This is a genomic window from Nocardioides dongkuii, assembly GCF_014127485.1.
Lineage (GTDB): Bacteria > Actinomycetota > Actinomycetes > Propionibacteriales > Nocardioidaceae > Nocardioides > Nocardioides dongkuii.
Genome location: NZ_CP059903.1, coordinates 1350450 through 1407045, shown reverse-complemented (window position 1 = coordinate 1407045; position 56596 = coordinate 1350450). Strand labels below are relative to the sequence as shown.

54 protein-coding genes (2 of these 54 only partly in view) are annotated in these 56596 nt (G+C 73.0%); 24 read left to right on the top strand and 30 right to left on the bottom strand.

All coding sequences use genetic code 11. From position 1 onward, the window contains the following. Positions 1-629, bottom strand: the 5' portion of a protein-coding gene (locus tag H4O22_RS06835) for an aldo/keto reductase family protein (protein WP_182526266.1). 370 nt of this gene lie to the left of the window's left edge; 629 of the gene's 999 nt are visible here — the first part of the coding sequence; its start codon is at positions 627-629; the stop codon falls past the left edge of the window. Between the two features lie 55 nt (positions 630-684). On the opposite strand from H4O22_RS06835, the gene H4O22_RS06830 reads away from it, so the two are divergent. Genes H4O22_RS06830 through H4O22_RS06820 form a run of 3 tightly spaced genes read left to right on the top strand, consistent with a single transcriptional unit; the run spans position 685 to position 2228 of the window. Then, positions 685-1239, top strand: coding sequence for a GNAT family N-acetyltransferase (locus tag H4O22_RS06830; RefSeq protein WP_182526265.1), 555 nt, complete (start codon positions 685-687; stop codon positions 1237-1239). 6 nt (positions 1240-1245) lie between these two features. After that, positions 1246-1935 (top strand): AzlC family ABC transporter permease, encoded by a 690-nt coding sequence (locus H4O22_RS06825; protein ID WP_182526264.1) that lies wholly within the window; start codon positions 1246-1248, stop codon positions 1933-1935. Further along, complete coding sequence (locus tag H4O22_RS06820) at positions 1932-2228, top strand: AzlD domain-containing protein (protein WP_182526263.1); 297 nt, start codon at positions 1932-1934, stop codon at positions 2226-2228. Before H4O22_RS06825 ends, H4O22_RS06820 begins: the two co-directional genes overlap by 4 nt. A 10-nt stretch (positions 2229-2238) precedes the next feature. Here the strand turns inward: H4O22_RS06820 and H4O22_RS06815 are convergent, their stop codons facing one another. Together H4O22_RS06815 and H4O22_RS06810 are read right to left on the bottom strand one after the other, a co-directional pair. Next, positions 2239-3546: a carboxypeptidase-like regulatory domain-containing protein gene (locus tag H4O22_RS06815; protein ID WP_182526262.1), complete on the bottom strand. Its 1308-nt coding sequence runs from the start codon at positions 3544-3546 to the stop codon at positions 2239-2241. 141 nt (positions 3547-3687) lie between these two features. Continuing rightward, complete coding sequence (locus H4O22_RS06810; protein ID WP_182526261.1) at positions 3688-5709, bottom strand: PTS mannitol transporter subunit IICBA; 2022 nt, start codon at positions 5707-5709, stop codon at positions 3688-3690. Between the two features lie 181 nt (positions 5710-5890). Between H4O22_RS06810 and H4O22_RS06805 the strand changes: the two genes are divergently transcribed. Continuing rightward, a complete protein-coding gene (locus H4O22_RS06805; protein WP_182526260.1) occupies positions 5891-6949 on the top strand; it encodes a zinc-dependent dehydrogenase in 1059 nt (352 codons plus the stop codon). Between the two features lie 204 nt (positions 6950-7153). Here the strand turns inward: H4O22_RS06805 and dapB are convergent, their stop codons facing one another. Then, complete coding sequence (gene dapB / locus H4O22_RS06800; protein WP_244963138.1) at positions 7154-7921, bottom strand: 4-hydroxy-tetrahydrodipicolinate reductase; 768 nt, start codon at positions 7919-7921, stop codon at positions 7154-7156. Between the two features lie 63 nt (positions 7922-7984). On the opposite strand from dapB, the gene H4O22_RS06795 reads away from it, so the two are divergent. From H4O22_RS06795 to H4O22_RS06785, 3 genes are all read left to right on the top strand, one after another. Next, positions 7985-8500 carry a class I SAM-dependent methyltransferase gene (locus H4O22_RS06795; protein WP_182526258.1) on the top strand — a complete coding sequence of 172 codons (516 nt, stop codon included), beginning with the start codon at positions 7985-7987 and terminating at the stop codon, positions 8498-8500. Positions 8501-8580: 80 nt separating this feature from the next. Further along, positions 8581-9180, top strand: coding sequence for a sigma factor-like helix-turn-helix DNA-binding protein (locus H4O22_RS06790; protein ID WP_182526257.1), 600 nt, complete (start codon positions 8581-8583; stop codon positions 9178-9180). Then, positions 9177-9737: a hypothetical protein gene (locus H4O22_RS06785; RefSeq protein ID WP_182526256.1), complete on the top strand. Its 561-nt coding sequence runs from the start codon at positions 9177-9179 to the stop codon at positions 9735-9737. The genes H4O22_RS06790 and H4O22_RS06785 overlap by 4 nt, the downstream gene beginning before the upstream one ends. 10 nt (positions 9738-9747) lie before the next feature. On the opposite strand, the gene H4O22_RS06780 is transcribed toward H4O22_RS06785, so the two are convergent. The 5 genes from H4O22_RS06780 to H4O22_RS06760 all read right to left on the bottom strand — a co-directional run bounded on the left by H4O22_RS06780 (position 9748) and on the right by H4O22_RS06760 (position 16618). Beyond that, complete coding sequence (locus H4O22_RS06780) at positions 9748-11019, bottom strand: M16 family metallopeptidase (RefSeq protein WP_244963137.1); 1272 nt, start codon at positions 11017-11019, stop codon at positions 9748-9750. 103 nt (positions 11020-11122) lie between these two features. Then, positions 11123-13369: a polyribonucleotide nucleotidyltransferase gene (locus H4O22_RS06775; protein WP_182526254.1), complete on the bottom strand. Its 2247-nt coding sequence runs from the start codon at positions 13367-13369 to the stop codon at positions 11123-11125. A 245-nt stretch (positions 13370-13614) separates the two neighbouring features. Then, positions 13615-13890 (bottom strand): 30S ribosomal protein S15, encoded by a 276-nt coding sequence (gene rpsO / locus H4O22_RS06770; RefSeq protein ID WP_182526253.1) that lies wholly within the window; start codon positions 13888-13890, stop codon positions 13615-13617. A 231-nt stretch (positions 13891-14121) separates the two neighbouring features. Further along, positions 14122-14376 carry a DUF6458 family protein gene (locus H4O22_RS06765; RefSeq protein ID WP_182526252.1) on the bottom strand — a complete coding sequence of 85 codons (255 nt, stop codon included), beginning with the start codon at positions 14374-14376 and terminating at the stop codon, positions 14122-14124. Between the two features lie 52 nt (positions 14377-14428). Then, positions 14429-16618 carry an MMPL family transporter gene (locus tag H4O22_RS06760; RefSeq protein ID WP_182526251.1) on the bottom strand — a complete coding sequence of 730 codons (2190 nt, stop codon included), beginning with the start codon at positions 16616-16618 and terminating at the stop codon, positions 14429-14431. A gap of 140 nt (positions 16619-16758) precedes the next feature. Here H4O22_RS06760 and H4O22_RS06755 point away from each other — a divergent pair, with 140 nt between their 5' ends. Together H4O22_RS06755 and H4O22_RS06750 are read left to right on the top strand one after the other, a co-directional pair. Beyond that, a complete protein-coding gene (locus H4O22_RS06755) occupies positions 16759-17955 on the top strand; it encodes a sensor histidine kinase (protein ID WP_220451309.1) in 1197 nt (398 codons plus the stop codon). After that, a complete protein-coding gene (locus tag H4O22_RS06750) occupies positions 17907-18548 on the top strand; it encodes a response regulator transcription factor (protein WP_182526250.1) in 642 nt (213 codons plus the stop codon). Before H4O22_RS06755 ends, H4O22_RS06750 begins: the two co-directional genes overlap by 49 nt. Positions 18549-18664: 116 nt before the next feature. On the opposite strand, the gene H4O22_RS06745 is transcribed toward H4O22_RS06750, so the two are convergent. Together H4O22_RS06745 and ptsP are read right to left on the bottom strand one after the other, a co-directional pair. Then, a complete protein-coding gene (locus tag H4O22_RS06745; protein ID WP_182526249.1) occupies positions 18665-19645 on the bottom strand; it encodes a DUF559 domain-containing protein in 981 nt (326 codons plus the stop codon). A 188-nt stretch (positions 19646-19833) separates the two neighbouring features. After that, the gene (gene ptsP, locus H4O22_RS06740; RefSeq protein WP_182526248.1) at positions 19834-21537 is read right to left on the bottom strand and encodes a phosphoenolpyruvate--protein phosphotransferase; all 1704 of its coding nucleotides are present in this window, start codon (positions 21535-21537) and stop codon (positions 19834-19836) included. A gap of 93 nt (positions 21538-21630) precedes the next feature. Here ptsP and H4O22_RS06735 point away from each other — a divergent pair, with 93 nt between their 5' ends. From H4O22_RS06735 to H4O22_RS06720, 4 genes are read left to right on the top strand one after another with little or no spacing between them, the layout of a single operon-like run. Beyond that, positions 21631-22398: a DeoR/GlpR family DNA-binding transcription regulator gene (locus H4O22_RS06735; RefSeq protein WP_182526247.1), complete on the top strand. Its 768-nt coding sequence runs from the start codon at positions 21631-21633 to the stop codon at positions 22396-22398. Beyond that, positions 22395-23354, top strand: a complete 960-nt coding sequence (locus tag H4O22_RS06730; protein ID WP_182526246.1) for a 1-phosphofructokinase family hexose kinase — start codon at positions 22395-22397, stop codon at positions 23352-23354. The genes H4O22_RS06735 and H4O22_RS06730 overlap by 4 nt, the downstream gene beginning before the upstream one ends. Next, entirely contained in the window at positions 23355-25481 is a 2127-nt protein-coding gene (locus H4O22_RS06725; protein WP_182526245.1) for a PTS fructose transporter subunit IIABC, read from the top strand. It abuts the gene before it with no gap. 33 nt (positions 25482-25514) lie between these two features. Then, positions 25515-25772: an HPr family phosphocarrier protein gene (locus H4O22_RS06720; protein WP_182526244.1), complete on the top strand. Its 258-nt coding sequence runs from the start codon at positions 25515-25517 to the stop codon at positions 25770-25772. A gap of 14 nt (positions 25773-25786) precedes the next feature. On the opposite strand, the gene H4O22_RS06715 is transcribed toward H4O22_RS06720, so the two are convergent. From H4O22_RS06715 to H4O22_RS06685, 7 genes are all read right to left on the bottom strand, one after another. Then, complete coding sequence (locus H4O22_RS06715; RefSeq protein ID WP_182526243.1) at positions 25787-26974, bottom strand: sulfite oxidase; 1188 nt, start codon at positions 26972-26974, stop codon at positions 25787-25789. A gap of 19 nt (positions 26975-26993) precedes the next feature. Next, on the bottom strand, positions 26994-28007 hold the full coding sequence (locus H4O22_RS06710) for a hypothetical protein (protein ID WP_182526242.1): 1014 nt from the start codon (positions 28005-28007) through the stop codon (positions 26994-26996). Then, on the bottom strand, positions 28004-28939 hold the full coding sequence (locus H4O22_RS06705; RefSeq protein WP_182526241.1) for a bifunctional riboflavin kinase/FAD synthetase: 936 nt from the start codon (positions 28937-28939) through the stop codon (positions 28004-28006). The genes H4O22_RS06710 and H4O22_RS06705 overlap by 4 nt, the downstream gene beginning before the upstream one ends. Before the next feature lie 25 nt (positions 28940-28964). Beyond that, complete coding sequence (truB, locus tag H4O22_RS06700; RefSeq protein WP_182526240.1) at positions 28965-29828, bottom strand: tRNA pseudouridine(55) synthase TruB; 864 nt, start codon at positions 29826-29828, stop codon at positions 28965-28967. Beyond that, positions 29825-30352, bottom strand: coding sequence for a 30S ribosome-binding factor RbfA (gene rbfA / locus H4O22_RS06695; protein ID WP_182526239.1), 528 nt, complete (start codon positions 30350-30352; stop codon positions 29825-29827). The genes truB and rbfA overlap by 4 nt, the downstream gene beginning before the upstream one ends. A 76-nt stretch (positions 30353-30428) precedes the next feature. Continuing rightward, complete coding sequence (infB, locus tag H4O22_RS06690; RefSeq protein ID WP_182526238.1) at positions 30429-33305, bottom strand: translation initiation factor IF-2; 2877 nt, start codon at positions 33303-33305, stop codon at positions 30429-30431. Positions 33306-33409: 104 nt separating this feature from the next. Continuing rightward, positions 33410-33778, bottom strand: a complete 369-nt coding sequence (locus H4O22_RS06685; RefSeq protein WP_182526237.1) for a YlxR family protein — start codon at positions 33776-33778, stop codon at positions 33410-33412. Between the two features lie 77 nt (positions 33779-33855). Between H4O22_RS06685 and H4O22_RS06680 the strand changes: the two genes are divergently transcribed. After that, positions 33856-34647, top strand: a complete 792-nt coding sequence (locus H4O22_RS06680; RefSeq protein WP_182526236.1) for a glycoside hydrolase family 16 protein — start codon at positions 33856-33858, stop codon at positions 34645-34647. A gap of 6 nt (positions 34648-34653) precedes the next feature. Here H4O22_RS06680 and nusA read toward each other — a convergent pair whose 3' ends face one another. Beyond that, on the bottom strand, positions 34654-35640 hold the full coding sequence (nusA, locus tag H4O22_RS06675) for a transcription termination factor NusA (RefSeq protein ID WP_182526235.1): 987 nt from the start codon (positions 35638-35640) through the stop codon (positions 34654-34656). Beyond that, a complete protein-coding gene (gene rimP, locus H4O22_RS06670; RefSeq protein WP_182526234.1) occupies positions 35640-36131 on the bottom strand; it encodes a ribosome maturation factor RimP in 492 nt (163 codons plus the stop codon). Before rimP ends, nusA begins: the two co-directional genes overlap by 1 nt. Positions 36132-36227: 96 nt before the next feature. Here rimP and H4O22_RS06665 point away from each other — a divergent pair, with 96 nt between their 5' ends. Further along, positions 36228-36728 carry a hypothetical protein gene (locus H4O22_RS06665; protein WP_182526233.1) on the top strand — a complete coding sequence of 167 codons (501 nt, stop codon included), beginning with the start codon at positions 36228-36230 and terminating at the stop codon, positions 36726-36728. Further along, entirely contained in the window at positions 36725-37141 is a 417-nt protein-coding gene (locus tag H4O22_RS06660; protein ID WP_182526232.1) for a ferritin-like domain-containing protein, read from the top strand. The genes H4O22_RS06665 and H4O22_RS06660 overlap by 4 nt, the downstream gene beginning before the upstream one ends. Positions 37142-37162: 21 nt before the next feature. On the opposite strand, the gene H4O22_RS06655 is transcribed toward H4O22_RS06660, so the two are convergent. After that, positions 37163-38947, bottom strand: a complete 1785-nt coding sequence (locus H4O22_RS06655) for a proline--tRNA ligase (RefSeq protein ID WP_244963135.1) — start codon at positions 38945-38947, stop codon at positions 37163-37165. Positions 38948-39007: 60 nt separating this feature from the next. Here H4O22_RS06655 and H4O22_RS06650 point away from each other — a divergent pair, with 60 nt between their 5' ends. Continuing rightward, positions 39008-39994, top strand: coding sequence for a hypothetical protein (locus H4O22_RS06650; RefSeq protein WP_182526231.1), 987 nt, complete (start codon positions 39008-39010; stop codon positions 39992-39994). A 13-nt stretch (positions 39995-40007) separates the two neighbouring features. On the opposite strand, the gene H4O22_RS06645 is transcribed toward H4O22_RS06650, so the two are convergent. The 5 genes from H4O22_RS06645 to H4O22_RS06625 form a co-directional block, all read right to left on the bottom strand. Then, positions 40008-40373 (bottom strand): DoxX family protein, encoded by a 366-nt coding sequence (locus H4O22_RS06645; RefSeq protein ID WP_182526230.1) that lies wholly within the window; start codon positions 40371-40373, stop codon positions 40008-40010. Between the two features lie 12 nt (positions 40374-40385). Beyond that, positions 40386-41231 (bottom strand): GNAT family N-acetyltransferase, encoded by an 846-nt coding sequence (locus tag H4O22_RS06640; protein WP_182526229.1) that lies wholly within the window; start codon positions 41229-41231, stop codon positions 40386-40388. Positions 41232-41270: 39 nt separating this feature from the next. Continuing rightward, positions 41271-42422: a flavodoxin-dependent (E)-4-hydroxy-3-methylbut-2-enyl-diphosphate synthase gene (gene ispG, locus H4O22_RS06635; protein ID WP_182526228.1), complete on the bottom strand. Its 1152-nt coding sequence runs from the start codon at positions 42420-42422 to the stop codon at positions 41271-41273. Between the two features lie 168 nt (positions 42423-42590). Then, complete coding sequence (locus tag H4O22_RS06630) at positions 42591-43952, bottom strand: M50 family metallopeptidase (protein ID WP_182526227.1); 1362 nt, start codon at positions 43950-43952, stop codon at positions 42591-42593. After that, positions 43949-45046 carry a 1-deoxy-D-xylulose-5-phosphate reductoisomerase gene (locus tag H4O22_RS06625; RefSeq protein ID WP_182526226.1) on the bottom strand — a complete coding sequence of 366 codons (1098 nt, stop codon included), beginning with the start codon at positions 45044-45046 and terminating at the stop codon, positions 43949-43951. Before H4O22_RS06625 ends, H4O22_RS06630 begins: the two co-directional genes overlap by 4 nt. 47 nt (positions 45047-45093) lie before the next feature. Here H4O22_RS06625 and gabT point away from each other — a divergent pair, with 47 nt between their 5' ends. Genes gabT through H4O22_RS06600 form a run of 5 tightly spaced genes read left to right on the top strand, consistent with a single transcriptional unit; the run spans position 45094 to position 49859 of the window. Continuing rightward, positions 45094-46440, top strand: coding sequence for a 4-aminobutyrate--2-oxoglutarate transaminase (gene gabT, locus H4O22_RS06620; RefSeq protein WP_182526225.1), 1347 nt, complete (start codon positions 45094-45096; stop codon positions 46438-46440). Positions 46441-46496: 56 nt separating this feature from the next. Beyond that, complete coding sequence (locus H4O22_RS06615; RefSeq protein WP_182526224.1) at positions 46497-48290, top strand: N-acyl-D-amino-acid deacylase family protein; 1794 nt, start codon at positions 46497-46499, stop codon at positions 48288-48290. Continuing rightward, on the top strand, positions 48287-48736 hold the full coding sequence (locus H4O22_RS06610; protein ID WP_182526223.1) for a nuclear transport factor 2 family protein: 450 nt from the start codon (positions 48287-48289) through the stop codon (positions 48734-48736). Before H4O22_RS06615 ends, H4O22_RS06610 begins: the two co-directional genes overlap by 4 nt. Before the next feature lie 32 nt (positions 48737-48768). Beyond that, on the top strand, positions 48769-49641 hold the full coding sequence (locus H4O22_RS06605; RefSeq protein WP_182526222.1) for a sensor histidine kinase: 873 nt from the start codon (positions 48769-48771) through the stop codon (positions 49639-49641). Between the two features lie 41 nt (positions 49642-49682). After that, entirely contained in the window at positions 49683-49859 is a 177-nt protein-coding gene (locus H4O22_RS06600) for a DUF1059 domain-containing protein (protein ID WP_182526221.1), read from the top strand. 17 nt (positions 49860-49876) lie between these two features. Here H4O22_RS06600 and H4O22_RS06595 read toward each other — a convergent pair whose 3' ends face one another. Further along, positions 49877-51085, bottom strand: a complete 1209-nt coding sequence (locus H4O22_RS06595) for a saccharopine dehydrogenase family protein (protein ID WP_182526220.1) — start codon at positions 51083-51085, stop codon at positions 49877-49879. Positions 51086-51109: 24 nt separating this feature from the next. Beyond that, the gene (locus H4O22_RS06590; RefSeq protein ID WP_182526219.1) at positions 51110-52543 is read right to left on the bottom strand and encodes a gamma-aminobutyraldehyde dehydrogenase; all 1434 of its coding nucleotides are present in this window, start codon (positions 52541-52543) and stop codon (positions 51110-51112) included. A gap of 121 nt (positions 52544-52664) precedes the next feature. Here H4O22_RS06590 and H4O22_RS06585 point away from each other — a divergent pair, with 121 nt between their 5' ends. Together H4O22_RS06585 and H4O22_RS06580 are read left to right on the top strand one after the other, a co-directional pair. Then, positions 52665-54053 (top strand): aspartate aminotransferase family protein, encoded by a 1389-nt coding sequence (locus H4O22_RS06585; protein WP_182526218.1) that lies wholly within the window; start codon positions 52665-52667, stop codon positions 54051-54053. A gap of 173 nt (positions 54054-54226) precedes the next feature. Next, positions 54227-55168: a type IV toxin-antitoxin system AbiEi family antitoxin domain-containing protein gene (locus H4O22_RS06580; protein ID WP_182526217.1), complete on the top strand. Its 942-nt coding sequence runs from the start codon at positions 54227-54229 to the stop codon at positions 55166-55168. A gap of 54 nt (positions 55169-55222) precedes the next feature. Here the strand turns inward: H4O22_RS06580 and H4O22_RS06575 are convergent, their stop codons facing one another. Further along, on the bottom strand, positions 55223-56020 hold the full coding sequence (locus H4O22_RS06575; protein WP_244963134.1) for an ABC transporter permease: 798 nt from the start codon (positions 56018-56020) through the stop codon (positions 55223-55225). Then, positions 56017-56596 carry the 3' portion of an ABC transporter permease gene (locus H4O22_RS06570; RefSeq protein ID WP_182526216.1) on the bottom strand. Its footprint extends 383 nt past the window's final position, so only the last 580 of its 963 coding nucleotides appear in the window; the start codon falls outside the window, past its right edge; its stop codon occupies positions 56017-56019. Before H4O22_RS06570 ends, H4O22_RS06575 begins: the two co-directional genes overlap by 4 nt.

Genomic DNA, 56596 nt, shown 5'->3' with positions numbered 1-56596 from the left:
TGCGCGATCGGCGACCAGACGACCTGGCCGAGCCCGAGCTCCTCGGAGGTGGGGACCACCTCGGCCTCGATGACCCGCCACAGCATGCTGTACTGCGGCTGGTTGGAGACGAGCGGGACGCGCAGCTCGCGGGCCAGCGCGTACGCCGCGCGGATCTCCTCGGCGCGCCACTCCGAGACGCCGATGTAGAGCGCCTTGCCGGCGCGGACGACGTCGGCGAAGGCCTCCATCGTCTCCTCGAGCGGGGTGCCGTGGTCGTAGCGGTGCGCCTGGTAGAGGTCGACGTGGTCGGTGCCGAGGCGACGCAGGGACCCGTCGATGCCCTCCAGGACGTGCTTGCGCGACAGGCCCTGGTCGTTGGGTCCGCCCGGCCCGGTCGGCCAGTAGACCTTGGTGAAGATCTCCAGGCTCTCGCGGCGCTCGCCCTTCAGCGCCTTGCCGAGCACGGTCTCCGCCGCGGTGTTGGCGTAGACGTCGGCGGTGTCGAAGGTGGTGATGCCCTCCTCCAGCGCCTGCCGGACGCACGCGAGTGCGGCGTCCTCCTCGACCTGCGAGCCGTGGGTGAGCCAGTTGCCGTACGAGATGGCCGAGACCTTCAGGCCACTCCTGCCGAGATTGCGGAACTCCATGCCCTGACCCTAGCCAGCCGGTCCACGCCGGCGCCGCGGCTGCGAGGATGGGGCCATGAGCAGCCCGACCGCCGACGTCTCCGTGCGTGTCGCCTGGGCCGAGGACGCCCCCGCGATCGCCGCGCTCCAGCTGCGCGCCTGGCCGCAACTGTACGGCGGGCTGGTCCCGGCCGAGGCGTTCCCGACCGGGCCGGAGGCCGTGGCCGCCGCGACCGAGGCATGGCGCGCCGCGCTCACGAAGCCCGTGGACGCCCGGAACCGGGTGCTCGTCGCGCTCGAGCGCAACCGGGTGTGCGGGTTCGCGATCACCGGACCGGCCTCGGACCCGGACCTCGACCCGGTCGCCGACGGCGAGCTCGCCGAGGTGACCGTGGACGCCGCCGAGCGCGGCAAGGGGCACGGCTCACGGCTGCTGCAGGCCGCCGCCGACACCATGGTCGCCGACCGGTTCACCCGCGCCGTCACCTGGACCGTCGCCAGCGACGACGCGCTGCGCGCGTTCCTGGTCGCGGCCGGCTGGGGCGCCGACGGGGCGCACCGCGAGCTCGACCTCGACGGCGAGGGCTCCACGCTGGTCAAGCAGGTGCGCCTGCACACCGCCCTGGTCTAGGCGCCGGTGTCGGCCGTGGTGCGGCAGCCGGACCCGGAGCGCGCCGGGATCGTCCGCGACAGCCTCGGCGTCGGCATCGCGACCGGCCTGTACGGCGTGTCCTTCGGCGCGGTCTCGGTCGCCTCGGGCCTCAGCGTCGCGCAGACCTGCGTGCTGTCACTGGTGATGTTCACCGGGGCGTCGCAGTTCGCGCTGGTCGGCGTCCTGGCCGGGGGCGGCTCCCCCGTCTCCGGCGCGGCGACGGCACTGCTGCTCGGCACCCGCAACACCCTCTACGGCCTGCGCCTCGCTCCCCTGCTGGCGTGGACCGGCGTCCGCCGGCTCGGGGCCGCCCACCTCGTCATCGACGAGTCCACGGCGATGTCGGTCACGCGCGGGACGACCGCGCACGCCCGCACCGGCTTCCTGGTGACGGGCTGGTCGGTGTTCCTGCTCTGGAACCTGTTCACCCTCGCCGGCGCCGTCGGTGGCCAGGCGCTCGGGGACCCGCGCACCTACGGGCTGGACGCCGCGGTCGGCGGGGCCTTCCTCGCGCTGCTCTGGCCGCGGCTCGGCGAGCCGCGCACCCGCCTGGTGGCGCTGCTCGCCGTCGCGGTCGCCCTCGGCGCGGTGCCGCTGACCCCCGCCGGCGTCCCCGTGCTCGCGGCCGGCGGGGTCGCGTTGCTGGTGGGCGTCCTGTCCCGGAGCGAGCGATGACCTGGGCGGCGGTGCTGGTCGCCGGGATCGGGTGCTACCTGCTCAAGCTCGCCGGCCTGTCGGTGCCGACCGCCGTGCTCGAGCGGCCCGTCGTACGCCGGGTGGCCGCGCTGATCCCCGTCGCCCTGCTCGCCGCGCTGGTCGCCGTCCAGGTCGTCGCGGACGGCCAGCGGCTCGTGCTCGACGCCCGGGCCGCCGGCCTCGGGGCCGCGGTGGTCCTGCTGCTGCTGCGGGCGCCGTTCCTGCTCGTGGTCTTCGGCGCCGCCGCCACCGCGGCCCTGGTCCGGCTCTAGCCGGGCCCGGTCAGCGCTTGACCTTCGCGGTCTTGGCGCTGGCGCGCGCGAGCGTCGCGAAGCCCGGCTTGGTGCCGGTGACCCGGACCGAGATCCGCCGCCCGACGTCCTTGCGGGTGAGCTTGTAGCGCGCCGAGATCGCGCCCTTGACCGGCTTGCCGCCCCGCAGCCAGGTGTAGCGCAGCTTCACCGGCGCCGGCCCCCACGCGGGCGTGCGGGCGGAGAGGGCCTTCCCGACGCGCGCCTTGCCGGTGACGACCGGCTTCGTGGCGCTCAGCCGGCCGACGTCGAGGCGGACGGTGATCTCGCGAAGCATCTCGACGCCCCGGGGGAAGGTCAGGACGCGGGCGTCCTTGGCGGTGTAGGCGTCCTGCCACCACTCGCCGACGGCGGCCGGCCCGTCGTACCCGGCCGGGAGCCCGACGTGGAACCTGGCCGCGTCGAAGTTGTCGATGAACCGGTAGCGGCCACGCGCGTCGGTCTCGTTCGGTCCGTACCGGATGGGGCCCCAGTCGCCATTGTCGAAGTCCGGGTGCTTGACCTGGATGTCGAGCGGCGCCGACTCCAGCGGCGTGCCGTCCGGCCCCAGCACCGTCACCAGCACGCGCGGCCGCTCGGTCAGCTTGAAGTTGTGGGTGTGCACCTCACCGGCGGCGAGAGTGATCTGGGCGGAATCGGCCAGGTAGACCGCGTCGTCGAGGTCGCCCCACCGGTTCGCCTCGGCGTGGTAGGTGCCGGGCGTCAGGGTGATCCCGGCGGCGGCGGTGTCGTACTGGCCGTTCGCGTCGGTCTCCACGGTCTCGCCTGCGGCGCTCGAGCTGGTGGCGACCTTGACCGACGCGCCCGCGACCGGGCGCCCCTGGGCGTCGGTGACCTGACCGGCCACGGCGCCCGACTTCTCCAGCACCACGTTCTTCGGGAGGGCCACGGCGCCGCCGCGCACCTCGACCGGGGTCGCGTCGTGGTAGCCGTTGGAGCTGTCGTAGTACTCGCTGGCGTAGCCGGCGGTGCCGAAGCGCAGCCAGTACCACCCGTTGTCGAGGCCGGTGAACCTGAAGGTCCCGTCTGCTGCGACCTGGAACTGGTCAAGATCGGTGTCGCTGTGCTCGGAGGAGGAGGCGCTGTACTCGACCTGGACCCAGACGCCGTTCGGGGGCGCGGTGGCCGTGCCTCCGGTGGGCTGGACGAGCACGCGGCCGGTGAGCGAGCCGGTGCCGGCGGCGGAGGCCGGGGACGCGACCAGCAGCGGCGTCAGGAGCGAGAGCAGCAGGGCGAGAGCGAGGCCGACACCGGTGGTGCGGCGGGGAGCGTGGCGCATGGGGACCTTTCCAGGCGTGCCCGGGCGGTCACCCGGCGGGGCACAGCGTGCCGCCCGAGCGGCGCGATGTCGAAACCATCGCACCGCTCGGGCGGCACACCGCGGCCCTGGTCCGGCTCGGGGCCGGACCAGGGCCGGGCGTCATGCGGGCTGGACGGCCCCGAGGACGTCCATCACCTCGGCGGTCGATCCCGCCGCCTCGAGGCGGGCGACCTGCTCCTTGTCGAGGAAGACCTCGGCGATCCGCCCCAGCAGCTTGAGGTGGTCGTCCCCGACGGCGGCGATGCCGACGACGAACCGCACCTGCTTGCCCTTCCACTCGATGGGCTCGGGGTAGCGCACGAACGAGATCGCCGTGCGGCGCACCGAGGGCTTGGCCTCGTTGGTGCCGTGCGGGATGGCGAGCCCGTTGCCCATGAACGTCGAGACCGAGGCCTCCCGGGTGTGCATCGCCTCGACGTACGACGCGTCGACCGCGCCGGTCGCCACCAGGAGCTCGCCGGCCCGGGTGATGGCGGCGTCCCGGTCCTCGACCGGGGCGTCGAGGACGACGGACTCCGGGTCGAGCAGCCCCCCGGCGTCCATCCCCGCCGACGTGACGGTCGGAGCCACCTCAGCAGTGGCGCCGTCCCCGTTGCGCTCGCGCACCAGCTCCACGATCTCGTCGTAGCGGGGGCTGGCCATGAAGTTGTCGACCGAGACGTGCACCGCCGACCCCGTGCGCTGCTGCGCCCGGCTGGTCAGGTCCTGGTGGGTCACCACCAGGTCGTAGTCGTCGGCGAGGTTGGAGATCGCCTTGTTCACGACCGTCACGTCCGGGAAGCCCGCACCGTGGATCTTCTTGCGGAGCACCGAGGCGCCCATCGCCGAGGACCCCATGCCGGCGTCGCACGCGAACACGATCGAGCGGATCGGCCCGGAGTGGGCAGCGGCGTCGTTGCCGGTGAGCATCCCCGCGACCGAGGAGCGCTTGCCCTTGCGGGACTCCATGTCGGCCGTGGCGGCGCCGAGGTCGCCCTCGTCGGCCGAGCGGTCGATCTTGAGCAGGAACGCGGCGACGACGAACGTGACCGCGGCGCTGACGATCACGGAGAGGGTGACCCCGAGCAGGCTGCTCGGCGGCGCGGCCGCCCAGACCGCGATGATCGAGCCCGGGGAGGCCGGCGAGCGGAGGCCGGAGTCGAAGATCAGGTTCACCGTGATGCCCGACATGCCGCCGGCGATCATCGCGAGGATCAGGATCGGCTTCATCAGGACGTACGGGAAGTAGATCTCGTGGATGCCGCCGATGAACTGGATGACCGCGGCGCCCGGGGCGGAGGCACGGGCCGCGCCCTTGCCGAAGAACATGAACGCCAGGAGCAGACCCAGGCCGGGGCCCGGGTTGGCCTCGAGGAGGAACAGGATCGACTTGCCGGTCTCGGCGGCCTCGCTGGTGCCGAGCGGGGTGAGGATCCCCTGGTTGACGGCGTTGTTGAGGAAGAGCACCTTCGCCGGCTCGATGAACACCGAGGTGAGCGGGAGGATGTTGTTCTCGACCAGGAAGTCGATGACGTTGGAGGCCAGGTCGCTGAACGCCTGCACGAAGGGGCCGGCGACCAGGAACCCGAGGACGGCGAGGAAGCCGCCCCAGATGCCGGCGGAGAAGTTGTTGACCAGCATCTCGAAGCCGGGCCGGATCCGGTGTGACCACAGGCCGTCGAGCTTCCGCATCGACCAGCCCGCGAGCGGACCCATGATCATGGCGCCGAGGAACATCGGCACGTCGGCGCCGGCGATGGCGCCCATGGTGGCGATGGCGCCGACGACGCCGCCGCGGATGTTGTCGTCGTACATCATCCGGCCGCCGGTGTAGCCGATGAGCAGCGGCAGCAGGTAGGTGATCATCGGGCCGACGATCCCGGCGTCCTCGCCGTTCCAGCCGCCGAGAGCGGAGACGAAGCCGTAGTCGTACTGACCGGCGTCGAGTCCCGGCGCGTAGCCGAAGAGGTCCTTGCCGATCAGGGTGATCCAGCCGGTCTGGATGAACAGCGCGGTGATCAGGCCCCAGGCGATGAACGCGCCGATGTTGGGCAGCACCATGTTGGAGAGGAACGTGCCGAACCGCTGCACGTGGAGCCGCATGCCGCCCCCGCTGGCGGCCTTCTGTGTCGTGGTGGCCATGAGACCTTCCTTCGCCGGGTCGTGCCGCGCGGGGGTGTGGCCCCCGTCACGATCTGTGTATGTCTTTATATCTGCGGGTTTACGCCCGGTCAAGTAGGCCAAACCAACACGTCCAGAAAGATAACCACACACTTGCGGTACGATCGCGACCCACCCGTGCACCCCGTCACCAGGAGGACAGATGAAGGCCCTGCGCTTCTACGCACCCGAGGACGTCCGGCTCGAGGACGTGCCCGAGCCCGAGTGCGGGCCCGGCGAGGTCAAGCTGCGGGTCCGTAACTGCTCGACCTGCGGCACCGACGTCAAGATCTTCCACAACGGCCACCAGAACCTCACGCCCCCGCGCACCATCGGCCACGAGATCGCCGGCGACGTCGTCGAGGTCGGCGCCGACGTGAACGCGACGTACGGCTCGAGCTGGCAGGTGGGCGACCGCGCCCAGGTCATCGCGGCCGTGCCGTGCGGCGAGTGCCACGAGTGCCGCAAGGGCTGGATGGCGGTCTGCCAGAACCAGACCTCGGTCGGCTACCAGTACGACGGCGGGTTCGCCGAGTACATGATCGTGCCGCAGCAGGTGCTCAAGGTCGACGGCCTCAACCGGATCCCCGACAACGTGGGGTACGACGAGGCCTCGGCCGCCGAGCCGTTCGCCTGCGCGATCAACGCCCAGGAGCTGCTCGGCATCGAGGAGGGCGACACCGTCGTCGTCTTCGGCGCCGGCCCGATCGGCTGCATGCACATTCGGATCGCCCGCGGCGTGCACAAGTGCGGGCCGGTCTACCTCGTCGACGTGAACGCCGACCGGCTGAAGATGTCCGCCGACGCCGTGCAGCCCGAGGAGACCATCGACGCCTCGCAGGTCGACGTGGTGGAGCGGGTGATGGAGCTGACCGGCGGCCGCGGCGCGGACGTGGTCATCACCGCCACCGCCGCCAACGTCACCCAGGAGCAGGCCATCGCGATGGCTGCCCGCAACGGCCGGATCTCGTTCTTCGGCGGGCTGCCCAAGAACGACCCGACGATCACCTGCGACTCCAACGTCGTGCACTACCGCCAGCTGCACATCCACGGCGCCAACGGCTCGGCGCCCGAGCACAACAAGCGGGCGCTGGAGTACATCTCCTCCGGCCAGGTGCCGGTCAAGGACCTGATCACCGAGCACATCCCGCTGGACCGCGTCCTCGACGCCTTCGCCATCGTCAAGGCCGGCGAGGCGATCAAGGTCACCGTCGAGCCGTGACCGACGAAGGAGGTCACGGCGTCCGACGGTGAGGTCGAGCAAGCCCACGGCCGAGCTTGCGAGGCCGTGACGGCGCGTCGAGACCCCATCACCGTCTCGCGGACACGAGAGCGCACCCGCCGGACGGGGGCCGTCGTGCCGGCCGGCGCGAACACAAGCGCCGACTCGGCGGGAAAGGGCGTACGACGGGCGCCGCGGACGCCGTCAGGCCAGGTCGAGGAAGTGCTCCAGCCCGACCGTGAGGCCGGGGTGGTCGGCGATCGCGCGCAGCCCGGTGAGCACGCCCGGGGTGAAGGACGCGCGGTCGAGCGAGTCGTGCCGGATGGTGAGGGTCTCCCCCACGCCGCCGAGCAGCACCTCCTGGTGGGCCACCAGGCCGCGGATCCGCAGCGCGTGCACGCGGACGCCTTCGATGTCGGCGCCCCGGGCCCCGTCGAGCGACGTCGTCGTGGCGTCGGGCGTCCCGCCGAGCCCGGCGTCACGGCGCGCGGCGGCGATGAGCTCCGCCGTACGCCGGGCGGTGCCGGAGGGCGCGTCGGCCTTGTCGGGGTGGTGCAGCTCGACGACCTCGACGGACTCGTAGAACGGCGCGGCGGCGGCCGCGAAGCGCATCATCAGGATCGCGCCGATGGAGAAGTTGGGCGCGACCAGCACGCCGGTGCCCGGCGAGTCGGCCAGCCAGCCGCGCAGGGTGGCGAGCCGGTCGTCGTCGAACCCGGTGGTGCCGACCACCGCGTGGATGCCGTGGCGGATGCAGAACTCCAGGTTGTCCATCACGACGTCGGGGTGGGTGAAGTCGACGACGGCGCGGACGCCGGCCGCGGCCAGGAGCTCGATGTCGTCGCCGGCGTCGACCTCGGCGGCGAGCTCGAGATCGGGCGCCTCCGCGACGGCCCGGCAGACCTCCGCACCGACCTTCCCGCGGGCGCCGAGCACCCCCACCTTCGTGCTGTCGGTCCTCGTGTCGGTCACGTCACCACCGTAGTGGGAGAACCGGTCCACCATGTCGCGGCCCGTTCTGGCAGGGTGGACCCCATGGTGGTGCAGGCGATCCCCGCCCGGATCCGGTGGGCTGTTGACTTCATGGACGTCCAGCCGTCCGACCACGTCCTCGAGATCGGCTGCGGGCCAGGCGCGGGGGCCGAGGCGATCTGCGGCAAGCTCGAGACCGGCAAGCTCTTCGCCATCGACCGCTCGGAGTCGGGGGTCGACCGCACCAAGCGCCGCTGCGCGCGGTACGTCGAGTCCGGCCGGCTCACGGTCCGGCAGATCGACCTCGCGACGCTGCGGGTCCCGGTGAAGCGGCTGAACAAGGTCTTCGCCTTCAACGTCAACCTGTTCTGGGTCCGCGACTGCGCGGAGGAGATCGCCCTGCTGCACGAGCGGGTGCTGCCCGGGGGCGCGGTGTTCCTCTTCTACGAGGTGCGCTTCCCCCAGCAGGTGCCGATGATGCTGGAGCGCGCCTCGGCGGCGCTGAGCGAGGGCGGCTTCCGGGTCTCGGTCGTGGAGCAGAAGTCGCCCGCGGTCGTGGGCGTCGTCGGCCGACGCTGAAGGCTGTGACCTGATACCGTCTCCTCATTAGGTAATTTCCTGATGCCGTATCGGCAACAGGTCCTGACCGAGGAGGCGGCATGGCCGTCCTGGTGCTCACCATCGACCAGCGCGCGAGCCGGACGGGGCCCGACCGCGTGCCGGAGGCGCTCGCCGCGCTCGCCGGCGTCCCCGCGCTGGGGGGCTTCGAGCGCACGGCCGGCGACGAGGTCCAGGGGGTCCTCGACGACCCGGCGACGCTCCCCCGCGCCGTCGAGGTGCTGCTGCGCGCGCAGGCGTGGAGCATCGGGATCGGCGTCGGCGAGGTCTCGCTGCCCCTCCCGGACCACGCCCGAGCCGGGACCGGCGCGGCGTACCTGCACGCGCGGGAGGCGGTCACCGCCGCCAAGAGCAGCCCCTGGCACCTGCGGGTCGCGGGCGAGCCTCCCGCCGCGCGCCAGCTGGAGTCGGCCCTGTGGCTGTGGGCGGCGGTGCTGGCGCGGCGTACGACCCGGGGGTGGGAGGTCGCCGACCTCGTCGACGAGGGCCTCACCTACGAGCAGGTGGGCCGCCGGCTCGGCATCAGCCAGTCGGCGGTGAGCCAGCGCGCCCAGGCGGCCGGGATCGTCGAGGGGCGGCGGGCCCGCGAGCTCGTCACCCACCTCGCTGTCGGTGCCCTGGGCCAGGATGGGACCCGATGAGCACCGACACCGCCGGCCTGGTCGTCCTCGTCCTGCTGGGCGCGGGCGTGGTCGCGGCGGCCCTCGCCTGGACCCGCGCGGGCCGCGCCGTCTGGGCGCCGTTCTCGGCCGTCCTGCTCGCGGCGGCGGCCGTCACCGCCGCGGCCGCGCCGGACGCGGTGGTCTCCGGCGGTGGCGGCACCACCCTGCTCGTCGCGCTGGCCGGTGGCGTCGCGGTGCTCGGCGGTGGTCCGGTGACCGCCCTGGTCTTCGCCTGGGTCGACCGCCACGACCACCCGCCCGCCGGCGACCAGGAGCCGCTCCGCACGGCCGGAGAGGTGCTGCGGGGCGGCGCCTGGATCGGCGCGCTGGAGCGCACGGCGGTGTACGCCTCGCTGGCGGCCGGCTTCCCCGGCGGCGTGGCCGTCGCCCTCGCGGTCAAGGGCCTCGGCCGCTACCCCGAGCTGCGCACCGGCAGCTCGGCCGGGGCCGCGGAGCGCTTCATCATCGGCACCTTCACCAGCGTGCTCTGGGCGTGCGCGTGCGCCGGGGTCGTCTGGCTGCTCCAGCCCCGCTGACGCCCGTACGTCAGGAGGGGCCGACGACCGCCAGGATCTCGCGCCGGCCGAACACCTGGGCGGCCACGGAGCGGACGTCGTCCAGGGTGACCGCCTCGATCCGGGCCATCACCTCGTCGATGCTGAGCAGCTCGTCGTGCACCAGCTCGGCCTTGCCGATCCGCGACATCCGCGAGCCGGAGTCCTCCAGGCCCAGCACCAGCCCGCCGCGGAGCTGACCCTTGCCGCGGGACAGCTCCTCCTCGCTGATCCCCTCGGCCGCGACGCGCCGCAGCTCGGCGCGCACCACGTCGAGGACGTCGTCCAGCTTGCTCGGGAGGCAGCCGACCGCGACCCCCACCAGGCCGGAGTCGGCGTGGTGGCTGGCGAAGGAGTAGACCGAGTACGCCAGGCCGCGGCGCTCCCTGACCTCCTGGAAGAGTCGGCTCGACGTCCCGCCGCCGAGAGCGGTGTTGAGCACGCCGAGGGCGAAGCGCCGGTCGTCGTCACGCGGGACGCCCTGCATGCCGAGCACCACGTTGACCTGCTCGAAGGGCCGGGAGGCCGTCACGGTGCCCGGGTGCACGCGGCGCGCGACGGCGCCGGAGCGCGGCGGCACGGGGGCCTCCTCGCCGTCCAGGAAGCCCTCCCGGCCGAAGGCGGCGCGCACCTGGTCCACGAGCGCGGCGTGGTCGACGCTGCCGGCGGCCGAGACGACCATGTTCGCGGCGCGGTAGTGCTTGCGGTAGAACCGCGCGACCTGGGCGCGGCTGAGGGCCGCGATCGACTCGGCGGTGCCGGCGATGCCGCGACCGAGGGGCGTGTCCGGCCCCCAGGCCTGCTCGGCGAAGAGGTTGTGGACGACGTCGTCGGGGTCGTCGTCGTGCATCGCGATCTCGTCGAGGATCACGTCGCGCTCGGCCTCGACGTCGTCCTCGGAGAGCAACGAGGCGGTGATCATGTCGCCGAGCACGTCGACGGCCAGCGGCAGGTCCTCGTCGAGGACCCGCGCGTGGAAGCAGGTGTACTCCTTGGCGGTGAAGGCGTTGAACTCCCCGCCCACCGCGTCCAGCGCGATCGAGATGTCGAGCGCGGAGCGCTCCCGCGTGCCCTTGAACAGCAGGTGCTCGAGGAAGTGCGAGCAGCCGTGCAGGGACGCCGACTCGTCGCGCGAGCCGACGCCGACCCAGACGCCGATCGCGGCGGAGCGCACCCCGGCCATCTGCTCGGAGATCACCCGCAGGCCGCTGGGCAGGACCGTGCGGCGGATCGTCGAGGTCACCTGGCCGTCGGCGTCACGCACCGTCTGCAGGGTCTCGGTCCGGCCGCTCAGGTCGTCAGAACGGGACGACCGGCCGGCAGCGGGCTGCCGGCCGGTCGTCGTGGTCCGTGGGGACACAGGGAGGTCAGGCCTCCTCGGCGCCCTCGGCGTCGGCGTCGACGTCTGCGTCGACGTCCGACCCGGCCTCGGGCTCCTCCACGACGGGGATCAGCGACAGCTTGCCGCGGTCGTCGATCTCGCCGATCTGGACCTGGATCTTCTGGCCGACCGACAGCACGTCCTCGACGGCCTCGACGCGCTTGCCACCGGCGAGCGGGCGCAGCTTGCTGATGTGCAGCAGGCCGTCCTTGCCGGGCAGCAGCGAGACGAACGCACCGAAGTTAGTCGTCTTCACGACCGTGCCGAGGTAGCGCTCGCCGACCTCGGGCATCGTCGGGTTGGCGATCGCGTTGACGGCGGCGCGCGCGGCGTCGGCCGCCTCGCCGTTCGTCGCACCGATGTAGATGGTGCCGTCGTCCTCGATCGAGATCGACGCGCCGGTGTCGTCCTGGATCTGGTTGATCACCTTGCCCTTCGGGCCGATGACCTCGCCGATCTTGTCGACGGGGATCTTCACGGTGATGATCCGCGGCGCGGTGGCCGCCATCTCCTCGGGAGCGTCGATCGCCTCGGTCATCACGTCGAGGATCGCCAGGCGGGCGTCCTTGGCCTGGTTCAGCGCGGCGGCCAGCACCTCGGCGGGGATGCCGTCGAGCTTGGTGTCGAGCTGGAGGGCGGTGACGAACTGGCGGGTGCCGGCGACCTTGAAGTCCATGTCGCCGAACGCGTCCTCGGCGCCGAGGATGTCGGTCAGCGCGACGTACGACGTCTGGCCGTCGACCTCACCGGAGATGAGGCCCATCGCGATGCCCGCGACGGGCGCCTTGAGCGGCACGCCGGCCTGGAGCAGCGACATCGTCGAGGCGCAGACCGAGCCCATCGAGGTGGAGCCGTTGGAGCCCATCGCCTCGGAGAGCTGGCGGATGGAGTAGGGGAACTCCTCGCGGCTCGGGAGCACCGGCAGCAGGGCACGGCGCGCGAGCGCACCGTGGCCGACCTCGCGGCGCTTCGGGGAGCCGACCCGGCCGGTCTCGCCGGTGGAGAACGGCGGGAAGACGTACTTGTGCATGTAGCGGCGGTGCTTCTCCGGGGAGAGCGTGTCGAGCTGCTGCTCCATCTTGAGCATGTCCAGCGTGGTGACGCCCAGGATCTGGGTCTCGCCGCGCTCGAACAGCGCCGAGCCGTGGACGCGCGGGATCACGTCGACCTCGGCGTGCAGCGGACGGATGTCGGCGAGGCCGCGGCCGTCCATGCGGATCTTGTCGCGCAGCACGCGCTCGCGCATGACCTGCTTGCTGACCGAGCGGAACGCCGCGCCGATCTCCTTCTCGCGGCCCTCGAACTGGCCGCCGAGCTTCTCCAGCAGCGCGGCCTTCAGCTCGTCGAGCTTGGCCTCACGCTCCAGCTTGTCCACGATCGTCATCGCGGAGGTCAGGTCGGCCGCGGAGGCCGCCTCGACCGCGGCGTACACGTCGTCCTCGTAGTCGAGGAAGACCGGGAAGTCCTGGACCGGCTTGGCGGCCACGTTGGCGAGCTCGGACTGCGCCTCGCAGAGCTGCTTGATGAACGGCTTCGCGGCGTCGAGGCCGCTGGCCACGATCTCCTCGGTCGGCGCCTGGACGCCGCCCTGGATGAGGTTCCAGGCGTGCTCGGGAGCCTCGGCCTCGACCATCATGATCGCGACGTCGCCGGTCTCGGTCACGCGGCCCGCGACGACCATGTCGAAGACGGCGTCCTCGAGCTGGCTGTGCGTCGGGAACGCGACCCACTGGCCCTCGATGAGGGCGACGCGGACGCCGCCGACGGGGCCGGAGAACGGCAGGCCGGAGAGCTGGGTCGACAGCGAGGCGGCGTTGATCGCCAGCACGTCGTACGGCGCGTCGGGGTTCAGCGCCATCACCGTGATGACGACCTGGACCTCGTTGCGCAGGCCCTTCTTGAACGTCGGGCGCAGCGGGCGGTCGATGAGGCGGCAGGTGAGGATCGCGTCCTCGCCGGGCCGACCCTCGGACCGGAAGAACGAGCCGGGGATCTTGCCCGCGGCGTACATCCGCTCCTCGACGTCGATCGTCAGGGGGAAGAAGTCGAAGTGGTCCTTGGGGTGCTTCCCGGCGGTCGTCGCCGAGAGCAGCATGGTGTCGTCATCGAGGTAGGCGGTCACCGAGCCGGCGGCCTGCCGGGCAAGGAACCCGGTCTCGAACTTGATGGTGCGGGTGCCGAAGGTGCCGTTGTCGAGAACAGTCTCGACGGCGTGAATGACGGGGTCGGTCAAGGATTCGTCCTTGTCATGCTCGCGGAGCGATCCACGGCGTACCGCCGGGGGCGAGGCCGATCTTCGATCGAGGCCCGCAGCACGGAGCCGAGTCGTCGGCGTCCTGAGGGCCACTACCGAGGACCGGGCCAGAACGGGCGGGTCGCTCCTGTGGTGGAGGGTGTTCAGTTAGGGAATCTAGCGCAGCGCCCCGGGACGCCGCGAAATGTGTGAAGGGCCCACCGCGGTGGACCCTTCACGACGTGTCAGCGGCGCAGGCCGAGACGCTCGACGATCGAGCGGTAGCGCGCGATCTCCGTCTTCTGCAGGTAGTTCAGCAGGCGACGGCGCTGGCCGACCAGCAGCAGCAGGCCGCGCCGGCTGTGGTGGTCGTGCTTGTGCTGCTTGAGGTGGTCGGTCAGGTGACTGATCCGGTAGCTCAGCAGCGCGATCTGGACCTCGGGCGAACCGGTGTCGCCCTCGGTCGTGGCGTACTCGGCGATGATCTTCTTCTTGGTCTCCGCGTCGGTACCGATCGACATGGGGCTCCCTCTCTGGTTCGCTGCGCGGCGCGCCGGGGCCTGTTCACCCGGGCACTCTGGATCCGCGGCCGTTGCACGGCGGTCATCTGGTGCTTCGTCGCCCGGAAGGGCAACCTCCCCAGGTTATCGCGGAGAGGCGCGGCCCCCCAATTCGCCGGGAAGCACGACTCCGCCCGTCCGGCGGACCGGAGCGGGCGGAGCGGTGGTGCGTGCCGGGTGCGGGGTCGTGCCTCAGACCGCCGGCGGGTCGTTGTGCACGCGCCGCTCGGTGGAGGTCTGCGTGCCGTCGGCGTGGGTGGTCGTCGCGACCGCGCGGGTCCGGCGGGCGGAGTTGGCGGTGAAGGCGGTGAGCGCGATCGCGAGGAGCCCGACGGCCGCCAGGATCCAGCCCACCATGGTGAGGTCGACGCTATTGATGGCGTCGTTGACGGCGAGCGCCAGGATCAAGCCGAGGGCGAGGAGGAAGATCCCCAGTCCGTAGCCCATGACGTTTCCTTTCGTCCGGCCGCCACAGAGTGGGGCGGTCCAGGGGGGAGGGTCACCGTTCACCGACCTGCGCAAACGTCGCGGGGTACGCCGGGGAATCCCCCGCGGCGGGCTCACCGGACCCCGCTGCCTGCCCCGCCGGGCGGCGCGGCCACCAGACCCGGTCGCCCAGGAGCACCAGCGCCGCGGGCAGCAGCACCAGCCGCACCAGCGTCGCGTCCAGCAGGATCGCGGCCGAGAGGCCGACGCCCATCATCTTCATCTCCAGCATGCTGAGGGTCGCGAAGATCGCAAAGACCGAGACCATCACCGCCGCCGCGCTGGTCACCACGCCGGCCGTGTCGGCGACCCCGCGCTCCACCGCGAGCCGGGTCGGCAGGCCGAGGTCGACGTGCTCTCGGATCCGGCTGACCACGAAGACGTGGTAGTCCATCGAGAGCCCGACGAGGATGACGAGCACGAACAGCGGGATCCAGTCGATGACGAAGCCGGAGCTCTCGAAGCCCAGCAGGGACTCCAGCCAGCCGTGCTGGAAGACCAGCGTGATCAGCCCGAACGCCACGCCGACCGACCCGAGGTTGAGCACGGTGGAGAGCAGCGCCACCGGCAGGCTCCGGAACGTCGCGGCCATGATCAGCAGCGTCAGCAGCAGCACGAACCCGACGACCAGCGGCAGCCGCTCGCGCTGGCGCTCGACGAAGTCGAGGGACTCCGCGGTCCCGCCGCCCACGACCACCTCGGCGCCCGGGAGGTCCCCGGCGGCCGGCACCAGGTCGTCGCGCAGCAGGTGCAGCGCGTCGTCCACCCGGTCGTCGGACTCCTCGAACGGCATCCCCATCTCCAGCACCGACGTCCGACCGTCGGCGGAGGTCTCGACGGGCTCCCCGGTGGCGACGAAGGACCCGGTCGCCACGGCGTCGCGGTCCAGCCGCTCCAGCGCGGTGCGGACGGCGTCCTGCTGCGCCGCCGGCGCGCGGACCACGACCTCGGCGACCGCGCCCTCGGACGGGAACGTCGCGGTCACCTCGCGCATCGTCTGCACCTCCGGGATCGAGGCGGGGAGGGTCTCGAGGTTGGCGGTGTGGGTCGTCATGCCGAGGGCGGGGACGCACAGGACCCCGACCACGGACCCGGCGAGCACCAGCGCCAGCCCCGGCCGGCGTACGACGGGGGCCAGCACGCGGCGGCTGATCCCGCCCCGCCCGATCCGGGCGTTGAGGCGCCACAGCAGCGGGACCCGGGGGCGGTCGACGCGGCGGCCGAGACCGGCCAGCAGGGCGGGCAGGACGGTGATCGAGCCGAGGACCGCGACCGCGACGACGACGATCGCGCCGACGGCGAGGGAGTTGAAGGTGCTGTCGCCGACCAGGAACAGGCCCGCCATGGAGGCGATCACCGCGCCGCCGGAGACCAGGATGGAGTGGCCGGAGGTCTGGGCCGCGATCTCGACGGCGTCGAGGGTGGAGCGGCCGCGGGCCCGCTCCTCGCGCTCGCGCTTGAGGTAGAACAGCGAGTAGTCGACCCCGACCGCCATGCCGATCAGCACGATCATGCTGGTCACGGTCGGGTCGGCCGGGACCAGGTGGGAGAGCGGCGCGCTGATCCCGATCGTGGCGCCGACGCTCGCGGCGGCCAGCAGCACCGGCAGCCCGGCGGCGACCACGGCCCCGAAGGCGACCAGCATCAGCAGAAGCGTGATCGGCAGGCTGATCACCTCCGCCGAGGCGAGGTCGTCGGCGACCCGGTCGTCGATGGCCGCGTCCAGGGTGAGGTCGCCGGCCTGCCGGACCTCGACCCCGGGGTGCTCGGCAGCGACCCGCTCGGTCACCGCGCGCATCGGGCCCGCGTCCTCGTGGTCGCGGGCCAGGCGCACGGCGACCAGGAGCGCCGTGCCGTCGGGGTCCCGCTGCGGCTCGGCCACCTCGTCGACGCCGACGAGGGGACGCAGGCCGTCGACCAGGGCGGCCGCGGCGGACTCCGCCTCGTCGGCCCGGTCGGGGTCGCCGGTGACCAGGAAGACCTCCGACGGCGGGTCGTCGAGGCCGGCCTCGTCCAGCAGTTGGTCGGCCCGGCCGGACTCCCCCATCCGGTGGTCGGCGTCGCTCGCCTCCTGGGTCGGCACCGCGACGGCGAGGCCGACGGCGACGGCGACCAGCGCCAGCCAGCCGAGCACGGCGAGCCAGGGGTGGGCGGCGCTCCAGCGCGCCGCGCGGATCGGGACGGCGGTGAGGGGGTTGCTCATGGCGGGCTCCTGTCGCTGCGCGGTCGGGATGCCGTCCAGCCTCGCGACGCCGCGGCCCGGCCGCGGGGGCGTGCGGACCCGGACCCGCGGTGGTGCCAGCACCACCGCACGAGCCGCCCGACTTCGGCGAGGATGGCGGGGTGAGCACCGCCCCTCCCCTCGACCCAGCGCCCTCGGCTGCACCTGCGCCGATGCCCGTGCCGGGCCGGCTGCGGGCGACGGGGTACGCCGCCGCGCAGGTGGTGCTGTTCGTGCCGGCGGCGCTCCTCGTCGTGCTCTGGGTCGTGGGCGGCGTGCTGATGGTCGTGTGGGTCGGTGCCCTCCTCCTCGCGCTCGCCGTGCCCGCGACCCGGGCGTTCGCCGACCTGCACCGGCGGATGGCCGCCCGGGTGCTGGAGGCGCCGCTGCCCGCGCCGTACGCCCCCCTCGACGGGCTCGGCCCGCTGGCCCGGCTGCGGACGGTCGCGCGGGACCCGATGACCTGGCGCGACCTGGGCTGGCTGCTGATGTCGCTGACGGCGGGGTTCGTGCTCTCGCTGCTGGTGGTGCTGCTGCTGGTCTCGGTCGTGACCTGGTGGGTGTGGTGGTACGCCGCGGGGCCGCTGATGCGGCTGCGCAGCAGCTTGGACCGGGCGTTCCTCTCCCCCGGCACGACCGAGCGGCTCGAGCAGCGGGTGCAGCAGCTGACCGAGACCCGCGCCGAGCTCGTCGACCACTCCGCCGCCGAGCTGCGCCGCCTCGAGCGCGACCTGCACGACGGCGCGCAGGCGCGCCTGGTCGCGCTGTCGATGAGCCTCGGGATGGCCGACTCGATGTTCGCCTCCGACCCGGCGGCGGCGCGCCGGCTGGTCAGCGACGCCCGGCAGACGACCACCGCGGCGCTCGGGGAGCTGCGCTCGGTCGTGCGCGGGATCCACCCGCCGGTGCTGGCCGACCGCGGCCTCGCCGGGGCCGTGGAGGCCCTCGCGCTGGACATGGCGCTGCCGGTCGAGGTGCACGCGCAGCTGCTCGGCCGGCCGCCGGCGCCCGTGGAGTCGGCGGTCTACTTCGCGGTCGCCGAGTGCCTGGCGAACACCGGCAAGCACGCCGACGCCCGGCACGCCTGGGTCCGGCTCGGGCACGCCGACGGGATGCTGCGCGCGGAGGTCGGGGACGACGGGCACGGCGGCGCCGACCCCGCTGCGGGCACCGGCCTGACCGGTGTGGGGCGTCGACTGGCGGCCTTCGACGGCACGATGATGGTCTCGAGCCCCGTCGGGGGGCCGACCGTCGTCGTCCTGGAGGTCCCGTGCGCCTTGTCCTGGCCGAGGACCACGCCCTCCTCCGGGCCGGGCTGACCCAGCTCCTCGAGGGCAACGGGTTCACGATCCGCGCCGCCGTCGACAACGCCGGCGACCTCGCGGTCGCGCTCCGCGACCCGGACGCGGACGCCGCGGTGCTCGACGTACGCCTGCCGCCGACGCACTCCGACGAGGGGCTGCGCGCGGCCATCGCCGTACGCGCCGAGCGGCCGGGGTTCCCCGTCATGGTGCTCTCCCAGTACGTCGAGCACCTCTACGCCCGCGAGCTGCTCGCCAGCGGCGAGGGAGCGGTGGGCTACCTGCTCAAGGACCGGGTCGCCGACGTCGAGGAGTTCGTCGAGGGGGTACGCCGCGTCGCCGCCGGCGGCACGGTCCTCGACCCCGAGGTGGTCGCCACGATCATGGCGCGCCGCCGCTCCGACCCCGTCGACCGGCTCAGCCCGCGCGAGCGGGAGGTGCTCGCGCTGATGGCCGAGGGCCGCTCGAACGCCGCCATCGCCACCGCGCTGGTGGTCACCGAGAAGGCGGTCGCCAAGCACATCAACAGCATCTTCACCAAGCTCGACCTGCCGCTCGACACCGACGACCACCGCCGGGTGCGCGCCGTGCTGACGTGGTTGCGCGCCTGAGCGCCCGCCGCCGTGCCCGGGACGTCATACGTCCTGGTCGCTATCGCCGCCGGTTCGCATGACGTCCCGCCGGACGTCATGCGAGGCGGTCGCCACGGCGACCACGTCGTACGACGTCACGCCGGCCGGGCGAGGCCGGTCCAGCCGGCGCGGCGGAGCGCGGTGAGGACCTGGTCGAAGAACTCGTCGGGGCAGACCCGCAGGCCCAGCACGGGCAGCCGCAGCACCGTGTCGCCGTCGAGGGCGATCGAGTTGTGGCGGAGCGCGTCGCCCACCACGTGCTGCGCCCACGCGTGCTGGATGCCGTCGACCTCGAGCGCGACCCGCCACCGGCTCCAGCGGAAGTCCAGGTAGTAGGTGCCGTTCGGGGTCCGACGCACCGCCTGCACGTCGGGCTCGGGCATGCCGCGCTCGCGGCAGCCGCGGAGCACGTCGAGCTCGGCGAGCGAGCCGACCCCGCCGTGCAGGTCGATCAGGGTCTGGTGGATCAGGGCGCGGCGGCGGTCGCGCCGGACCCGGAGCATCTCGGCGGCGATCGCCTCGACCGTGGCCAGTCCCTGCTGGACGGTCATGGTCAGCAGGAGCACCGCCTGTCGGTCGGACCGCGCCCAGAGCGCGGCGCGCACCGCGGCCACCGCCACCCGCACCCGGGGCGGTCCGGGACCGGGTTCGAGGTCGTCGGCCGACCACCTGCGCGTCTGCCGGATGTCGATCAACGACGGCCGGTGCCGGATGCGGGCGCCGCGCGGGACGCTGACCCGGATCTTGTCGACGGTGAAGTGCTCGAGGCCGGCGAGCACGAGCGCCGACTCACCGTCGATCACCGCGCGTGGACCGGCCTCGAGCACGGCGACCCAGTGCCGAGCGGGCACCGACAGCCGCCCCGTGGTGGTCGCGACGCAGTGCACCCCGATGCGCTGCCACCGCTCGGCCGCGACCTCGGCCCGGACCTCCGCACGGGTGACGCCGAGGGCGTAGACCTGGCGACGGGACACGACGCCGTCCTGCGCGCTCGCGGCCCGGGCGACCAGCCGGCGGCGGAGGGAACGGCGCGACGAGGGGGCGAGATCGGTCGGGATCGCTGCGGAGAGGTGCATGCGACGACCCTCGGCGGCCGGACCCCCTGCGCGGTCGCCACGAGGTCCCACCGGTGGACAGGCGTGGCTCGGGACGCGCCTGTGCGCAGTTTCCGGCCCGACCGGTCGCGCCTGCGGCGAGCGGACGTCATACGACGTGGTCGCTATCGCCGCCGACTCGTATGACGTCCCGCAGGACCGGGCCGGGCTCAGCCCCGGTCCAGCACCTCCAGCACGGCGGCGCGGGCGGCCATCGGGTCGGCGGCGGAGAGCGCGGCCTCGGCGACCTCCTCGCACACCGCCATCGAGACCGAGGCGAGCCGCGCGCCGACGGGGCGTACGGCGGCGGCGGCCATCGAGAGCGACGTGATGCCCATGCCGACGAGCGCGCAGGCGAGCAGCGGGTCGGCGGCCGCCTCGCCGCAGACGCCGACCGGCTTGCCGGCCTGCTGCCCGGCGTGGGCGGTGATCGCGATCAGCTGCAGCACGGCGGGCTGCCACGGGTCGGTGAGGTGGGCGAGGTCGGTGGCCATCCGGTCGGCGGCCATGGCGTACTGGGTGAGGTCGTTGGTGCCGATGGAGAGGAAGTCGACCGCCTCCAGCATCCGGTGCGCGAGCAGCGCGGCCGACGGGACCTCCACCATCACGCCGGCCTTGAGCCCGCGCGAGCGCACCTTCTCGGCGAACTCGCTCGCCTCGGCGACGGTGGCGACCATCGGCGCCATCACCCAGGTCTCGGTGCCGGTCGAGGCCGCGGCCGCCGCGATGCCGTCGAGCTGGCGGTCGAGCAGCCCCGGGTTGTCGAAGGAGAGCCGCAGGCCGCGGACGCCGAGGGCGGGGTTCTCCTCGCCCTGCATGGTCGCGAACGCCACCGGCTTGTCGGAGCCGGCGTCGAGCGTGCGGACCACGACGTACCGCCCCTGGAAGGGCTGCAGCACCCGCGCGTAGATCTCCGCCTGCTCCTCGGCGCTCGGCTCGTCCTGGCGGTCCAGGAAACACAGCTCGGTGCGGAACAGGCCGACCCCCTCGACCGGGCCGTCGGCGGCCTGCGCCGCGGACTCCCCGTCGGCGACGTTGGCGAGCACCTTCACGGCGGTGCCGTCGGCGGTCCGGCCCGGGCCGGTCCACTCGGAGAGGGCGGCCCGCGTCTCCTGGTCCGAGACCACCTTCCGCTCGGCCTCGGCCGGGTCGGCCCCGGTCTCCACGGTGCCGGCGGTGCCGTCGACGAGCAGCACGGTGCCGCCGGCCAGCTCCATCGCGCCGCCGACGCCGACCACGCAGGGGATCCCGAGCTGCCGGGCGATGATCGCGGTGTGGCTGGTCGGGCCGCCGCGCTCGGTGACCAGCGCGAGCACCAGCGCCGGGTCGAGGCCCGCGGTGTCGGACGGCGCGAGGTCCTCGGCGACCAGCACCGAGGGCTCCTCGGGGGTCGGGACGCCGGGCGCCGGCTCGCCGACGAGGTACGCCGTGACCCGGCGCTCGATGTCGCGCAGGTCGGTGACCCGCTCGGCCATCAGGCCGCCCATGCCGGTGAACACCCCGACGAACTGCTCGACGCCCGCCCGCACCGCGGCGAGGACGCCGTCGCCCGACCGGAGGTGCTTGCGGACCGCCCCGCGCAGGCCCTTGTCGCGCGCCAGCCCGGCGCTGGCGGTGAGCACCTCGGCGGCGGCGCCGGAGGCCTTCTCGGCCTTGCGGACGAACTCGTCGGCGACCGCGGCCACCGCCTCGTCGTACGCCGCGAGCGCGGCCTCCGCGTCGGCGTACGACCCGTCGCCGAAGGCCTCGACGGCGGCGGGCGAGACCTCGGCCCGGGCGAGGAGCGCGGGCCCGAAGGCCACGCCGGGGACGACCGGCGTGCCGGTCAGGACGGCTGCGGAGGTGCTCGACGCATCGTGGGTGCCAATGACCATGCTCCCCAGTAAACGCCCGGGCCGCCTTGACAGTCAACACAAACGGGGCTAAAACAACAGATACACAGAATTGCTCGGGAGAGGTGGCGACCAATGTACGCCGAGGAGCGCCAGCAGGCGATGGCCCAGCTCGTGGCCGAGCGCGGACGGCTGTCGGTCAACGCGCTCTCCGAGCGCTACGACGTCACGACCGAGACCGTCCGCCGCGACCTCTCCGCCCTCGAGCGGATGGGCCTGGTACGCCGCGTGCACGGCGGCGCCGTCCCCGCCAGCACCCTCGCGGTGATCGAGTCCGGGCTGCTGGAGCGCGACCAGGCGAACACGCCGCAGAAGGAGCGGATCGCCAAGGCCGCGCTCGACCTGCTGCCGCCCGCCGGTTCGACGGTGCTGCTCGACGCCGGCTCCACGACCAACCGGTTCGCGAGCATGCTCCCCCGCGACCACCGCCTCGTCGTCCTCACCCACGCGGTCCCCATCGCGGCGCGACTCGCCTCCCACGCGCAGGTCGAGCTGCACCTGCTGCCGGGGCGGGTCCGCTCCACCACCCAGGCCGCCGTCGGGGCCGACACCGTCGCGGCCCTCGAGCGGCTGCGCGCCGACGTCGTCTTCCTGGGCACCAACGGCGTGACCACCGAGCACGGGCTCTCCACGCCCGACCCCGACGAGGCCGCGGTCAAGCGCGCCATGGTGCACAGCGCCCGGCAGGTCGTCGTGCTCGCCGACGCGAGCAAGGTCGGCGTGGAGTCCCCGGTCCGCTTCGCCTCCCTCGCCGAGGTCGATGTCCTGGTGACCGACACCGGCATCGACGCCGACGACGAGCAGGAGCTCGTCGACGCCGGCGTGGAGGTCGTGTCCGCATGATCGTCACGCTGACCCCGAACCCCAGCCACGACCGCACCGTCACCCTCGGCGGCCCCCTGGAGCGCGGGGCGGTGCTGCGGGCGGAGTCGGTGCTCTCCCAGGCCGGCGGCAAGGGCGTGAACATCTCGCGCGCCTCCGTCGCCGCCGGGATCCCCTCGATCGCGGTGCTGCCCGCGGCCAAGGACGACCCCTACGTCCTCGAGCTGCTCTCCGCCGGCATCGACTGCCGGCCCGTGCCCACCGACGGCGTCCTGCGGGTCAACATCACCATCTCCGAGCCCGACGGCACGACCACCAAGCTCAACTCCCCCGGCCCGACCGTGACCCCCGAGGTCCTGCGCGAGCTGACGGCGTCCCTGCGCCGCCGCGCGGCCTCGGCGGACTGGGTCGTGCTCGCCGGCTCGCTGCCCCCCGGCGCGCCGGTCGGGTGGTACGCCGACCTGGTCGCCGCCCTGCGCGACACCGGCGCCCGCCTGGCCGTCGACACCAGCGACGCCCCGCTGCGCGCGCTGGTCGAGCGGCTCGGGGACGCCGCGCCCCACCTGATGAAGCCCAACGGCGAGGAGCTCGCCTCCTTCACCGGCGGCGACGCCGACCTGCTCGAGTCCGACCCGGCCGCCGCGGCCTCGGCGGCGGCGACGCTGGTCGAGCGGGGCGTCGAGACCGTGCTGGCGACCCTGGGCGCCCACGGCGCCGTCCTGGTCACCCGCGACGGCGCCTGGCACGCGACCCCGCCGCCGACCGAGGTGGTCAGCACCGTCGGAGCGGGTGACTCCAGCCTCTTCGGCTACCTCCTGGGGGAGATCCGCCGCCTCCCCCCCGCCCGCCGCCTCGCCCTCGCGGTCGCCTACGGCAGCGCCGCCGCCGGCCTCCCCGGAACGACCATCCCCCAGCCCACGCAGGTCCGCGACGAGCTCGTCGCGGTCCGCGAACTCCATCTCGTCTCGGGAGAGTAGATGTCCGACCTGATCACCACGGCCCTGGTCCGCCTCGACGCGGACCTCGGCACCGACAAGCACGCGGTCATCCGCGCGCTCGCGGGCGTCGTCGCCGACGCCGGCCGTACCAGCGACGTCGAGCAGCTCGTCGCCGACGCCCTCGCCCGCGAGGAGACCGCGCCGACCGGGCTTCCCGGCGGCATCGCGATCCCGCACTGCCGCACCGCCGCGGTCGAGGAGCCCACGCTCGTCTTCGCGCGGCTCTCCCCGCCCGTCGACTTCGGCGCCAAGGACGGCCCCGCCGACCTCGCCTTCCTCATCACCGCGCCCGCCGGCGGCGACGCGACCCACCTCCAGCTGCTCACCAAGCTGGCCCGGGCGCTGGTGAAGCCCGCCTTCACCGACTCGCTCCGCGCAGCCGAGACCGTCGAGGAGGTCGTCGCGGAGGTCGCGCACGTCCTCGGCGCCACGCCCCCGGCGAAGAAGACGGCTCCCGCACCCGCGTCCGCGCCGCAGGAGGCCGCCCCGCAGGACGCCGCTCCCCCGGCCGCCGCGCCCACGGCGGGGCGCCGGCTGGTGGCGGTGACCGCGTGCCCGACCGGCATCGCGCACACCTACATGGCGGCCGAGGCCCTCGAGGCCGCCGCGGAGCGCGCCGGCGTCGAGCTCGCCGTCGAGACCCAGGGGTCCGCGGGCGCCAAGCCGCTCGCGCCGGCCACCATCGAGGCGGCCGCCGCGGTGATCTTCGCCGTCGACGTCGGGGTCCGCGACCGGCACCGCTTCGCCGGCAAGCCGGTGGTCTCCTCGGGCGTAAAGCGCCCCATCGACGACGCCGACGCGATGATCGCCGAGGCGCTGCGGTACGCCGACGACCCCGGCGCCCCGCGCGTCGAGGGCTCCTCCTCGAGCGGCGGCGGCGGCGACGCGACCGCCGGTGCCGGCGAGTCGTGGGGCGGACGCACCCGCCGGGTGCTGATGACCGGCGTCTCCTACATGATCCCGTTCGTCGCGGCCGGCGGCCTGCTGATCGCGCTGGCCTTCCTGCTCGGCGGCTACGAGATCGTCGACCACGGCCGGGCGATCGTCATCGACAACTCCCTGTGGGACCTCCCCGACCCCGCCGCGCTGGGCCTGGACCACGCGCTCTTCGGGTCCGGGCTGCTCGCCTACATCGGCGCCCTGTTCCTGGTGATCGGGCAGACCGCCTTCGCCTTCTTCATCCCCGCGCTCGCGGGCTACATCGCCTACGCGATCGCGGACCGGCCCGGCATCGCGCCCGGCTTCGTGCTGGGTGGCCTCGCCGCCAACACCATCGGTGCGGAGGGCGGCAGCGCCTACCCCGCCACCGGGTTCCTCGGTGCCATCGTGGGCGGCGTGCTCGCCGGCCTGATCGCGCACTGGATCGCGAGCTGGCAGGTCCCGGCCTGGGCCCGCGGCCTGATGCCGGTGCTGGTCATCCCGCTGCTCGCCAGCGTGCTCGCCGGCGGCCTGATGCTGGTGCTGCTCGGCCGGCCGATCAGCTGGCTGATGGGCCAGCTCGAGGACGGGCTGAGCTCGATGTCCGGCAGCAGCGCGATCCTGCTCGGCGTCGTGCTCGGCCTGATGATGGCCTTCGACATGGGCGGCCCGCTCAACAAGGTCGCCTACAGCTTCGCCGCCGCGGGCGTCGGCGGCGCCTCGCTGGCGACCGACGCCCCCGAGCTCCGGATCATGGCCGCCGTGATGCTGGCCGGCATGGTCCCGCCGATCGCCCTGGCGCTCGCGACCGTCCTCCGCCCCGGGCTCTTCTCGGTGCCCGAGCGCGAGAACGGCAAGGCGGGCTGGCTGCTCGGGGCCTCGTTCATCACCGAGGGCGCCATCCCGTTCGCCGCGGCCGACCCGCTGCGCGTCATCCCGGCGATCATGGCCGGCAGCGCGGTCACCGGCGGGCTCTCGCAGGCGTTCGACGTCAGCGTGCGGGCGCCGCACGGCGGCATCTTCGTGCTGTTCGCGGTCGACGGCGTCCTGTGGTTCCTCGTCTCCCTGGCCGCCGGCGTGCTGGTCGGCGCCGCCGCCGTCATCGTCCTGAAGTCCATCGGCAGGAAGCCGGCCACCACCGACCCCGCCACCCGCGCCAGCACCGACTCCACCACCGCCGCCGCCTGAGCGGCGTACCGGACCCCCACCAGAAGGAGCACCATGCCCACCAAGTCCGTCGTCGTCGGCTCTGCCGTCGGCCTGCACGCCCGCCCCGCCGCGATCATCTCCGAGGCGGCCGGCGAGCTCGACTCCGAGGTCCTCATCGGGATCCCGGGAGACGAGCCCGTCGACGCCGCCTCGGCCCTGCTGATCATGACCCTCGGGGCCGGCCGCGGGGACACCGTCGAGGTCTCGGGCGAGGACCAGGCCGACGTCGACGCGATCGCGGCGCTCGTCGAGAAGGACCTCGACGCCTGAGGCCCGCCTGAGCCCTAGGCGACCGTGACGGGGTGCCGCACCACCGCGTCGAAGAAGTAGCCCTGGGAGTTGTACGGCGTGACGTCGGGCTGGGTGCGGCCGTGCACGTCGGTCGCGCGCGCCAGCAGGGTGTGGGCGCCCGGCGTCGGCCGGTCCCACGCCACCGACCAGCGGGTCCACGCCGCCCCGCGCGGGCGGTCCCGCAGCCGGGCGTGCGACCAGGTGCGGCCGCCGTCCAGGCTGACGTCGACCCGTGCGATCGGGCCGGCGCCGCTCCAGGACCGCCCCGTGAGCTCCAGCCGGCGGCGCCGCGGGAGCGTGGCGTCCCACGGCAGCTCCCACGCCGAGCGCACCGGGTTGAGGGTCAGCGGCGGCGCGTCGGCGGGGTAGGCGCCCCCGGACATCCGGTACCACCTGGTGTTCCACGGCGAGGTCAGCTCGGTCGTCGACACCTCCAGCGACCCGAGCCACTTGATGCTCGCGATGCCCACCCAGCCGGGCAGCACCAGCCGCAGCGGGTAGCCGTGGTCGGGCAGCAGCGGCCGGCCGTTCATCCCCCAGGCGAGCAGCGCGTCGTCGTACGCCTTGACGATCGGGAACGGCCGCCGCACCGGCCCGTGGTCGACTCCCCCGGAGACGAACGACGGGTCGAGCCCGGTCGCCTGCACCGAGACCGCGTCGCGGCGCACGCCGGCGGCCCGGAGCACGTCGGCGAGCCGGACGCCCTGCCAGGTGACGGTGCCGACCGCGCCGAGGGTCCAGGCGGTGCCGCTCACCGTCTCGCCCTGCTGGCTGCCGAAGAAGCTGCGCCCGTTGCCGGTGCACTCGTGCACGGTGGTCACCTCGACGGGCCGGAACCGGTGCAGGTCGCGCAGCGACAGCGAGCGCTCCCCCGCCACCGCGTCACCGAGGATGCGCAGGCGGTACGACGACGCGTCGATCGTCGGGGTCACCGTGTGGTTGCGGACGAAGAGGTGCGAGGGCGCGGTGAGGTAGCGGCGCGGGTCGACCGACTCCCAACGCATCTCGGCGTTCGTGCCGAAGTCGACGAACCACTCGGGTGGCAGCGGCTTGAGGATCGCGGGCGCCCCGGCGACGGCGCGCCAGGTGGTGCCGGCGAGGGTGCCGGCAGTGGAGGCCAGGGTCGCACCGGCGGCCGAGGCGGCCAGCAGGGTGCGTCGGGTGATGCCATCGCGGGACATGCCCGGATGCTAACATCAGTTAGTCGGTAGACTTAAGGGTTGAGTGTCGCAGGGCCAGGTAGATCGCGCGGACGCCGACCGCCCGCTCCAGCTCGTGCAGGACGCTGCCGAAGAACTGCTCGCGGTAGGTCTCGTCGGTCACCGTCGAGACCGTGAGGTAGAGGCTCGAGAACGCCGCCAGGAACACCGAGACCTGGACGAGCTCGACGGTCAGGCTGGGGGCCCAGCCGAGCGCGTGCACCTGGTCCGGACTGCCGGTCCAGGTGGCGACGATCGCCTCGTCCATGATGATGCCGCCGAAGATCATGAAGAACGCGAAGACCGTGACGGAGAGCAGCAGCACCTGGGTGGCCTGGATGATCACCAGGACCAGGATCAGGTTCCAGCGCTCGAAGCCGCTGACCTCGGCGTACGACGCGGGGTCGGCGTCCGGGTCGGCCACCAGCGCACGGGCGGCCTCCTCGAGCGGGGTGTCGGCGGTCGACTTCAGCAGCAGCTCCTCGTCGACGTGGTCGTCGGTGCGGTCGACCTCCTCGGGCAGCCGCACCAGCAGGAACGCGACGGCCAGGGTGCCGAAGAGCAGGGCGACCAGCCAGAGCTTGCCGCCGTCGAGGTACGCCGAGACCTGCCAGACCTCGGCGTTGATGAACAGGAAGGTCACGAAGACCAGCAGCAGCGGCAGTGCCCGCGTCATCATCGGCAGCAGGGTGCGCAGGCTGCCGAAGGTCCGGGACAGCGCCCAGGCGACGATCGGCCGGGCCTCCAGCGCGGTCAGGGCGTACCACGCGGCGACCAGCCCGAAGGCGGTCCACAGGATCGCCGGCAGGAAGCTGAGCTCGTCGGCCAGCAGCGAGACCGCCACCGCGATGGCGGCCGCGGCGAGCGCCGTGAGCGCCAGCAGCGGGACCAGCCGCCGGGGCCGCAGCGCCGCCCGGGCGCCGGCGCGCTGCTCGGGCACGAAGTAGGCCAGCCCGTGGTGCTGGAACCACGCCTCGGTCTCGGCGAGGACGTCCTCCCGGTGCGTGGACGTCACGGGACCAGCATCTCGCGCGCGCGGCGGACATCGTCGTCCATCTGCTCCACGAGCGCCTCGACGGAGTCGAAGGCGACCATGCCACGCAGCCGGTCGACGAAGGAGACCTCGACCTCCACGCCGTAGAGCTCCAGGTCGGTGCGGTCCAGCACGTAGCTCTCCACGCGCCGCGCCCGTACCCCGTCGAAGGTGGGGTTGGTGCCGACGCTGATCGCGGCGGGGAACCGCTCGCCGGTGTCCAGGCGCACCAGCCAGCCGGCGTACACGCCGTCGGCGGGCGCCGCCGTCAGGCCGTCGGTGGGCACGTTGGCCGTCGGGTAGCCGAGCTCGCGGCCCCGCTGGTCGCCGCGGACGACGACGCCGCGCACGGCGTACGGACGACCCAGGGCCTGGGCGGCGCCGGCGACGTCACCGGTGGCCAGGCAGGTCCGGACGTACGTCGAGGACCACACCATCGGTCCGCCGTCGAGCGGGATGCCCTCGGCGGTGAACCCGAGCCGCTCCCCCTCGGCGCGGAGCAGGGCGACGTCGCCCGCGGCCCGTGACCCGAACCGGAAGTTGGCGCCGACGACGACCGCGGCCGCACCCAGTGCGTCGACCACGACCCGCTGCACGAACTCCTCGGGGGTCCAGGTGGCGACGTCTCGGTCGAAGGGCACTGCCAGGACGGCGTCGGCGCCCGCCTCGGCGAGCAGCTCGGCGCGCAGCTCCATCGAGGTCAGCGTGCTCGGGGCGTGCTCGGGGCGCAGCACCGCCATCGGGTGCGGGTCGAAGGTGACCGCCACCAGCGTGAGCCCGCGCTCGTCGGCGAGCTCGCGCGCCCGCGACAGCACCTGACGGTGCCCGAGGTGGACGCCGTCGAAGTTGCCGATGACGACGGCGGTACGGCCGAGGCCGGGCGGCACGTCGTCGAGCGATCGCCAGATCTGCACGCGAGGAACCCTACTCAGCGCCGGCTCAGACGAAGACGGCGACCGGTCGAGCCCGGCCGTCCCGCGGCTCGTAGAGGGCGAGGAACTCCCCGTCGGGGGCGAAGACGCCGGCCAGCCCGTCCAGCGGCAGGTCCAGCGGGCGGCCCACCCGGACGTCGCCGGCCTGGTCCTCGTCGAGGTCGACGGCCGGGAACGCCGCGCGCGCCGCCGCGGCGATCGGCAGCACCGCGAAGTCCTCGGCGAGCTCGTCCAGGGTGCGCGCGACCCCGAGGTCGTAGGGGCCGACGGCGGTGCGGCGCAGGGCGGTCAGGTGGCCCCCGACGCCCAGCGCGGCGCCGACGTCGCGGGCGATCGCGCGGACGTAGGTGCCACTGGAGCAGCGCAGCGAGATGTCGACGTCGAGCACGCCGTCCCCCGGGCGGACGTCCCGCACCACCAGCTCGTGGACGGTGACCGGCCGCGCCTTCAGCTCGACCTCCTCGCCGTCGCGGACCCGCTGGTAGGCGCGCTTGCCGTCGACCTTGATCGCCGAGACCGCCGTCGGCACCTGCTCGATGTCGCCGACGAGCTCCGCGAACCTCGCGCGGACCGCCGCCTCGTCCAGGTGCGCGGCCGGCGTGGTCGCGACCACCTCGCCCTCGGCGTCGTCGGTCGTCGTGGCGACGCCGAGCCGCACCGTGGCGTCGTACCCCTTCTCGGTGAGCATCAGGTGCCCGAGGAGCCGGGTCGCCCGGTCCACGCCGAGGACCAGCACGCCGGTGGCCATCGGGTCGAGGGTGCCGGCGTGGCCGACCTTGCGGGTGCCGGCCAGCCGGCGCACCCGGGCCACCACGTCGTGGGAGGTGATGCCGCCCGGCTTGTCGACGACGACCAGGCCGGGGGTGGTCACGACTTCTCGACGTCCTCGGGGTCGACCGGGTCGATCGGCTCCGCCGGGCCGGCGGGGTCGCCGGGCTCCCCCGGCTCGTCGTCGGGCTCGCTGTCGGCGACGCGGGGCTTCTTGTACGGGTCGGGCTCGCCGGCGTAGGTCTCGCGGCGCCGGGCCGCGACCTCCTCGTCCAGCGCCCGGGCGCGCGCCAGCACCTCGTCAAGGTGGCGCGCGGTCTCCGGGAGCGCGTCGGCGACGAAGGTCAGCGTCGGGACGATCCGCATGCCGAGCTGCTTGGCGACCTCGGAGCGCAGCAGGCCCTTGGCGGACTCCAGCGCGGCAGCGGTGGCGGCCAGGGCCGCCTCGTCGTCCCCCGTGGCGTCGAGCACGGTGTAGAAGATCGTGGCCTGCTGGGAGTCGCCGGTGAGGCGGACGTCGGTGATGGTGACGAACCCGAGGCGCGGGTCCTTGACCCGTCGCTCCAGCATCTCGGCCACGATCACCTGGATGCGGTCGGCGATCTTGCGGACGCGTGGGCTGCTCATGTTCCTACCTTCTCAACGGGGACGAAATCGGACGTCGGCGGGACCCCGAGCGGGGCCCCGCCGACGTACGGGTGGATCAGGCGCGGGGGATCTCCCGCATCTCGAAGGCCTCGATGATGTCGCCCTCCTTGATGTCCTGGAAGTTCCGCAGGACCAGACCGCACTCGAAGCCCTCGCGGACCTCGGAGGCGTCGTCCCTCTCCCGCTTCAGCGAGGCGAGGTCGAGGTTGTCGGCCACGACGTTGCCGTCGCGGATGACCCGGACCTTGGCGTTGCGGCGGATCACGCCGCCGGTGACCATGCAGCCCGCGATGTTGCCGATCTTGGACGAGCGGAAGATCGCGCGGATCTCCGCCTGACCCAGGGTCGACTCCTCGAACTCGGGCTTGAGCATGCCCTTGAGCGCCGCCTCGATCTCCTCGATGGCCTGGTAGATCACCGAGTAGTACCGGATCTCCACGCCCTCCTTGTCGGCCATCTCGGTCGCCTTGCCCTGGGGCCGGACGTTGAAGCCGATGATGATGGCGTCGGAGGCGGCCGCCAGGTCGACGTTGGTCTCGGTGATCGCGCCCACACCGCGGTCGATGACCCGGATGTGGACCTCCTCGCCGACGTCGATCTGGGACAGCGAGTCCTCGAGGGCCTCGACCGAGCCCGACACGTCGCCCTTGAGGATCAGGTTGAGCTCCTGGCTCGCACCCTTCTCCATGGAGGCCATGAAGTCCTCGAGCGTGCGGCGGACGCGGCGCTTGGCCTGCATGGCCGCCCGCTCACGGGACTCACGCTTCTCGGCGATCTGGCGTGCCATCCGGTCGTCGTCGACCACGATGAAGTTCTGACCGGCGCCGGGGACGGCGGTCAGGCCCAGCACCATGGCGGGACGCGAGGGGTAGGCCTCGGTGATGTTCTCGCCGTGCTCGTCGAGCATGGCCCGGACCCGGCCGTACGCCGGACCCGCCACGAGCGAGTCGCCGACGCGCAGCGTGCCGCGCTGGACCAGCACCGTGGCCACCGGGCCGCGACCGCGGTCCAGGTGCGCCTCGACGACCAGGCCCTGGGCGTCCTGCGTGGGGTTGGCCCGCAGGTCCAGGGACGCGTCGGCCGTCAGGATGACCGCCTCGAGCAGCTTGTCGAGGTTGAGCCCCGACTTCGCCGAGACGTCGACGAACATCGAGTCGCCGCCGTACTCCTCGGGCACCAGGCCGTACTCGGTCAGCTGACCGCGGACCTTGGTCGGGTCGGCGTCCGGCTTGTCGATCTTGTTGACCGCCACGACGATCGGGACGCCCGCGGCCTTGGCGTGGTTGAGCGCCTCGACCGTCTGCGGCATCACGCCGTCGTCGGCCGCCACCACGAGGATCGCGATGTCGGTCGCCTGGGCACCACGGGCACGCATGGCGGTGAACGCCTCGTGACCGGGGGTGTCGATGAAGGTGATCCGACGCTCGGTGCCGTCGACCTCGGCCGCGACCTGGTAGGCACCGATGTGCTGGGTGATGCCACCGGCCTCCTTGTCGACGACGTTGGCGTTGCGCAGCGCGTCGAGGAGCTTGGTCTTGCCGTGGTCGACGTGACCCATGACCGTGACGACCGGGGGCCGCACGACCAAGTCGGACTCGTCGCCCTCGTCCTCACCGAACTCGAGGTCGAAGGACTCGAGCAGCTCGCGGTCCTCGTCCTCCGGGGAGACGATCTGCACGACGTAGTTGAGCTCCTCGCCGATCAGCTCAAGGGTCTCGTCGTTGACCGACTCGGTCGCGGTGACCATCTCGCCGAGGCTGAACAGCATCTGCACGAGCTGAGCCGCGTCGACGCCGATGCGCTCGGCGAAGTCGGTCAGCGAGGCGCCACGCGGCAGGCGGACGGTCTCGCCGTCGCCCTTGCGGACGCGCACGCCGCCGATCGTCGGGGCCTGCATCGCCTCGAACTCCTGACGACGCGCCCGCTTCGACTTGCGACCACGACGCGAGGGACCACCGGGGCGACCGAAGGCACCCTGGGTCTGACCGCGCTGGCCGGGACGAGAGGGACGACCACCGCTGGGGAAGCTGCCGGGACGACCCGGCGCACCCGCGCCGGCACCGCCGCCGGGGCCACCGCGACCGGGAGCACCCGGACGACCGGCACCGGGGCCACCGCGACCGGGAGCACCCGGACGACCGGCACCCGGACCACCGGGGCCACGACCGCCGGGGCCACCACCGAAGGCGGCCGGGGACTTGGGCATCATCGCCGGGTTGGGGCGGGGCATGCCGGGACGACCCGGAGCGCCACCCTCACGGGCGGCCGGGGGCCGCGGCGGACGCTGGTCGCCCGCGGCGGGCGGGGCTCCGGCGTCCGGGGCAGCAGCCGGGTCGCGCGGCGGAGCAGCGGGACGACGGCCCATGCCCTGGCTGGGCGCGAACGGGTTGTTGCCGGGGCGAGGCGCACCGGGGCGACCGACCGGGCGCGGAGCCGGGGTCGGGCCCTTGGGCGTCGCCGGGGCAGCCGGGGCGGCCGCGGCGGGAGCCTCGGGCTCCGCCGGCTTCTCGGCGGGCGGCGCGGGGGCCGGCTCGGGAGCCTTCTCGACCGGGGCCTGCGCAGCCGGGGCCTTCTCGGCAGGGGCCTGCGGGCCCGGCCGAGGACCGGGGCGACCGGCGGCCCGGGCGGGAGCCGGAGCGGCGGGGGCCTCGGCAGCGGGGGCCGGAGCGGCGGGGGCCTCGGCAGCGGGGGCCGGAGCAGCCTTCTCGGCGGGCTTGGCGGGCTTGGGGGCGGCGGGTGCCTCGGCGGGGGCGGCCGGGGCCGCAGCCTTCAGCGACGCGCCGACCTCCTTGCGGAAGCGCATCTCCGCCGGCAGCTCGACAGTGGAGCTCGCCGACTTGACGAACTCCCCCATCTCCTTGAACTTCTCGAGAACAAACTTGCTCTCGACGCCGAACTCCTTGGCGAGCTCGTGTACTCGGGTCTTGGCCACGTTTCTCCTTCTGGCCTCGAGACCCGCCAGGCTCTGGTGTCCGGGGGTGGTGATCGAGACCGTTAGTGGTTGTGCAAACTCATCGGGAAGTACTCATCGAGTGCTCATGAGCTGCTGCTCCAGTTTCTGTCGGTCGGTCCTGCTGGGTCGTGGTGCGCGGCGAGGTGCTCAGCTACCAGGGTGGTGGAGAGCCCCGGGCCCCCGGCTGCGGAGAACCGCAGCGCGCGGGCGAACGCCTTCCGCCGCACCGCGAGGTCGAAGCATCCGATCGTGGGGTGCAGGTGGGCACCCCGTCCCGGAGCGGTGCCGCGCGGATCGGGCGTGACGGCCGGGTGGCCGTGCGCGTCCGAGCCGACGGTCACCCGCAACAACTCGCGTCGCGTGGCCCGCTTCCGACACCCGATGCACGTCCGGATCGGCCCCAGCGAGGGGTCGGGGTCCGGGCATGCCGGTGAGGTGTGTTGGCGAGCCACTGCGCAACAACCCTACCGCGACTGGCGCCCGGGACCGAACCGGGAGCGCTGTCGGTGCCCGCGCCTAGCCTGGTTCGGTGGACTTCTCCCCGGATTTCTCACCGGACTTCAGCGACGACTTCCGCGGGCCGACGCTGGACACCGGCGTGTGGCTCCCCCACTACCTGCCTGCTTGGAGCTCCCGGGCCGAGTCGGCCGCGTCCTTCCGGATCGGGCAGGAGGGGCTCGTCCTCGACGTCCCCATCGACCATCCGCTCTGGTGCGCGGGCGACCACGAGCCCCCGATCCGGGTCTCAGGGCTGCAGACCGCGAGCTGGTCGGGTCCGGTGGGCTCGGCGCGCGGTCAGCAGCGTTTCCGCGAGGGCCAGGTCGTCCGCGAGGAGCAGCCGACCTTCGAAGGGCTGCTGGTGGGGCCCGGGCGCGTGGAGGTCCAGGCCCGGATGACGCTCTCGCCGCGATCGATGGCGGCGCTGTGGCTCACCGGGCTCGAGGACGACCGCGACCAGCTGCGCTCCGGTGAGCTGTGCGTCTTCGAGGTCTTCGGCGACGCCGTGGACCGGTCACCGGCCAGCGCCGAGGTCGGCGTGGGCGTCAAGGCGTTCCGCGACCCCGCGCTGACCCAGGACTTCGCGGCACCGCGCCTCGCCGTCGACGTCACCCGCCCGCACACCTACGCCGTCGACTGGGACGAGCGCGAGGCCGTCTTCACCGTCGACGGCCGCGAGGTACGTCGGTGCGCCGCCCCGCCGACGTACCCGATGCAGCTGATGGTGGCGGTCTTCGACTTCCCCGACCGCTCGACCGCCCTCGACGACCACCTGGTCCCCGAGCTGGTGGTCGAGCGGGTCGCCGCCACGCGGGCCCGCTGACCGCGATCAGGCGTCGGCGTCGGCCGGCTCCTCGTCGGAGCGGATGTCGATGCGCCAGCCGGTGAGGCGGGCGGCCAGGCGGGCGTTCTGCCCCTCCTTGCCGATCGCGAGCGAGAGCTGGAAGTCGGGGACGACCACCCGGGCGGAGCGCGCCTCGGCGTCGATGATCTCGACCGAGGTGGCCCGGGCGGGCGAGAGCGCGTGCGCCACCATCTCCGCGGGGTCCTCGGACCAGTCGACGATGTCGATCTTCTCGCCGTGCAGCTCGGCCATCACGTTGCGCACCCGCTGGCCCATCGGGCCGATGCACGCACCCTTGGGGTTCACGCCGGACGCCGTGGACTTGACCGCGATCTTCGTGCGGTGACCCGCCTCGCGGGCGATGGCGGCGATCTCGACGGTGCCGTCGGCGATCTCGGGCACCTCGAGCGCGAAGAGCTTCTTCACCAGGCTCGGGTGCGAGCGCGACAGGGTGATCTGCGGACCGCGCATGCCCTTGCGCACGGAGACGACGAGGCACTTGATCCGCGTGCCGTGGCTGTAGTCCTCGCCGGGAACCCGCTCGCTCACCGGCAGCATCGCCTCGAGCTTGCCGAGGTCGACCAGCACGTCGTCGGGGTTGCGGCCCTGCTGGATGACACCGGAGACGATGTCGCCCTCCTTGCCGGAGAACTCCCCGAAGCGGATGTCATCCTCGGCGTCGCGGAGCCGCTGCAGCATGATCTGCTTCGCGGTCGTCGCCGCGATCCGGCCGAACCCCTGCGGGGTGTCCTCGTACTCGTCGCCGACCAGCTGGCCGTCGTCGTCGGTCTCGCGGACCATCACGGTGACGTGGCCGGACTTGCGGTCCAGGGTGACCCGCGCGTGCTCCTGGGCGCCCGGCGTCTTGTGGTACGCCGTGAGCAGGGCCTGCTCGATCGCCTCGACGAGCACCTCGAAGGAGATCTCCTTCTCCCGCTCCAGCATCCGCAGGATGCTCAGGTCGATGTCCATCAGGTCTCCTCGGTCTTGCGGTTGAACTCGATCTGCACGAGCGCCTTGTCGACGTCGGCGTAGCCGACCTCGTGGTGGGCGCCCGCGACGTCGAGGGTGACGGTGCCGTCGGGGGCGTCCACGGAGGACACCACCCGTCCCGTGACGGTGGTGCCGTCGGTGAGGACGACGCGCACGAGGCGGTCGACGTTGCGGCGCCAGTGGCGCGGCAGGGTGAGCGGGCGGTCCACGCCGCGCGAGGTCACCTCGAGGGTGTAGGGGTGCTCCCCCATGACGTCGGAGGCGTCGAGCACGCGCTCGACCTCGCGGGTCGCGGCGGCGACGTCGTCGAGCGTCACGCCGCCGTCCTGGTCGACCGCGACGCGCAGCACGCGCCGCTTGCCGGCCGGGGTGATCTCGACGCCCTCGACGTCGATGCCCATGGCGCGGAGAGGGTCGGCGAGCTCCGCCTCGATCCGCTCACGGAGGGCGTCCTGCTGGGCACTGCTCACGGTCGTCGACCTCCCTGTTCTGTTGTCGTGCTGGTCCTCGTCGGGCCACCCTAGCCGCTGCGCGACGGCGCGCCACCCCGGCGGTAGGGTCGCGCCGTGCCCGCCCGACCACCCGCCGCCACCCGCCGTACGGCGGTCGGCGCGGCGCTCCTCGGGCTGGTCGCCGTCGGTGGTTGCGACCTCGACGACCTCGACCCGCGGTCCGACCCCGCGCCGGGCTCCGGGGAGCCGTCCGAGCCCCCCGCCGACGCCGACGCCGACCTGGTGGAGACGGTCGTCACGGCGCTCTCCACCGCTCTCGCCGCGACCTCGGCGGTGCCCCCGCGGGACCGGGCGGCGCTGCGGCCGCTCGCCCGCCTGCACCGCCGGCACCTCGCCGAGCTGGGCGCCGACGAGCCAGTCGAGGGCGGCGTCGCGTCGATGACCGCGGCGCAGGTGCGCAGCCGCGAGGAGCGGCTCCAGCGCCGGCTCGCGGACTGGTCGGTGCAGGCCGAGAGCGGCGAGCTGGCGCGCGTGCTCGCCTCGATGTCCGCGGCCGTGGCCCAGCAGCTCGCCCTGCCGGCACCCCGGCCCCGCGGGGCGGGGGGCGGATCGTGACCGCCGCCGCCGCGCTGCGGGCTGCGGTCCAGGCCGAGCACGCCGCGATCTACGTGTACGGCGTCCTCGGCGCGCAGACGTCGGCGACCGCGCAGCCCGAGCTGCACGCCGCGCTCGTGGCGGCGTACGCCCAGCACCGCGCCCGCCGCGACCAGCTGGTGGCCCGGATGCGCGACCTCGGCGAGACGCCGCCCGCGGCCGCCCCGGCGTACGACGTGCCGCCGCGGCTCGACGACGTCGCCGTCGTGCGCGAGCAGGCGCGCCGGGTCGAGGCGGCCTGCGCCGCGACGTACGCCCACCTCGTGGGCAGCAGCACCGGGTCGCTCCGCCGGTGGGCGATCGGCGCGCTGACCGACGCGGCGGTGCGGGGCCTGACGTTCGGCGCGGAGCCCGAGGTCCTGCCGGGCACCTGAGCCCGCCGGGTCAGGTCCGGGTCAGGCGCGGACCAGCCGGACCAGGTGGTCGATCGCGTGGTCGGCGACGACGGCCTCGCGCTCGCCGGTGCGGCGGTCGCGGACCTCGACGGTGCCGGACTCCGCCAGGCTCTTGCCGACCACGACGACGGTGGGGACGCCGATCAGCTCGGCGTCCTTGAACTTCACGCCGGGGCTGACCTTGCCGGCGCGGTCGTCGTAGAGCACCTCGACGCCCTGCTCGGCGAGGCCGTGGGCGATCCGCTCGGCCGCGGCGAAGATCGCCTCGTCCTTGCCGGCGGCGACCAGGTGCACGTCGGCGGGCGCGACGTTGCGCGGCCAGCACAGCCCGGACTCGTCGAGGGTGCCCTCGGCGATCGCCGCGACCGCGCGGGTGCAGCCGATGCCGTAGGAGCCCATGGTGACGGTGACGAGCTTGCCGTTCTCGTCGAGGACCTTGAGGTCCAGCGCCTCGGCGTACAGGCGGCCGAGCTGGAAGATGTGGCCCATCTCGATGCCGCGCGCGGTCTCGAGCACGCCGTCGGCGCAGGCGGGGCACGGGTCGCCGTCGCGGACCTCCGCGGCCTCGATGGTGCCGTCGGGGGTGAAGTCGCGGCCGGCGACCAGGTCGAGGACGTGGCTCCCGTCGACGTCGGCGCCGGTGACCCAGCGGGTGCCCTCGACGACGCGGGGGTCGACGAGGTAGCGGATGCCGGAGGCGTTCTCCTCCCCCAGCGCGCCGGGGCCGATGTAGCCCTTGACCAGGCTGGGGTGCTTGGCGAACTCGGTCTCGTCGAACGGCTCGACCTCGGTCGGCTCCAGCTGCCCCTCGAGCCGCTTCTGGTCGACCTCGCGGTCGCCGGGCACGCCGATGGCGACCGGCTCGCGGGTGCCGTCGGCGTGCTTGAGCATCACCAGGACGTTCTTCAGGGTGTCGCCGGCGTGCCAGGGCCGGTCGGCGCGGGGGTACGCCGCGTTCAGGTGGTCGACGAGCGTCTGGATCGTGGGGGTGTCGGGCGTCTTCTCCGCGTGGGCGACCGGCGCGTCGTCGTACGGCACGGGGCTGGGCGGGCGGACCTGGACCGCCTCGACGTTGGCGGCGTAGTCGCAGCTCGTGCAGCGCACGTAGGTGTCCTCGCCGACGGCGGCCTTGGCGAGGAACTCCTCGGACTTCGAGCCGCCCATCGCGCCCGACGTCGCTTTGACGATCGCGTAGTCGAAGCCCAGCCGGTCGAAGATCCGGACGTAGGCGTCGCGGTGCCTCTGGTAGCTCTCGTCGAGGCCGGCGTCGTCGATGTCGAAGGAGTAGGAGTCCTTCATCGTGAACTCGCGCCCGCGGAGCACGCCGGCGCGCGGCCGCGACTCGTCGCGGTACTTGGTCTGGATCTGGTAGATCGCGAGCGGCAGGTCCTTGTACGAGGAGTACAGGTCCTTCACCAGGAGGGTGAACATCTCCTCGTGGGTCGGGCCGAGCAGGTAGTCCCCGCCCTTGCGGTCCTTGAGGCGGAACAGGTTGTCGCCGTACTGGGTCCAGCGGTTGCTGGCCTCGTAGGGCTCGCGCGGCAGCAGCGCCGGGAAGGAGAGCTCCTGGGCGCCGATGCCGTCCATCTCATCGCGCACGATCGCCTCGATCTTGCGCAGCACCCTCAGGCCCAGCGGCAGCCAGGTGTAGATGCCGGGCGCCGCACGGCGGATGTAGCCCGCCCGGACGAGCAGCCGGTGGCTGGGCACCTCCGCGTCGGCCGGGTCGTCGCGCAGCGTCCGCACGAACAGGCTCGACATGCGCAGGATCCGGGAGGTGCTCATGGGCGGCAACGTTATCCCCTGCGATCACAACCATTTCGGGCGCGTCCGCGTCTTCCCCGCATGCGAATCCCCCTGAGCCTGCTGTCCGTCGTCCTGGCCGCGAGCGCCGCCGTCCTCGGCCCCGTCGCGCCCGCCGCCGCTGCCCCCGCTGCGGCCCCTGCGGTCGACGTCCGGCCCGGCGCCCTGGACCGCGGTCCGGCGCCGTCGGCGCCCCACGTCGTCGGCTCCACGATCGTCGACGGCGGCCGCCGGATCCCGGTCGCGGCCGAGGAGGTGCGACTCCTCGGCACGTCGGGTCGCGCGTACGTCGTGGCCGTCTCCAGCGGCCGGGGACCGGGCCCCCGGGTGCTGCGGGTGCGGCCCGACGGGTCCACCCGGGTGCTGGCCCGGCGCACGTACGGCGACGCGCTGCTCGGCGCCGACGGGGAGACGCTGGTGCACGTGCGACCCGCCGGCCGCGGCAGCCGGGTGACCGTCATCGACGCGCGCACCGGGCGGAGCGTCGCGACCCGCCGCGTCCGCGGGGACGCCGAGCTGCTCGACGTCGAGACCGGGCGGGTGCTGCTGACCACCTACGGCCCCGACCGGACCCTGGTGTGGCGCTCCGGCGCGGACCGGGTGCGCACCGTGCTGCGTCGCGCGGCCGGTCTCGGTGACCTCGGCTCCGACCGGCTCGCCTGGATCGCCGGCGACCCGTACGCCGGCGGCTGCACCCGGCTCGCACGGGTCTCCGACCCGAGCGACCTGGTCTGGCGCTCGTGCCGGGACGCGGTCGCCTCGATCTCGCCCGACGGCTCGCGGCTGCTGACGCTGCACAAGCTCACCGACGGCGTCGGGTCCCGCGAGCTGCGGATGCGGAGGGCCGACGGCACGCTGCTCGCGACGTACCGGGTGAAGGGGTGGTTCCGCGGCTGGTTCTGGGAGGACGACCGCACGATCGTGGCGGGCGCCAACGGCCGGTCGCGCTACGCGCTGGTGCGCTGCGCCGGCGACGACTGCGAGCGGGCCGGCGCGACCGAGCCGGCACACCAGGAGCGGGCGGCCTGACCAGGCCGACCGGTCAGGCGGTCCGGGCCGCCTCGAGCACGGCCCGGATCATCGGCACCTGCAGCGGGAGCCGCGCGTACGCCGCGGCCTGGAAGGTCCGGTTGCGGGTGCGGGAGGCGTCCTGGGCCATCTGGATGTTGCCCGGGAAGACGCCGAGCAGGAGCAGCGCGCTCGCGTAGCCCGCGACCTTGCGGGTGCGCGGCGCCACCATCCCGGCGGCGCAGAGCAGCTCCGCCACCCCGCTGGCGTAGATCAGCTCGCGGTGCGCCGGCACCCACGACGGCATGACCGTCTCGAAGACCTCGGGCTTCACGAGGTGGACGGTGCCGCTGACGGCGAAGGCGCCGACGACGACCTTGGCGCTGATGGGGAGGCTCACGCGGCCACCCTGTCAGAACATGATCGTGGAGAACCGGGCCGTCTCGCGGAAGCCGACGCTCTCGTAGGCCCGCCGCGCGGGGTTGTTCCAGTCGTTGACGTAGAGCGAGACGACCGGCGCGACCTCGCGGCGTACCAGCTCCACGACCGCGGCCATCCCCGCCACCGCGAGCCCCTCGCCGCGCCGGTCCTCCGGCACCCAGACGCCCTGCACCTGGGCGGCGTACGGCGAGGCGCAGGCGACCTCGGCCTTGAACACCAGCCGGCCGTCGTCGAAGCGCGCGAACGACCAGCCGCGGTTGACCAGCTGCGTGACGCGTGCGCGGTAGAGGTCCGTACCGCCGCCGTGCTCCGGGGAGACGCCGACCTCCTCGGTGTACATCGCCACGCACGCCGGGTAGAGCTCGTCCATGTCGGCGCGCGTGGTCCGGCGTACGGCGGGGTCGGGGGCGACGAGCGGGGCGTCCCGGATCTCCAGGTGCGGCTGCTCCCAGCGCGCCTCGCGGGGCCGGCCCCAGGACGCGGCGACGGCGTGCCACAGCTCGCGGACCGGCTCGTGCGGGCCCACGATCGTGGAGACGGTGCGGCCGCGGGTGAGTGCGCGCTCGGCGAAGGTGCGCGCGTCGTCGGCCGTCGCCTGCACCGGCACCAGGTTCGCGCCGACGTGGCAGGCGGCGACCAGCTCACCGCCGACGAAGCGGCCCCACATCTCGCCGCCCAGCCAGCGCGGCTCGAGGTTGGTGGTGCGGGCGCGGTAGTCGGCGAAGACGTTGACCACCGGGTCCAGCGCGACCAGCTCGAGGAACGCGTCGAGATCGCCCGCCGCCAGGGGGCGCACACCGTGACGCGTCGTCAGCACGGGCGAAGCCTACGACGCGGCCGTCGCACCGGCACGGCGTCAGCCGACCGTGACCTCGGCGCCGGCACCGTCGACGGCCTCCATGCCCTCGGCGATCCGCATCGCCTCCTCGATCAGCGTCTCCACGATCTGCGACTCCGGCACGGTCTTGATGACCTCGCCCTTGACGAAGATCTGGCCCTTGCCGTTGCCGGAGGCGACGCCCAGGTCGGCCTCGCGCGCCTCGCCGGGGCCGTTGACGACGCATCCCATGACGGCGACCCGCAGCGGGACCTCCATGCCCTCGAGCCCGGCGGTCACCTGCTCGGCCAGCGTGTAGACGTCGACCTGCGCGCGCCCGCAGGAGGGGCAGGAGACGATCTCGAGCTTGCGGGGCCGCAGGTTCAGCGACTGCAGGATCTGGATGCCGACCTTGACCTCCTCGACCGGAGGCGCGGAGAGCGAGACCCGGATGGTGTCGCCGATGCCCTTGCTGAGCAGCGCCCCGAAGGCGGTCGCGGACTTGATCGTGCCCTGGAACGCCGGGCCGGCCTCGGTCACGCCGAGGTGCAGCGGCCAGTCGCCCTCAGCGGCGAGCAGCTCGTAGGCGCGGACCATCACGACGGGGTCGTTGTGCTTGACCGAGATCTTGAAGTCGCGGAAGCCGTGCTCCTCGAAGAGGCCCGCCTCCCACTTGGCCGACTCCACGAGCGCCTCGGGCGTCGCCTTGCCGTACTTCTCCAGCAGCCGCTTGTCGAGCGAGCCGGCGTTGACGCCGATCCGGATCGAGGTGCCGTGGTCGCGGGCGGCCCGGGCGATCTCCTTGACCTGGTCGTCGAACTTGCGGATGTTGCCGGGGTTGACCCGGACGGCCGCGCAGCCCGCCTCGATCGCGGCGAAGACGTACTTGGGCTGGAAGTGGATGTCGGCGATGACCGGGATCTGGCTCTTGCGCGCGATGGCGGGCAGCGCCTCGGCGTCGTCCTGGCTCGGGCACGCGACGCGCACGATGTCGCAGCCGGACGCGGTCAGCTCGGCGATCTGCTGCAGGGTGGCGTTGACGTCGGAGGTGAGCGTCGTCGTCATCGACTGCACCGAGACCGGGTGGTCGCTGCCGACCCCGACCTTGCCGACCTGGATCTGACGGGTCGGGCGGCGCGGCGCGAGCACCGGCGGGGGCGCCGCGGGCATGCCGAGGCTGATGGCGGTCATGGGTCCCAGGCTACCGGCGGGTCGGTGCGCGCCCGATTCGGCGGCGGGCGGGCCCGTGGTCGAGTTGGGCCTACCTCACGGTCGAATCGGGGGTTCCTCACGGCACGGGGGTGAGGAGAGCCCAACTCGAGGGTGAGTCCTGCCCAACTCGACCGTGAGACGGCGCGCTCAGCCCTCGAGGTGCAGGGGTACGACGAGGTCGCCGACGATCAGCACCAGACCCATCACCAGCATCGCCGAGGCGACGACGTAGGCGACCGGGAGCAGCTTGGCGGCGTCGACGTACCCGGGGTCGGGACGACGGCGCAGCCGGGCGATCCGGCGCCGGATCGCCTCCCACGCGGCGCTGGCGATGTGGCCGCCGTCGAGCGGCAGCAGCGGGATGAAGTTGAACATCCCGATGAAGAAGTTGAAGCCGGCGATCAGCATCACCAGGAACACGGTCTTCTCGACGACCGGGAACTCCTCGTGGGAGACCGTCTCGCCGGCGAGCCGGCCGCCGCCGACGATGCTGACCGGGCTGTCGGCCGCGCGCTCCTCCAGGCCGACGATCGCCCGCCCGACGTCCCAGACCTTCACCGGCAGGGTGGCCAGCGCCTTGACCGTCTCGACGGTCATCGTGCCCATCCGGTCGAGGGTGAACAGCGGGCCGCCCGTGGTCACCTCGACGTGGGAGGTCGGGACGACGCCGAGGAAGCCGACCTCGCGCAGCGTCTGGTCGGGGTCGTCGTCGGGACGGGTCTCGACGGTGGTGCTCGTGGTGCCCGAGAGGGCCTGGCCGTCGCGCTCGTAGCCGATGACGGCCTCGCCGTCGGCGTTGCCGCGGATCAGGTCGCGCAGCTGGTCCCAGTCGGTGATCGCGACGCCGTTGAACGTGGTGATCGTGTCGCCGGGGCGCAGCCCGGCCTCGACGGCCGGGGAGGGCGGGTCGGCGGCGGTGCACTCGCGTCCCTCGTCCTCGAACGGGAGCACGCAGCGCGAGACCTGCTCGAGGACGGGCGCGCCGGAGTCGACCTCGACGGTGCGCTCGCCGTACGTGGAGAAGACGATGAGGAAGAGGAAGAACGCGATCAGCAGGTTGACGGTGGGCCCGCCGGCCATCACGACGATCTTCTTCCAGGACGGCATCCGGTAGAAGAGCCGGTCGTGGTCCTCGGGCCCGACGAGCTCCCACTCGGCGGCCCGGGCGTCGGAGATCAGCTGGGTGAACATGCCGGTGTTGGACTTGCGCACCCGGGTGACCTGGTTGCCGTGCTCGTCGACGGTGACCTCGTCGGCGAGCTGGTCGGCGCCCGGCGGGAGCATCCCGACGATCTTGACGTAGCCGCCGAGCGGGATCGCCTTGACGCCGTACTCGGTCTCGCCGACCTGCTTGCTCCACACGGTGGGGCCGAAGCCGATGAAGTACTGGGTGACCTTCCCGCCGAACTTCTTCGCGGGGATCATGTGGCCGAGCTCGTGCAGGCCGATCGAGGCCAGGATGGCGACCACGAAGATCACCACCCCGAGCAGGTAGAACAGCGCGCTCATGCAGGACCTCCGATCAGTCGCGTCGCCTCGGCACGGGCCCAGCCGTCCGCGGCGACGACGTCGTCGACGGTGAGCCCTCTCGTCGAGGGTACGTCGAGAACGTCGAGCACCGTACGGATCGTCGGCACGATCTCGGTGAACCTGAGCCGCCCGGCGCGGAACGCTGTGACGCACACCTCGTTCGCGGCGTTGTAGACGGCCGGCGCCGTGCTCCCGGCCTCGCCGGCGGCACGCGCCAGCGCGACCGCGGGGAACGCCTCGTTGTCGAGCGGGTGGAACTCCCAGGTCTCCGGGCGGGTCCAGTCGACCGGCGGGGCCGCGTCCGGCACCCGTTCGGGCCACGCGAGGCCGAGCGCGATCGGGATGAGCATCGTCGGGGGGCTGGCCTGGACGAGCGTCGAGCCGTCGACGAACTCCACCATCGAGTGCACGACGCTCGTCGGGTGGACGACGACCTCGATCCGGTCGAAGGGGATCCCGAAGAGCAGGTGCGCCTCGATCACCTCCAGCCCCTTGTTGACCAGCGTCGCGGAGTTGATCGTGATGACCGGCCCCATGTCCCAGGTCGGGTGGTTCATCGCCTGCTCGGGCGTCACCTCCGCCAGCTCCTCCCGGGTGCGGCCGCGGAACGGGCCGCCACTGGCGGTGAGCACCAGCCGTCGAACCTCCTCCGGCGCGCCGCCCCGCAGGCACTGCGCCAGCGCGGAGTGCTCGGAGTCGACGGGGACGATCTGGCCCGGCTTCGCCCGCTCCAGCACCAGCGGGCCGCCCATGATCAGCGACTCCTTGTTGGCGAGCGCGAGCGTGGTGCCGGCGTCCAGCGCGGCGAGCGTCGGGCGCAGGCCGACCGCCCCGGTGATGCCGTTGAGGACGACGTCGCAGGGGTGGGCGGCGGCCTCGACGGAGGCCTCCTCCCCCAGGCCGGCGTACGCCGGCGCGAACTCCTCGACCTGCTGCCGGAACAGGTCAGGGTTCGACCCGCCGGCGGTCAGCCCGACCACCCGGAACCGGTCGGGGTTGCGCCGGACCAGGTCGAGGGCCTGGGTGCCGATCGAGCCGGTGGAGCCGAGGACGACGACGTCGCGTGGGGTCACCGCCCCATCGTCCCAGAGGCGTCCCCGGTTCCGCCTACGCTGACCCCATGACCTCGATCCCCGCCACCGGCGGCCCGGCTCTCCCGCAGGAGCGCCGGCTCGTCACCGCGATCCCCGGCCCCGCCTCGCTCGCGCGGCTGGAGCGCAAGAAGGCCCACGTCGCCGACGGCGTCGGCACCACCCTGCCGGTCTTCGTGGTCGCGGCCGGCGGCGGCGTGCTGCTCGACGTCGACGGCAACTCGCTGATCGACCTCGGCTCGGGCATCGCGGTCACCACGGTCGGCAACAGCTCCACCGAGGTGGTCCGCCGGGTCACCGAGCAGGCGGCCGCGTTCACCCACACCTGCTTCATGGTCACGCCGTACGACGGGTACGTCGACGTCTGCGAGCAGCTCGCCGAGCTCACGCCCGGCGACCACGCGAAGAAGAGCGCGCTGTTCAACTCCGGCGCCGAGGCGGTCGAGAACGCCGTCAAGATCGCGCGCGTCGCGACCGGCCGTGACGCGGTCGTGGTCTTCGACCACGCCTACCACGGCCGCACCAACCTCACGATGGCGATGACGGCCAAGAACATGCCCTACAAGCACGGCTTCGGGCCGTTCGCCGGCGAGGTCTACCGCGCCCCGATGTCCTACCCGTTCCGCGACGGGCTCTCCGGCGAGGAGGCCGCGGCGCGCGCGATCGACGTCATCGAGAAGCAGGTCGGCGCGACCAACGTGGCCTGCGTCGTCATCGAACCGGTCCTCGGCGAGGGCGGGTTCGTCGTCCCGGCGCCCGGGTTCCTGCCCGCGCTCGCCGCGTGGTGCCGCACGAACGACGTCGTCCTGGTCGCCGACGAGATCCAGTCCGGCTTCTGCCGCACCGGCGACTGGTTCGCGTGCGACGACGAGGGCGTCGTCCCCGACCTGGTCACCACCGCCAAGGGGATCGCGGGCGGCCTGCCGCTCGCGGGGGTCACCGGCCGCGCGGACCTGATGGACTCCGTGCACGTCGGCGGGCTCGGCGGCACCTACGGCGGCAACCCGATCGCCTGTGCCGCCGCCCTCGGCGCGATCGAGGAGATGCGCGGCCAGGACCTCCCCGGCCGGGCGCGGGCCGTCGGCGAGCTGATGCGGTCGCGACTGGAGAAGCTGCAGGCCGAGCACCCGGTGATCGGCGACCTCCGCGGCCGCGGCGCGATGATGGCGATCGAGCTGTGCCACCCCGGCACGCTCGACCCCGACCCGGTCCGCACCGCCGCGGTCTCGGCGTACTGCCACCAGCAGGGCGTCGTGACCCTCACCTGCGGCACCTGGGGCAACGTCTTCCGGTTCCTGCCGCCGCTGTCGATCTCCGACGCGCTGCTCGACGAGGCGTTCGACGTGGTGGCGGAGGCCTTCGCCGCGACCGCCTGAGCGCGCATTGCGCCGTTTTGCTTGACGCGTGTCAACTGGCGCGGTTCGATGCCCTTGTGACCTATGACACCATCGTCCGCGACGGCCTGCTCTACGACGGGAGCGGCGCCGCGCCGGCGGTGCGTCACCTCGGCATCCGCGACGGCCGGGTCGCGGCGGTCTCCGCCGAGCCACTGGACGAGACCGGGTGCCCCGACGTCGTCGACGCCGGCGGCCGCTGGGTGCTCCCGGGCCTGGTCGACATCCACACGCACTACGACGTGGAGGTGCTCGACGGGCCGGCGCTCACCGAGTCCCTGCGGCACGGCGTCACCACGATCATGCTCGGGTCCTGCTCGCTCTCGACGGTCCACGTCGGCGGCGTCGACGCGGGCGACCTGTTCGGCCGGGTGGAGGCGATCCCCCGCCGGCACGTGATCCGCGCGGTCGACAAGCACCGCACCTGGCGCACCGCGAGCGAGTACGTCGCCGCGCTCGAGTCGCTGCCGCTCGGCCCCAACCTCGCGGCGTTCATCGGCCACTCCGACATGCGCACCGCGACCATGGGCCTGGACCGCGCCACCCGCGACGACGTCCGCCCGAGCCGCGCCGAGCAGGCCACGATGGAGCGGATGCTCACCGAGGCCCTCGACGCCGGCTTCGTCGGCCTCTCGGCCCAGCAGCTGCTCTTCGACAAGCTCGACGGCGACCTGTGCCGCTCGCGGACGCTGCCCTCGACGTACGCCTCGGGCAAGGAGATGCGCGGCCTGCGCCGGATCCTCCGCCGCCGCGGACGCGTGCTCCAGGCCGGCCCCGACGTCGGCCAGCCGCAAACCGTGGTCACCCAGGCGTTCGGGTCCATCGGCCTGTTCGGCCGGCCGCTCAAGACCAGCCTGCTCTCCGCCGCCGACATCAAGGCGATCCCGTTCGTGATCCACCTGCTGCGCGGGATGGCCGCCGTGGTCAACCGGCTCGGCGGCGACTTCCGCTGGCAGCACCTGCCGGTGCCGTTCGAGGTGTACGCCGACGGCATCGACCTGGTCATCTTCGAGGAGTTCGGCGCCGGCGCCTCCGCACTGCACCTGCAGGAGAAGCTCGCCCGCGACGAGCTGATGCGCGACCCGGCGTACCGCGCACGGTTCCGCAAGGACTACGAGAGCAAGTACGGCCCGCGCGTGTGGCACCGCGACTTCTTCGACGCCGAGATCGTCGCCTGCCCCGACGCCTCGGTCGTCGGCAAGTCCTTCGGCCAGGTCGGCCAGGAGCGCGGCGGGGCGCACCCCGTCGACGCCTTCCTCGACCTGGTCCTCGAGCACGGCACCGACATCCGGTGGCGCACCACGATCTCCAACCACCGCCCCGAGGTGCTCAAGAAGATCGCCCGCGAGCCCGGCGTCCAGATGGGCTTCTCCGACGCCGGCGCGCACCTGCGCAACATGGCCTTCTACAACTTCGGGCTGCGCCTGCTCCGGCACGTCACCGACGCCGAGAAGGCCGGGACGCCGTTCATGACCGTCGAGCACGCCGTGCACCGCCTGACCGGCGAGCTCGCCGACTGGTACGGCCTGGACGCGGGCCACCTCCGCGTCGGCGACCGCGCCGACCTGCTGGTGGTCGACCCCGAGCACCTCGACGCCACGCTCGAGGAGTACGCCGAGGCCCCCGTCGACCAGTACGACGGGCTCTCGCGGATGGTCAACCGCAACGACGCCACCGTGCCGCTGGTGATGGTCGGCGGCCGCGCGGTGTGGCGCGACGGGGAGGCGACCGAGGTGCTCGGCCGCGAGCGCACCGGCCGGTTCCTGCGCTCCGGGGAGCAGACCCGCGAGCCGCTCGCCCCGCAGGCCCGCACCACCGAGCTGGCCTCGTGACCCGCTCCTCCGAGGAGGCCGTGCGGGGGTTGTGGCAGACCCTGTCGGCGCGCGACTACGACGGCATCGCCGACTGGGTCACCGACGACTGCCTCTACATGGACATGCCCCTCGGGCCCGCGCTCTCCGCACGCGGGCCGGCCGACATCGCCAAGCGGCTGCGGGTCGGCTGGGGCGGGCTCGCGGCGTACGAGAACCACGACGGCGTGCTGGTCGCCGACGGCGAGCACGTGATGTACGAGCACTCCGAGACCTGGACCTTCTCCTCCGGCGAGGTCTTCACCCTGCCCTTCGCCACCGTCCACCGGGTGCGCGAGGGCCGGGTCTGCCTCTGGAAGGACTACTGGGACTACGGCGCGATCATGAACGCCGCCCCGGCGGCCTGGGTCGAGAGCCTGGGGACCGCCGACACCAGCTGGGTCTTCGACGCCACCGACCTGGTCTGAGGGCCCTGGGGACGCCCCCTACCCTCACCGGCATGGACGAAGCGCGCGACCGGCCCACGGTGCTGCCCACGCTGCTCCCCGGCGGGCGGACCGACGAGGTCGACCCCCGGGTGGCGGCGGTGCTGGAGGTGCTCGGCGGCCGCTCGGTCGCCGAGGTCGCCCTGCAGTGGGCGGTCGAGCCGGCGCTGCTGCACCGCTGGGTCCGCGCGTTCGTCGACGCGGGGACCGCCCAGGTCACCAACCGGCCGGACCCCGAGACCGCTGCCCAGCGGGACCGGTTCCTGGCCGCGTTCGCCCACGAGCTGCGCACCCCGCTCACCGTGGCGCAGGGCTGGCTGGCCGTGCTCGCCGAGGGCGACCTGCCGCCGTCCGCGCTGGAGCGCACGGTCGGCCGCCTCCAGGACGCGCTGGACCGGCTGGCGGCGCGGGTGCGCGACGTCCAGCTGCTCGCCACCGCCTCGCTCGGACGGATCGTCCCGGCGCGGGAGACCGTCCGGGTCGGCGACCTGGTGGCGGCGCTCGACGGCCTCGCGGGGGTGGCCGGCGAGGGCCCGGACGTCGAGGTGGACGTCGACCCCGAGCTCTTCGGGCTGGTGCTGCGCGACCTCTGGCAGGCGGCCGCGCTCCGGCCCGAGCCACGCTCGCGCCGGCTGGAGGTCGCCCACCGCGGTCCGTGGGTGGAGGTGCGGGTGGTGCGCGACGCCGACCCCATCGACCACGACGTCCTGCGCGCGCTCTTCGAGCCCTTCGACCTCAACGACGACGGCACCGGCGTCACGATCGGCCTCTATCTCGCCCGGGCCCTCGTGATCGCTCATGGCGGGACGCTGGGTGCCGATCAGGACGACACCAGCGCGGTGCTCTGGGTGCGGATCCCCGCACCGGAGCGCGGGCTGGCGCCCTGAGAGAGCGCGCGACCCGAGGTCGCGCCCACGAGAGGAACCCCATGTTCAAGCTCGCCTGCGGCGACGTCATGCCGGGCTGCAGCGCCCGGTTCGAGAACCCCGACCGCGACCTGCTGATGGCCGAGGTGGCCGCCCACGCGGCCGCCGACCACGGGATCACCGTGATCACGCCGGACGTCGCCGACGCCGTCGGCCAGAAGATCTCCTTCGCCGCCTGACCTCAGCGCTCCTGACCTCAGCGCTCCTGGATGGCCCAGGGGCTGCCGTACTCGGTGAGCAGGTCGAGGAACGGCACCGCGTCGAAGGCCTCCGGCCCCAGGACGCCGGTGCCGGACCAGGTGCCGCGCGCGAGCAGCTCCAGGGCGACGACCGGGTTCACCGCGGTCTGCCAGACCACGCACTGGTGGCCGTACTCGCGCATCGACCACGCGTTGTCGACCACGTGGTAGAGGTACGTCGACCGCGGCGCGCCGTCCACGCCCGTGCCGGTGACCCACAGGCCCGCACAGGTCTTGCCGGTCATCCGCGGCCCCACGGTGGCGGGGTCGGGCAGCACGGCCGCGACCACGTCGCGCGGGCTGACCTCGACGCCCTTCACCCGGACCTTCTCGGTGCGGTCCAGGCCGAGGGCGTGCAGCACCTTGAGGACGGTGATGAACTCGTCGCCGAGGCCGTACTTGAACGTCGCGCGCTTGCAGTCGATCCAGCGCGGCATCAGGAGCACCTCCTCGTGCTCGACGTTCACGCACTCGACCGGGCCGATCCCCTCGGGGAAGTCGAAGACCTCCGGCTCCGAGAACGGCGCGGTGGTGTGCCAGGCGCCGTCCTCCCAGACCACCGGCGGGTTGAGGCACTCCTCGATCGTGGTCCACATCGAGAACGACGGCGCGAAGACCTCGTGGCCGTCGTCGTCGGTGACGACCAGGTTGGCGCCGTCGCGCACGCCGAGCTCGTCGATCTCGCTGAACAGGTGGTCGGCGGCGTACCGCGCGAACACGTCGGAGAGCCCCGGCTCGACGCCGATGCCGACGAGCGCCAGCCGCCCGGCCGTCTCCCAGTCCCCGGCGACCGCGAACTGCTCGTCGCCGAGCTTCACCCCGGTCCGCTCGTACGGCGCCTCGGGGTGCGGCCGGGAGAGCGACATCGCCATGTCGAGGTAGTCGGCGCCGGCCGCGAGGGCGCCGGCGAAGACGCTCATCGTGAACAGCGGGTCGACGGCGTTCATCACGTGGGTGATCCGGTGCTCGCGGCACAGCGCGGCGACGTTCTCGGCACTTTCGGCGTCGACCTGCGCCGCGACGTACCGCTCGTCGGTGGCGGCGGCCCGCTCGGCCCGCGCCAGGTCGTAGTCGGCCACGACGACCGTCTCGAAGAAGTCGCGGCGGGCCGCGATCGCGGTGAACGCGCCGCCGACCCCGCCGGCGCCGACGAGCAGCACCCGCATGTCACTCACCTCATCCCTCGCCGCTCACTCGCCGATGTAGCTCATGACGTGCTTGATCCGGGTGTAGTCCTCCATGCCGTACATCGAGAGGTCCTTGCCGTACCCGGAGTGCTTGAAGCCGCCGTGCGGCATCTCGGAGACGAACGGGATGTGGGTGTTGATCCACACCGCGCCGAAGTCGAGGCGGCGCGACATCCGCAGCGCCCGGGCGTGGTCCTTGGTCCAGACGCTGGAGGACAGCCCGTACTCGACGCCGTTGGCCCAGCGCAGCGCCTCGACCTCGTCGCCGAACCGCTGCACGGTCATCACCGGGCCGAAGATCTCGGTCTGCACCTGCTCGTCGTCCTGGCGCAGCCCGGAGAGGACGGTGGGCTCGTAGAAGTAGCCGCGGTCGCCCTGGCGGGCGCCACCGGTCTGCACGGTGGCGTGGTCGGGCAGCCGGTCGACCATGCCGGAGACGTGCGCGAGCTGGTTGGCGTTGTTGAGGGGGCCGTAGTAGGTGGCCTCGTCGTCGGGCATGCCGGTCGGCATGCCCTTCGCGGCTTCCGCGAGCGCGGCGACGAACTCGTCGTGGATGCCGGCCTGGACCAGGACGCGGGTCGCGGCGGTGCAGTCCTGGCCGGCGTTGAAGAGCCCGGCGCCGGCGATGCCCTCGGCGGCGCTCGCGATGTCGGCGTCGTCGAAGACCACGACCGGCGCCTTGCCGCCGAGCTCGAGGTGGACCTTTTTCAGGTCGTGCGACGCCGCCTCGGCCACCTGCATGCCCGCGCGGACCGACCCGGTGATCGCCACCATCTGGGGCGTCGGGTGGGCGACCAGCGCCCGACCGGTGTCGCGGTCGCCGCACACGACGTTGAGGACGCCCGGGGGCAGGAACTCCTGGCACAGCTCCGCGAGCAGCGTCGAGCTCGCGGGCGTGGTGTCGCTGGGCTTGAGGACCACGGTGTTGCCGGCCGCGAGCGCCGGCGCGATCTTCCAGATCATCATCAGCAGCGGATAGTTCCACGGCGTCACCTGGCCGACGACGCCGATCGGCTCGCGGCGTACCCAGGAGGTGTGGTCGGCCATGTACTCCCCCGCCGACCGCCCCTCCAGCAGCCGGGCCGCGCCGGCGAAGAACTTGAAGTGGTCCGAGGCGTAGGGCATCTCCTCGGCCATCGTGACCTGCACCGGCTTCCCGGTGTCGCGGCACTCGACCGCGTTGATCTCCTCGACCCGCTCCTCGATGGCGGCGGCGACCTTGAGCAGCGCGTTCGAGCGGTCCTGGGGCGTCGCGTACGCCCAGCCCTCGAACGCGGCGTCCGCCGCGGCGTACGCGCGGTCGAGGTCCTCGGCGCGGGAGAGCGGCGCGTGGGCGTACACCTCGCCCGTGGTCGGGTCGATCACCTCGTAGGTCTCCCCCGAGGCGGAGTCGACGAGCTCACCGTTGACGACGTTCTGGAAGGTCTGGTCGGCCATGGCCGAAACACTAGTCATCCCGCGCCGCAATGGGGAGTATCACAACGAAATCCGCAAGGAAACACCCCTCCGCCCGACGGAATCGCTTGCTCCTGCCGTCTCGACAGCGCACCATGGACCCATGTACGCCGACAACGACCAGCTCCAGCAGGCAGCCCGGGACCACCTCTGGATGCACTTCACCCGGCACGGCTCCTACCAGGACGCCGACGTCCCGGTGATCGTGCGCGGCGAGGGCGCCTACATCTACGACTCCACCGGCAAGCGGTACCTCGACGGGCTCGCCGGACTCTTCGTCTCCCAGCTCGGGCACGGGCGCACCGACCTGGCCGAGGCGGGCGCGAAGCAGGCGGCCGAGCTGGCGTTCATGCCGCTGTGGTCCTACGCGCACCCCTCGGCGATCGAGCTGGCGGCGAAGGTCGCGTCGTACGCCCCGGGCGACCTGAACCGCGTCTTCTTCACCAGCGGCGGCGGCGAGGCCGTCGAGACCGCGTGGAAGCTCGCGAAGAACTACTTCAAGCTCACCGGCAAGCCGATGAAGCACAAGGTGATCAGCCGGGCGATCGCCTACCACGGCACCACCCAGGGCGCGCTGTCGATCACCGGGCTGCCGCTGCTCAAGCAGCAGTTCGAGCCGCTGGTGCCCTCGACGTTCCGGGTGCCGAACACCAACGTCTACCGCGCGTCGGAGTCCACCGGCGGGCTGCTCGACGGCAGCGACCCGGAGGCGTTCGGCCGCTGGGCCGCCGACCAGATCGCGGTCGCGATCGAGAACGAGGGGCCCGACACCGTCGCCGCGGTCTTCCTCGAGCCGGTGCAGAACGCCGGCGGCTGCTTCCCGCCGCCCCCCGGCTACTTCCAGCGGGTCCGCGAGATCTGCGACGAGTACGACGTGCTGCTGGTCAGCGACGAGGTCATCTGCGCCTTCGGGCGCCTGGGCCACATGTTCGGCGCGGAGCGCTACGGCTACCAGCCCGACATGATCACCTGCGCCAAGGGGATCACCTCCGGGTACGCCCCGCTCGGCGCGATGATCGCCTCCGACCGGCTGATGGAGCCGTTCCTGGCCGAGGGCGAGATGTTCGCGCACGGCTACACCTTCGGCGGCCACCCCGTCTCCACCGCGGTGGCGCTGCGCAACCTGCAGGTCTTCGAGGAGGAGAAGGTCCTCGAGAACGTCCGCGACAACGAGGCGACGTTCCGGTCCACGCTCGAGCGGCTCAAGGATCTCCCGATCGTCGGCGACGTCCGCGGCGAGGGGTACTTCTACGGCATCGAGCTGGTCAAGGACAAGGCCACCAAGGAGACCTTCACCGCCGAGGAGTGCGAGCGCCTGCTCTTCGGCTTCGTCTCCAAGCAGCTCTACGCCGAGGGCCTCTACTGCCGCGCCGACGACCGCGGCGACCCCGTCGTCCAGCTCGCTCCCCCGCTCATCTGCGGCCCCGAGCACTTCGACGAGATCGAGCAGATCCTCCGCGCCGTCCTCGACAAGGCCTCCTCCCTCCTCTGACTGTGGAGGAAATCGCCGAGTCGGCGTGAGCTGTACGCCGACTCGGCGTGAGTTGTACGCCGAGTCGGCGCGGGCTGTCGGTCAGTCGTCCCCAGAGCGCCGTCGGCGGGGCCTTGTCCACAGGCAGAGCACCCGCCGGGTACGTCGGACGGCGGGCCGGGCACGCCCTGCCGATGACGATCCCGCTCCCCGACGACTTCCCGTTCCGGCCCGACGAGCCGTTCACCCGGGCGCAAGCCCTGGAGGCCGGACTCTCGGACCGTCGACTCGGTCAGCTCACCAAGCAGCACGTCCTGCGACGCCCGATCCGCAACGTGTACGTCGGCGCCGCGACCCCCGACTCACTCGCGCTGAGGTGCCGGTCGCTCGGGCTCGTCGTCCCCAGCGACGGGTTCGTGTGCGACCTGACCGCCGCGTGGGTCCACGCGGGCGAGAAGGCGCTGCCGCCGGGCGCTCACGAGCGGGTCCCTCCCGTCTCGTTCTTCCGCCCCAGCGGCGGCAGACGCCTCCGCAACGTGCTCACCGAGAGCGGGGAGCGGAGGGTCGAGCCGCGGGACCTCGTCGAGATGCACGGTCTCGTCCTGACCACGCCGCTCCGTACGGCCCTCGACGGCGGCCGCCTGCAACGCGGACCGGACATGCGGCTGTGGACGATGTCCTGCATGCTCGCCCAGGGCTCGTTCACCCTCCCCGAGCTGTGCTCCGAGCTCGGGAGATTCGCCCGGCAGCGCGGGATCGTCCTCCAGCGCGAGCTCGTCGCTCGGGTGGACGCCGGCTTCCAGTCCTTCGGCGAGGCCGCGCTCGCCAACCGGTGGTGGGACGCCGCGCTGCCCCGCCCGCACACCCAGGTCGAGGTCGTCCGGGACTGCGGCTCGTCGTACTTCATCGACCTCGGGCTGCCCGGGGACCTCTTCGGTGGGGAGTACGACGGCGACGAGTTCCACTCGACCGACGACCAGCGTGCCCACGACCGCGGACGCCGCGACTGGCTGCGGCACCACCGGAGCTGGCGCATCGAGGTCTTCACCGCCACCAACACCTTCGGCTACCGCCAGGACGCAGAGCGGGTCCTGCGCGACGCGTGGGACTCCCACCGACGCATCCGGTACCTCTGACAACTCACGCCGACTCGGCGTACAACTCACGCCGACTCGGCGTACGACCCCGGATCAGGTGAGGGCGTTGCGGCGGCGGCGGTTGCCGAGCTCGCCGAGGACGACGATGGAGACCGAGATGACGAACATCAGGGTGCCGACCGCGTTGACCTGCATGGGTACGCCGCGCTGGTTGGCGCCCCAGACGTACATCGGGAACGTCGTGGTGGTGCCGGCGTTGAGGTTGGTGATGATGAAGTCGTCGAAGGACAGCGAGAACGCCAGCAGCGCGGCGCCGAGGATGCCCGGGAAGACCAGCGGGAAGGTGACCCGCCAGAACGTCTGGGCGGGGGTGGCGTAGAGGTCCATCGCCGCCTGCTCGAGGGTGTCGTCCATACCGGCCAGCCGGGCGCGGACGGTCACCACCACGAAGGACAGGCAGAACATGATGTGGGCGATCAGGATCGTCCAGAAGCCCAGCTGCCCGGCGAACCCGGAGGCCACGAACAGCGCCAGCAGCGAGGAGCCGAGCACGATCTCGGGCGCGGCCATCGGCAGGAAGATCAGCAGGTTCGTCGCGGAGCGGCCGCGGAAGTCGTGGCGCACCAGCGCGAACGCCATCAGCGTGCCGAGCACCGTGGCGACGAGCGTGGAGAGCCCGCCGATCGCCAGGCTGCGGCCGAGCGCGGCACACATGCCCTCGGCGTCGCAGAACCCGGTCCAGTTGTCGAGGGTGAACCCGTCGAAGCGGTAGACGTTGCGGCTGGCGGGGTCGTTGAAGCTCATCAGCACCACGATGAAGATCGGCACGAACGTGTAGACCAGCACGACGATCCCGAGCAGGAGCACCAGGTGCTCGCGGACCCACCTCACAGCAGCTCCTCCGTCCCGGCCCGGCGGACGTAGACCAGCACCATCACCACGATCAGGACCATCAGGACCATGGAGAGCGCCGCCGCCGACGGGTAGTTGTTGGCGTCCACGAACTGGCTCTGGATGACGCTGCCGATCATCCGCTGGTTGGGGCTGCCGAGCAGCACCTGGTTGATGTAGTCGCCGACCGCGGGGATGAAGGTCAGCAGCGTGCCGGAGACCACCCCGGGCAGCGACAGCGGCCAGGTGACCTTGAAGAACCCGACGACCGGGTTGGCGTAGAGGTCGGAGGACGCCTCGATCAGCCGCGGGTCGATCTTGTCGAGGCTGGCGAAGAGCGGCAGCACCATGAACGGCAGGAAGTTGTACGTCAGGCCGGCCACGACCGCGACCGGGGTCGCGAGCAGCCGCCCGTCGTCGCCCAGCAGCTGCAGGAACTGCAGCGTGCTCACCACGAACCCGTCGTCGGCGAGGATCAGCTTCCACGACAGCGTGCGGAGCAGGAAGCTGGTGAAGAACGGCGCGATCACCAGCACCAGCATCAGGTTCTTCCAGCGGCCGGCCTTGAACGCGATC

Coding starts and splice junctions, on each gene's coding strand:
- H4O22_RS06830 (WP_182526265.1), top strand. CDS start 685: ATGAGCAGCCCGACCGCCGACGTCTCCGTGCGTGTCGCCTGGGCCGAG.
- H4O22_RS06820 (WP_182526263.1), top strand. CDS start 1,932: ATGACCTGGGCGGCGGTGCTGGTCGCCGGGATCGGGTGCTACCTGCTC.
- H4O22_RS06815 (WP_182526262.1), bottom strand. CDS start 3,546: ATGCGCCACGCTCCCCGCCGCACCACCGGTGTCGGCCTCGCTCTCGCC.
- H4O22_RS06810 (WP_182526261.1), bottom strand. CDS start 5,709: ATGGCCACCACGACACAGAAGGCCGCCAGCGGGGGCGGCATGCGGCTC.
- H4O22_RS06805 (WP_182526260.1), top strand. CDS start 5,891: ATGAAGGCCCTGCGCTTCTACGCACCCGAGGACGTCCGGCTCGAGGAC.
- H4O22_RS06795 (WP_182526258.1), top strand. CDS start 7,985: ATGGTGGTGCAGGCGATCCCCGCCCGGATCCGGTGGGCTGTTGACTTC.
- H4O22_RS06790 (WP_182526257.1), top strand. CDS start 8,581: ATGGCCGTCCTGGTGCTCACCATCGACCAGCGCGCGAGCCGGACGGGG.
- H4O22_RS06785 (WP_182526256.1), top strand. CDS start 9,177: ATGAGCACCGACACCGCCGGCCTGGTCGTCCTCGTCCTGCTGGGCGCG.
- rpsO (WP_182526253.1), bottom strand. CDS start 13,890: ATGTCGATCGGTACCGACGCGGAGACCAAGAAGAAGATCATCGCCGAG.
- H4O22_RS06765 (WP_182526252.1), bottom strand. CDS start 14,376: ATGGGCTACGGACTGGGGATCTTCCTCCTCGCCCTCGGCTTGATCCTG.
- H4O22_RS06760 (WP_182526251.1), bottom strand. CDS start 16,618: ATGAGCAACCCCCTCACCGCCGTCCCGATCCGCGCGGCGCGCTGGAGC.
- H4O22_RS06745 (WP_182526249.1), bottom strand. CDS start 19,645: ATGCACCTCTCCGCAGCGATCCCGACCGATCTCGCCCCCTCGTCGCGC.
- ptsP (WP_182526248.1), bottom strand. CDS start 21,537: ATGGTCATTGGCACCCACGATGCGTCGAGCACCTCCGCAGCCGTCCTG.
- H4O22_RS06735 (WP_182526247.1), top strand. CDS start 21,631: ATGTACGCCGAGGAGCGCCAGCAGGCGATGGCCCAGCTCGTGGCCGAG.
- H4O22_RS06730 (WP_182526246.1), top strand. CDS start 22,395: ATGATCGTCACGCTGACCCCGAACCCCAGCCACGACCGCACCGTCACC.
- H4O22_RS06725 (WP_182526245.1), top strand. CDS start 23,355: ATGTCCGACCTGATCACCACGGCCCTGGTCCGCCTCGACGCGGACCTC.
- H4O22_RS06720 (WP_182526244.1), top strand. CDS start 25,515: ATGCCCACCAAGTCCGTCGTCGTCGGCTCTGCCGTCGGCCTGCACGCC.
- H4O22_RS06715 (WP_182526243.1), bottom strand. CDS start 26,974: ATGTCCCGCGATGGCATCACCCGACGCACCCTGCTGGCCGCCTCGGCC.
- rbfA (WP_182526239.1), bottom strand. CDS start 30,352: ATGAGCAGCCCACGCGTCCGCAAGATCGCCGACCGCATCCAGGTGATC.
- nusA (WP_182526235.1), bottom strand. CDS start 35,640: ATGGACATCGACCTGAGCATCCTGCGGATGCTGGAGCGGGAGAAGGAG.
- H4O22_RS06655 (WP_244963135.1), bottom strand. CDS start 38,947: ATGAGCACCTCCCGGATCCTGCGCATGTCGAGCCTGTTCGTGCGGACG.
- H4O22_RS06650 (WP_182526231.1), top strand. CDS start 39,008: ATGCGAATCCCCCTGAGCCTGCTGTCCGTCGTCCTGGCCGCGAGCGCC.
- ispG (WP_182526228.1), bottom strand. CDS start 42,422: ATGACCGCCATCAGCCTCGGCATGCCCGCGGCGCCCCCGCCGGTGCTC.
- H4O22_RS06630 (WP_182526227.1), bottom strand. CDS start 43,952: ATGAGCGCGCTGTTCTACCTGCTCGGGGTGGTGATCTTCGTGGTCGCC.
- gabT (WP_182526225.1), top strand. CDS start 45,094: ATGACCTCGATCCCCGCCACCGGCGGCCCGGCTCTCCCGCAGGAGCGC.
- H4O22_RS06605 (WP_182526222.1), top strand. CDS start 48,769: ATGGACGAAGCGCGCGACCGGCCCACGGTGCTGCCCACGCTGCTCCCC.
- H4O22_RS06600 (WP_182526221.1), top strand. CDS start 49,683: ATGTTCAAGCTCGCCTGCGGCGACGTCATGCCGGGCTGCAGCGCCCGG.
- H4O22_RS06595 (WP_182526220.1), bottom strand. CDS start 51,085: ATGCGGGTGCTGCTCGTCGGCGCCGGCGGGGTCGGCGGCGCGTTCACC.
- H4O22_RS06590 (WP_182526219.1), bottom strand. CDS start 52,543: ATGGCCGACCAGACCTTCCAGAACGTCGTCAACGGTGAGCTCGTCGAC.
- H4O22_RS06585 (WP_182526218.1), top strand. CDS start 52,665: ATGTACGCCGACAACGACCAGCTCCAGCAGGCAGCCCGGGACCACCTC.
- H4O22_RS06580 (WP_182526217.1), top strand. CDS start 54,227: ATGACGATCCCGCTCCCCGACGACTTCCCGTTCCGGCCCGACGAGCCG.